Origin of the sequence: Microbacterium sp. P03 (genome assembly GCF_043556235.1) — a bacterium.
Classification (GTDB): Bacteria; Actinomycetota; Actinomycetes; order Actinomycetales; family Microbacteriaceae; genus Microbacterium.
Map to the genome: position 1 here is coordinate 460,368 of NZ_JBIGIM010000002.1, position 56,016 is coordinate 516,383.

Sequence of the window (56,016 nt, forward strand, 5' to 3'; positions counted from 1 at the left end):
TGACCGCCGTCACCGCGGTCGCTGCCCTCGCTCTCGCCCTCGCGGGCTGCGTCGCGAAAGCCGACGTCGCAGCCACGGACGCCCTCACCGTGACCTCGACCGACGCCGCGTGCGACGTCTCCTCGACCACGGTCACCAGCGGCACGCTCGCCTTCGATGTGAAGAACGCGGGAGCGCAGACGACCGAGTTCTACCTGCTCGCCGAAGACGGCCTGCGCATCGTCGGTGAGGTCGAGAACGTGGCTCCGGGTGCCAGCCGCACGCTGACGGTCGTCGCGCAGCCGGGGGAGTACTTCACGCTCTGCAAGCCCGGCATGGTCGGGCAGGGCGTCGGGCGGGCGAGCTTCAGCGTCGGAGGCGATGCGGTCGTCGTCGATGACGAGGACGCAGACCAGAAGAAGCAGGCGGTCGATCTCTATGCCGCCTTCGTCAAGGATCAGGTCGAACAGCTGTTGCCCGCGGTCCAGTCGTTCACGAGCGCCTACGCCGCCGGCGACGATGCGACCGCGAAGGCGGCGTTCCCGAACGTGCGTGCCTTCTACGAGCGCATCGAGCCGATCGCCGAAGCGCTCGGCGACCTCGATCCGCGCATCGACTACCGCGAGGTCGACGCGGTGGCCGAGGGACTGGAGTGGACCGGGTTCCATCGCATCGAGAAGGACCTGTGGGTGCCGGCCGCCGACGGGGTCAACTCCGACGGAGAGACCTCCGCCTACCTCGACTGGGCGCCGTCCACCCCCGCAGAGCGGCAGCAGTACGCCGACGGCCTCGACGCCGACGTCCAGGAGCTGTACGACTACGTCCACGGCGACGAATTCCAGACGACGCTTGAGGCGCAGGGCATCGCCGGACTGTCGAACGGGGCCATCGCGCTGCTGGACGAGGTGGCCACCGGCAAGATCTCCGGCGAGGAGGACTGGTGGTCCGGCACCGACCTCTGGGACTTCGCCGCCAACGTCGAGGGATCGAAGATGGCCTTCTCCCTCGTCCGCGACTTCGCCGCTTCGAAGGGCGACGAGGGAGCGGCGGTCGTCGACGACATCGACAAGGGGTACGCCGACCTTGACACGAAGCTCGCGACGTACGGCAGCCTCGACGCCGGCTTCGTCACGTACGACCAGATCACCGATCAGGACCGCAAAGACCTGACCGATCTCATCAACGCGCTCGCCGAGCCGCTGTCCCAGTTGACGGCCACTGTTCTGGAGTGATGTGAGCGAACACGTATCGCCGCCCGCCGGCCTCAGCAGGCGTGGGCTTCTCGGTCTGCTCGGCGCCGGGGCGGGGGGGATCGTCGTCGGCGCTGCCGGCGGCGCAGTGGTCGGCACGACGGTGGCGACGGCCGCCGACAGCGGATCGGCTGCGGGAACGGTGCATCCGTTCTTCGGGGCGCACCAGGCAGGCATCACCACGCCGGTGCAGGACCACCTGCACTTCGCGGCGTTCGACATGGCCGATGACGCCACCCGGGAAGACCTCATCTCGCTGCTGCAGGACTGGACGTATGCCGCGGCGCGCATGACTCAGGGGCTCGACGTCAGCGCCTCCGGTGCGGTCGGCGGCAGGCCCGAGGCCCCGCCCGACGATACGGGTGAAGCGCTCGGACTCCCCGCCAGCGCGCTGACGATCACCTTCGGCCTGGGGCCCGACCTGTTCGAACGGGATGGGGTGGACCGGTTCGGCATCGCGGCGCGTCGACCGGCCGACCTGATCGTCCTGCCGAAGTTCCTCGGCGACGACCTCGTGCCGGCCGCTTCCGGCGGACAGCTCTGCATCCAGGCATGCGCGGACGATCCTCAAGTCGCCGTCCATGCGATCCGCAACCTGAGCCGCATCGGGTTCGGGCGTGCGAAGATCCGCTGGTCGCAACTCGGATTCGGCCGTACGTCCAAGACGTCGGCCGCGCAGGCGACCCCCCGGAACCTCTTCGGATTCAAGGACGGCACGGCGAACATCCTCGCCGACGACACCGCGGGTCTCGACGAGCATGTCTGGGTCCCGGCATCCGGGGCCGCCGGCTGGATGGCAGGCGGGTCCTACCTCGTCGCCCGCCGCATCAGCCAGCTCATCGAGACCTGGGATCGCGTGCGCCTGGTCGAGCAGGAGCGCATCGTCGGGCGCGACAAGGCGCAGGGGGCTCCCCTCTCGGGCGGGGACGAGTTCACTGCACCGGACTTCTCGAAGACGGATGCCACGGGCGCGACGTCCATCGATGCGCGCAGCCACGTGCACCTGGCGCATCCCGACGTGAACGGCGGCACCCGCATCCTGCGCCGCGGCTACAACTTCGTCGACGGCAACAGCGTCCTCGGAAGCCTCGACGCCGGTCTCTTCTTCCTGTCGTATCAGCGGTCACCCGAGCAGTTCGTCCGCATCCAGAAGAAGCTCTCGACCGACGCGATGAACGAGTACGTCCGGCACGTCGGATCGGCGGTCTTCGCGGTGCCGCCGGGCGCGACGGAGGGCTCATACGTCGGCGCGGGCCTGTTCGCCTGACGCCGTCGACTCAGCCGTTCTGTCGCGGATCGGGGTGCAGAGGTCCGGCCGACCGCGGGCGCCTGGAGCCCGTCGGATCGGACCGGCGACCTTCTTTGCCCGACAGCGACGGATCGAGGAACAGCCACGAGGGCCGGGGCTCGATGAGCGGTCGGAAGACGGTGCGCACCGGCTTCGTGGCAAGGGCCACCGCCACCGCGACGGCACCGAGCATGACGACCGGGAGCCAGAACCACACGGGCTCGAGCTCGCGCAGGAGGCCGGATTCGCGGAACGGGTACAGCACGAAGGAGTGCAGGAGGTAGACGTACATCGTGTACTGCCCGAAGTGGGTCCACCAGGTCTGTCGTCGGGGCACCAGGACGAAGAAGGCGGCCGAGAGGACGAGAGCGACGACCATCAGGAGAAGTCGTACGCCGCCCGCCCACCACTCGGTGCCGCCCAGTGCGGAGTAGGACGCGTCGTAGAACAGCCAGGAGCGCAGGTCGACCTCGCGCCAGAGGTCGCTGCCGAACCAGGCCGCAGCTCCCGCGCCGGCGAGGACGAGCACCGCTCCGGCGACCGCCGCGGGCGAGCGGCGGAGCAGGCCGAATCGGGCGACGATGTCGTGTTCGTGCAGCCACCACCCCAGCGTGAAGAACGGCAGCAGTCCGAGGGTGCGAGAGAGGGAGAAGGTGTTGTCGAGGTTGGGCAGGTACCCCGCGCCGACGGAGATCGCGACGGTCCAGACGAGCGGCCACCGGAACAGTGCGAGGTATGGCAGGACGAGACGGAAGATGCCGAGGGCGAGGAGGAACCACAGCGTCCACGAGGGCTTGGTCGGGTTCGGATTGGCCGAGCCCTCGACAGCCCACTTCGTCAGAGTCCACAGCGTCTCGAAGATGACGTACGGCACGATGATGTCGGTGACGACGCGGGACATCTGACGACGGGTCGGCGGGCCGGACTTCGAGAAGTACCCGCTGATCACGGCGAACGCGGGCATGTGGAACGCGTAGACCACGAGATACACGCTGAGCGCGGCATCCGAGTCGTAGATCATCCGCTGGGTCGCATGGCCGAGCACGACCAGCACGATGCAGGCGAAGCGGGCGTTGTCCCAGAACGGCACACGACCGCCGCCGCGCTTCGCGCCGGTCTTCGCAGCCGGCGCCGTCTGATCGCTCACCGGCCTTACGCTACCCGGCCCGGCTCCGCCCGTCCGGCCGTTGACAACGCGATCGTCGTGCAGCCCCGCACCGCGGTATCACTCGAGCAGCAGGACGCCTCTGGGTGGATGAGCAATCCGCTCGCTCGAATCCAGGAGGTCTCTCGTGTCACTTTCACTCCCTCGCCGATCTGCGATCACCGTCGCGTGCATCTCGACCGTCGCCGCCCTTTCGCTCGTCCTGCTGCCGTCGGCGTCCTACGCCGATGACGGCGCACCGCCGCCGGAGACGGTCGTGGCCGACACGACCGCCGTGACGGACGCCGCGCCCGAGCCGCCCGCCGGCCCGGCTCCCGCAGATGCGGTCGCCGACGCGACGCCGGCCGGGCCCGCTCCCGCTCCCGAGGCCCTCGCCGCAGAACCCGACGTCGCGCCCGAGCCTGCCGAGGTCACCGTGGTCGATCCCGCCGACACCACTCCGGCGGAGGTTCTCGCCTCGCCCGTCGACGCGCCCACCATCACCGTGTTCGACGCCACGGCCGATACTGACGCAGAGGCCGCTGCGGCGGTCGACGCGCCCGCGGACGCAGACACCGCCGCGGGGGATGTCGAGCCGGATGCCGCGGCCGCTGCGCTTCCCGCCCCGGGTGCTCCGTGTTATCCGGCGGTGTGCATCGACAACGGGACCATTCTGCTCGCCGTGAATCCGACCGGAGCGCTCAACACCGAGGACGGCACGGGGTCTGCCGCCGGCCCGGGTGATGCCGGTCTGGAATACCTGCCGACGGGCAACGATTCGACATCACCGGGATGCCTCTGCGAAGGGTGGGGCGTGAAGGACGGCGACACGGGCATCTGGGGCGGAGCCAACGTCGATCGCGACGGCGGCGCCGGCGGGCAGAACCTCACCGTGGAGTCCTTCGAATGGACGGCCTCGACCGCGACCTCCGTCGTCACCGTGAACGACGCGGACGGTGCCCCGCATTTCCGCGTCACGCATCAGTACGTCCCGGCAGCCGAGACGCCGAATCTCTATCAGGTGAACGTCACGATCGAGAACATGTCGGGCGCTCCGATAGCGACCGTGCAGTACCGCCGCGTCATGGACTGGGACGTCGAACCCACCGCCTTCGAGGAGTACGTGACGATCGACCGGGGGACCGCGGGTGCCATCACGTATGTCGACGACGACGGCTTCGCATCGTCCGAACCCGGGTCGAGCACGTCCCCGATCAGCGGCGTGGGCAACATGACCGACGCCGGACCGGATGACCACGGTGCCCTCTTCGACTTCTCGTTCGGTGCGCTCGGAGTCGGTCAGTCCCTGTCGTTCATCATCTTCTACGGTGCGGCCGCCACCGAGGCCGACGCTCAGGCGGCGCTCGCCGCAGTCGGTGCCGAGGCCTATTCCTTCGGGCAGACCTCGACAGACCCGTCCGGCGGCACGCCGAACACCTTCATCTTCGCGTTCGGAAAGGTCGGGGGCGCACCGATCTTCGTCCCGCAGGACGAGCCGGCCACGGTTCAGCCCGAGGTGCCTGCAGGCGTCGAGCCTGCCGTCGTGGGAGCAGCGGCGCCGGTCGCCCCGGTGACGATCGAAGCCGCGCCCGTGGCCGAGGCGCTCGCCGCGACCGGTGCGGACGCGGCGTCATCCAGTTCAGGATGGGCGATCGGTGGGCTCGCCGCGCTCGTCGCAGGCGCCGCGCTCCTGATCGCACGGCGGGTGAACGCGCGCGCTCAGCGATAACACCGGATCGGCAGGGGGACGGATGCCGCGGCATCCGTCCCCCTTCGCCTGCGTGAGAACGGGCTCGGAATAAAGTGGACCCACCGCTGTTATACGAGATACATTCATTTGCATAGAACACCGACGGAGAACCCGCCGATGAAGAAGCGGAGAGCGATCGTGAACGACACCACCACGTGGCCGGCCATGCAGTTCGGAATCTTCACCGTGAGCGACATCACGCAGGATCCCACCGACGGGCACACGCCGAGTGAGGCGGAAAAGATCCGCAACACCATCACCATGGCCAAGCACGCCGAAGACGTCGGACTCGACGTCTTCGCCCTGGGGGAGCACCACAACCCGCCGTTCTGGTCGTCCTCACCCACCACGACGCTCGCTTTCATCGCCGCGCAGACCGAGCGTCTGTTCCTGTCGACCTCGACCACGTTGATCACCACGAACGACCCGGTCAAGATCGCCGAAGATTTCGCGATGCTTCAGCACGTCTCGGACGGGCGCACCGACATCATGCTCGGGCGTGGGAACACCGGCCCGGTCTACCCCTGGTTCGGCAAGGACATCCGTCAGGGGTTGCCCCTCGCGATCGAGAACTACAACCTCCTGCACCGACTGTGGACCGAAGACGTCGTCGATTGGGAGGGCAGCTTCCGCACGCCCCTGCAGGGCTTCACGTCGACCCCGCGCCCGCTCGACGGCGTCGCACCCTTCGTGTGGCACGGCTCCATCCGGACCCCTGAGATCGCCGAGCAGGCCGCGTACTACGGTGACGGGTTCTTCGCGAACAACATCTTCTGGCCCGCCGAGCACTACCAGCGCCTCATCGCGCTCTATCGTCAGCGGTACGCGCACTACGGTCACGGAACGCCCGAACAGGCGATCGTCGGCCTCGGTGGTCAGGTCTTCATGAGCGCGAACTCGCAGGACGCGGTCCGCCGGTTCCGGCCGTACTTCGACAACGCCCCCGTCTACGGTCACGGTCCGAGCCTCGAGGACTTCAGCGAGATGACCCCGCTCACCGTGGGATCCCCTCAGCAGGTCATCGACCGATACGCCGGCATGCGTGAGCTCTACGGCGACTATCAGCGGCAGCTGTTCCTCATGGACCACGCCGGACTGCCCCTGAAGACCGTGCTCGAGCAGCTCGACATCCTTGGCGGCGAGGTCGTGCCGGTGCTCCGCAAGGAGCTCGCCGAGAACCGCCCGGTCGAGGTTCCCGACGCCCCGACCCACGCCGCGCGCGTCGCGGCCGCCTACGGTGACGGCGCCCCGCGCGAAGTGCGGCCCAACGCCAACCGCGGCGACAACCTCACGACGGGCTCGCCCTACCAGGACACCCCGGTCGCTGCCGGCTCGTCCTTCGGTCGCGCCGCGACACGCTCGGTGGCCTGACATGGGCACCCGTCGTATCGCGGTCGTCACCGCCGGACTGTCCAATCCGTCATCCACGCGTCTTCTGGCCGATCGACTCTCGGCCGCCGTCGTCGCGGATCTCGCTGAGCGCGGCATCGACGCGCAAGCGGACACCTTCGAGCTGCGGGACGTCGCGCACGACATCACGAACAACCTGCTGACCGGATTCGCGCCCCCCGCGCTGGAGTCGGTGATCAACGCGGTCGTCTCGGCCGATGCGCTGATCGTCGTCACGCCGATCTTCTCCACGAGCTACTCGGGACTGTTCAAGTCGTTCATCGATGTCCTCGATCCCGACTCGCTCACCGGCAAGCCCGTCCTGATCGGCGCGAACGCCGGTACGGCGCGGCACTCGCTCGCGATCGACTATGCGATCCGCCCGCTCTTCGCCTACCTGCACGCGAACCCGGTCTCGACCGGTGTCTTCGCGGCGTCCGGGGACTGGGGGGGAACCGGCGACGGAGTGTCGTCGCTGGCAGACCGCATCGGTCGAGGCGCCCACGAGCTCGCCGACCTGGTCGCCGCCCGCGAACATACCGTCGAACTCGATCCGTTCGACCCGGCGAACTACCTCGGAGAGGGCCGCTCCTTCGGCCACCTGCTGGGCGGTCTCGCGGGGGAGTGACCCGCAGGCACACGCACGCGTGCACCCACCCGGCTCGGTCGCTGGATCAGCGGCCGAGCCGGACCTGGTCCAGCTGTCTCAGTCTGATCCGGGGCGGTTCCTCCCGTGCCGACACGAGAGCCAGCACGTCCGCCCCGACGATCACTCCGAAGTCGACCTCGGCGATCTCGGCGATCTCGGCCACGCTGACCTGGAACGTCCGGAAACCCTCGAGCGGCGCGACGGCCACGGCGGAGCGCTGGTCCACGTCGATCAGGTCCGTCTGGTCGAGGAGGAACCCGGCGGCGGCGACATCGTCGCCGTCACGCCACACCGCGACCTTCCAAAAGCGCCGCGGCACCTGGAGGCCCCGATAGGCGGGGTCGTCGTCGGCCAGCACCGGTGCCGTGAACACGCAGACGCGGGATCGGTTCGCCCCGGCGTAGGCGAGGACGTGGTCCTCCAGCCCCAGCCACAGCTCGGGTGACTGATTGAAGCCGGATGCCTGGGGTGACGCGTTCGGGTAGAAGAAGGTCTGCTCGGTGGCGCGACGCGCGGTGGCGTCGTCCCCCCACCCGGGGTCGCGGCGGCGCACGAGGTGACCGCGGTCCAGATCGTTGTCACGGTAGACATCCGGTCCCGCCTGTTCGCTCGCAGGGACGCGATCGTCGAGATCCCAGTCGCCGGTGCGCGGCAGGTCCTTGAGCGTCTCGCCGTCGATCATGACGCCCGTCACGGCGGCGAGGCGGCGCCGCCGGTCCAACGTCACCGTGAAGTGCAGGTAGTCGAGGTGGGTGAGCGACCGTTCTCCCCCCGGAACGGGGAGCGGAACGTCGAGGCCGAGGAACGCGGGGTCGTAGCCGATGTCTGCCATGCGGTCCACTCTTCCCGGTGCGTCCGACACGCGCGAATCGGCGGACGTCATCGAGCCGGCCGCGATCTCCGGTGCGGGCGCCACGGCGGAGACCTCTCGTCGGCGGCGCAGCGACAGCAGCGCATCAAGACCTGCGCCGAGGGCCAGCGCGACGGCGACGGAGGCTATCACGGCGAGGGCGGGAGCATCCGGAAGCAGTCGTGCGATCAGCGCCCCGAGGAACGCCTGGTACATCGCCCACACGAGGGCCGCGCAGGCTGCGAACAGCAGATAGCGACCGGCGTGCATGCGCCCGGCTCCCGCCGTGAGATTGACCGCCAGACGGGCGAACGGAATGAACCGCGCCGTGAACAGCACGGACGCGCTGCGGGTGTGCAGTCGGTGCCGCGCCCAACCGAACGCCGCGGCGACGCGCGGTCGCCGCATCCACCGCCAGCGATCCGTGCCCACGCGTCGCCCGATGACGTAGCAGGCGATGTCACCGGTGAGAGCGGCTGCCGCTGCGACGACGATGACGGCGGCCAGAGGCGGTGTGCCCTGGGTGATCGACAGGGCCGCGAATGCAGTCACCGCGATCTCACCGGGCACGACCACGAGGACGGAGTCCGCGAGCACCAGGGCGAAGAGGATCGGCAGGGCAGCGGCGCCCGCCGCCACTCCCGCCAGCGCATCGTCGATCATCGGTGGGCCCACTCCACGCGGCCCGGGAGACGCGGGGGGGACGCGGCGGTGGCCCGCGCAGGAGCAGTGGATGAACTCTGGGTGCGGCATCCCGTTTCGGGCGTTGTCGGTGGCGCCGCACCGTCACTCTGGAGACGTGAGAGTCGCACTGCTCGCTGAAACCTTCCTCCCGCACATGAACGGGGTCACCGGGTCTGTCCTGCAGGTCCTGCAGCATCTGCAGCGCGAGGGTCACGACGCACTCGTGATCGCGCCGGGGTCACCCGAGAACGAACCCACCGCACGCGACGTGCACGGAGCGCGCACCGCTCTGCTGCGGTCGGCGGCCCTGCCGTCGTACCCCGAAGTACGGCTGGCGTTCGCGCGGACGGCGCATCTGACGCGCGTGCTCGCGGAGTTCGACCCGCACGTCGTCCACCTCGCATCACCCTTCGTGCTCGGCTGGCAGGGTGTGCAGGCCGCACGGGCGCTTGCGGTCCCCTCGGTCGCCGTCTATCAGACCGACGTGATCGCCTATGCCGAGAAGTACCGTGTGCCGGGCATGACGGCGTTCGCCGCCGCTCATGTGGCCCGTCTGCACAGACACGCGACCCTCACACTCGCCCCGTCGAGCGCGGCCGAGGCGCAGCTGCAGTCCCTCGGAGTGGATCGCCTGCGGCGGTGGGGCCGGGGCGTCGACGCCGAGCGGTTCGCCCCCGCGCGCCGCAGCGAACGGTGGCGGCGGGAGGTCGCCCCGGGCGAGATCATCGTCGGCTATGTGGGACGGCTCGCGCCCGAGAAGCAGGTGGAAGACCTCGCCGCGCTCGCGGACCTGCCCGGCGTGCGCCTCGTGATCGTCGGCGACGGGCCGTCTCGGTCCCGCCTCGAGTCCCTGATGCCGCGCGCGGTGTTCACGGGCTTCCTCGGAGGAGCGGCCCTCGCCGAAGCCCTGGCGAGTTTCGATGTCTTCGTGCACCCGGGCGAGAGCGAGACGTTCTGCCAGACGGTGCAGGAGGCCCTGGCGAGCGGGGTGCCGGTGGTCGCCGTCGGTCGCGGCGGCCCCGTGGACCTGGTGCGCAGCAGCGTCGACGGGTGGCTCTACCGGCCCGGCGATCTCCACGACCTGCGGGCGCGTGTCGCCGACCTGACCGGCGACGAGGCCAAGCGTCGCTCCTTCGGCATCGCTGCCCGCGCGTCCGTGCGGGATCGCACCTGGGCCGCCCTCGGCGATCAGCTGCTGAGCCACTACGACGAGGCGCGGATGCTGCGGCCCATCGACGATGCGCTGGTCGCCCGAGCCGCGACCCGACCGGTCGTCGCGCCGCGGCCGGCCGCAGCATCCGGCCCCCGGCCCGCACGGTGGGCGCGCTACGTCGCCCTCGGCGACTCGATCACCGAGGGACTGTGCGATTCGTCGCGGATGCCGGACGGCCAGTACCGCGGGTGGGCCGACCGCCTCGCGCTGCTCCTCGCGCATGCGCGTCAGGGTGGCGAGCGCTTCCGCTACGCAAACCTGGCGGTGCGCAGTCGCCGGGTGCGAGACGTCGTGAACGAGCAGATACCGGCGGCGATCGCGCTCCGACCCCAGCTCGTGTCGGTGCTGATCGGTGCCAATGACCTTCTGCGCGTCGGCGCCGACCCCGCAGCTCTGGCGCGGGAACTCGAGGAGGGCGTGCGGATGCTGCGCACGGCGGGGTGCGATGTGCTGCTGGTGACGCCGTTCCTGCCGAGACGCTCGGCGGCACGGGTGCTGGCCGGGCGCTTCGCCGCCTTCGCGTCGGAGCTGCGGGCGGTCGCCGCGCGCACGGAGGCGATCCTGCTCGACGTCGATGCGCTCCCGGGACTCGGCGAGCTCGGGATGTGGGCCGAGGACCGGGTGCATCTGCAGGCCGTCGGCCACCGCTTCCTGGCGTACCGCGCCGCCGAGGTGCTCGGCGTGCCCGACGCCGAGGCGCTCGGCGCACTCGACGCCGCCCTCCATGCCGACGACGAGCCCGCCTCCGCCGCGCTGGCGTCGCGTACCTGGCTGCGGCGTCACGCCATCCCGTGGGCGATGCGCCGGATGGTCGGGCGGTCCGCGGGGGACGGTGTCAGCGCGAAGCACGAAGGCTACGTGGAGCTGCGCCCGCGTCGCCGCAGTTCGTCGAGCCACACCGACGCGTAGAGGCGCTGCCGGGCCGGCCGGGAGCGAAGGCCCCGGCAGGCCTCGTCACTCCGAGACGCGGATGAGTACCTTGCCCGTGGCGCCGTTCTCGACGGCGTCGTGAGCGGCTGCGGTCTCTTCGAGCGCAAACCAGGTCAGGGGCAGGCCCGAGGCTTCTCCCACCGGCAGCGCTCCGTCCTCGAGCGCCGCGGTGATGTCCTCAGCGGCAGCGGCCAACGCCGCGCCGCCCACCGTGTACAGGAGCAGTCCCTGCCAGCGCGCATTCTTGGCGAAACTCTCGACGATGGGCGCGGTGAACTCCTCGCCGTTGTTGTTCGCGTAGTACGCGATGCTGCCGTGATTGGCGAGCACCCGGACATCGAGTGACGCGTTCTGCGCGGGCGCGACTTCGACGATCTGATCGACGCCGTCCGGGGCGATGGCGAGGATCTGCTCCGCGAGGTCGGCGCTCGGGTATCGCAGCACGTGATGGGCGCCGGCCGCGACGGCGAGAGTCGCTTTGCCGTCGCTGCTGACGGTCGTGATGACCGTGCCACCCGCCCACACCGCGAGCTGGATGGCCGCGTGCCCCACGGCGCCCGCGCCGCCCTGCACCAGGACGACCCTGCCGTCGAGTGATCCCGGCGAGAGCCGGTCGGGCCCGAACTCATGCACGGTGAGTGCACGGTGCGCGGTCATCGCCGGGACGCCGAGACTGGCGGCGACGTCGAAGTCGGTGTGCTCGGGCAGGGGGACGACGCGCTCGGCGGGGACGACCGTGAACTCCTGGGCGGTCCCGGTCGGGCGCTGGTGGGCGGCGAGGAAGATCCAGACGCGGTCGCCGACGTGCACGTCGGTGACGCCCTCTCCGACCTCGTCGACGATGCCCGCGCCGTCCTGGTTGGGCACGATCTCCGCGAACGGCATCGGCCGGTCCGCGGCGGCGCGCGCCTTCCAGTCCGTCGGATTGACGCCGGACGCCACCACGCGCACGCGCACCTCACCCGGCCCGGGCGACCCGGGCTCGCCCTCGGTCAGATGCAGGACGGACGACGGGCCGGTGCGGGCGTAGGAGATGGATCTCATACTGCAGTGCAAGGCGGCGACGCCCGTGGGCATTCCTCCGCCGGCCGGGCCGACGTGTCCGGGTTGCGCACGCTCCGAGCACGGCGATCCAGCGACTGGTGGACACGGTGAGGACCTCTCGCCCGTCCCGCTCGCTCACCGCCAGCGGTACTCGGTCTCGGGCCGTCCGGGCGCGCCGTACCGCGCGGACCGCTCCACCCGCCCGACATCGGCCAAGTGCTCGAGGTATCGTCGCGCGGCGACCCTCGACATGCCGAGCTCCGACGCGACCTCGGCAGCCGACATCGGGGAGCCCGCCCTCGCGGACGCCGAGACCTTCTCGAGCGTGCCCGCCGACAGTCCCTTGGGCACGTCGATCGATGCCGGGGGTCGGAGGGCGCCGAGCAAGGCGTCGATCTCGGACTGCGTCGCCTGCCCCGAGGCTGCCGCGGCCTTCTCCCGGTATGCGGCGTACTGCGCGAGCCGGTCCCGGAACGTCGAGAACGGGAACGGTTTCACCAGGTACTGGGCCACACCGAGACTCGCCGCCGCCCGTACCACTTCGGCGTCGCGCACACCCGTGATCGCGATGATGTCGACATCCTGGGCACGCGCCCGGATGTGCCGGGCGACGTCCAGTCCATGCCCATCGGGCATCGTCATGTCGAGCAGTACGAGATCGACGCCGCCCGCCGGGGGAGTCTCGAGCACGGCCGTCACCGCCGCTCGCGCGCCCGCGCACTCGGCGACCACCTCGAACCCGGCGATGCGCCCGACGTACTCGCGGTGGAGCTCACGGGTCAGACGTTCATCGTCGACGATCATCACATTGATCACCGGCTGACCTCCGCCGCGGGCAGCAGCACCCGGAACGTGGTCGGATCGGAGGTGATGTCGAGCGTTCCGCCCGCAGCGTCCGTGATGGCGCGCACCAGCGCGAGCCCGACTCCGCGCCCTTCGGCACCGGCCGGCTTCGTGCTGAAGCCGTGCTCGAAGATCTGCTCTCGCAGGCCGTCGGCCACGCCCGTGCCGCTGTCGCGGAAGGTCAGCTCGATACGTCGCCCCGATGTCGCGGCCATCCCCACGCGCACCCACCGCGGCTCCGGGCCCGAGGCGGCGGCGTCGATCGCATTGTCGACGAGGTTGCCGACCAGCGAAACGGCGTCCACCGCGCCGAGGTTCGTGCGGGGGATCGCCGGCTCCATGTCGACACTCCACTCGACCCCGCGCTCGGCGGCCTCGGCAGCCTTCCCCAGCAGCAGCGCCGCGACCGTGGGGTCGCCATCCCGGGCGATCACCTGGTCGACGAGATCCTGGCTCGTGCGGGCGGTCTCGGTGAGCAGTTCGATCGCCTGGTCGGTGCGGCCGAGCTCCATGAGGGCGACGGCGGTGTGCATGCGATTGCCGTGCTCGTGGTTCTGCGCCCGCAGCGCCTGCCCGAGGGTGCGCACCGACTCGTAGGACGACACGGCATCGCGGACGGCGCTCGCCGGGAGGTCGCCGGCGATACGGCGGGTGAATCGGCCCGCGAACCATGCCGCCGCCACGCCGACCGCCGCCAGCGCGATCGCGATCAGGACCACGAACGGCAGCTGGGCGAGCACTCCCGCACCGACGCTGCCCAGAGTGATGCCGGCCGACACCAGGGCGACCACCCGACCTTCGACCATCACGGGCACGATCGAGCGGAGGGAGGGGCCGAGCGTGCCCACCGCTTCCTCGGTGAGGGCCCTGCCCGCCAGGCCGGGACCGATGGTGCCGAGGTAGGGCTTGCCGATCTCGGTCGGATCGCGATGCGTCAGGCGGATCCCCCCGGTCGTCATGACGGTCACGAAGTCGATCGGTGTCTCGTCCATGATGCGCACCGCGATGGGTTGCAGGGCGGCGGTGGCCGCGGCATCCGTCCCCGTCGTCACCGCGTCGGCGACCGCGGGCATCTCGGCGATGGTCTGCGCGACGGCGAGCGTGAGTTCCTCGGCCTGCGCGCGCTCGTTCGCCTGCGCCTGGAACGCGAGCAGGGCGACGAGCAGCAGCGTGATGACGACCACCGCGCCGAGGAACGCGACGAAGACGCGGGATGCCGCGCTCCCGCGTTCCCTCGATCTCGTCATGCGCGTCCTCGCGTACTTGTGACCAATACGACCGCAACCGGGGGCCGGCGGCGGATCGGCCCCACAGTAACAGTCAGGACGGGCGCCAAGACGGCGGTCGGAGAAACGAAGAAGTCTTGCCAACGGAGGCGATGATGTCGAAGATCATTCCCAGCACCCAGAGCTTCAAGCTGCCCGGCTACAACTGGCGCCGGGGCAAGGCCTCGTGGGACAGGCACACCTGGCTCTACGTGGCGGTGATCATCGCGGTCGTCGCCGGAGCATCGATCGGACTCATCTGGCCCGAGTTCGCCGTCGCCCTGGAGCCGATCGGCAAGGGCTTCGTCAGCTTGATCAAGATGATGATCGCACCGATCATCTTCTGCACGATCGTGGTGGGCATCGGCTCGATCGCCAAGGCCGCAACGGTCGGCAAGATCGGCGGACTCGCCCTCCTCTACTTCATGATCATGACGACGTTCGCGCTGGCCATCGGCCTCGTCGTCGGCAACCTCATCCACCCCGGTGAGGGCCTGAACATGAGCAGCTCCACCTACGACACCTCGAACGTCGAGGCGAAGACGACGCAGGAGTTCATCCTCGGCATCATCCCCACCACGTTCTTCTCGGCCTTCACCGGTGAAAGCGTCCTGCAGGTGCTGTTCATCGCGCTGCTGGTCGGCTTCGCCCTGCAGAAGATGGGCCCCAAGGGCGAGCCCATCATGGCCGCGGTCAAGCACCTGCAGGCTCTGGTCTTCCGCATCCTCGGCATGATCCTGTGGCTGGCCCCGCTCGGCGCCTTCGGTGCAATCGCCGCGGTCGTCGGCAAGACGGGCTTCGCGGCCATCGTCAGCCTGAGCGTGCTCATGATCGCGTTCTACATCACGTGCGCGGTCTTCATCTTCGGCATCCTCGGCACCCTGCTCTACGCCGTCGCCCGCGTGAACATCTTCAAGCTCATGAAGTACCTGGCGCGGGAGTACCTCCTGATCGTCGGCACCTCGTCGTCCGAGTCGGCGCTGCCCCGTCTCATCGCGAAGATGGAGCACCTGGGTGTCGCCAAGCCCGTCGTCGGCATCACCGTGCCGACCGGGTACTCGTTCAACCTCGACGGCACGGCGATCTACCTCACGATGGCGTCACTGTTCATCGCCGCGGGGATGGGCATGCCCATGTCGATCCCCGAGCAGATCGGCCTGCTCGCCTTCATGGTGATCGCCTCGAAGGGCGCCGCCGGTGTCACCGGTGCCGGACTGGCGACGCTCGCCGGCGGTCTGCAGGCCTACCGCCCCGACCTCGTCAACGGCGTCGGCGTCATCGTCGGTATCGACCGCTTCATGTCCGAAGGACGGGCGATCACGAACTTCACCGGCAATGCCGTCGCCACCGTCCTCATCGGCACCTGGACCAAGCAGATCGACAAGAATCAGGTCAACCTCGTCCTGGCCGGGAAGGACCCCTTCGACGAGACGACGCTGTCCGGCGATCACGACGGAATGAGCACAGCGCCGGATGCTGTCGGCACGGCTGGTCTCGAAGCCGCCGCCGTGGACGAGGCCCTGGCCAAGGAGCGCCGCGCCGCCGAGCGACTGATGTCCTCCTGACCGTGACGCGAACCACCTGACGACGAAGCACCGCCCGCCGCATCGAATGCGGCGGGCGGTGCGTGGTCGTGCGGAGACGATGCCCCCGTGGCTCTCAGCCCTCGATACCGGCTTCGAACTGCGGGACCTCGAGCTGCAGACGCCGCTCGATCTCGATCTCCTCGGCGCGATCGAGCTCCACGCCCTCCTCGGGGGCGACGACGTCGCCTTCCTCGTTCTTGCGGTCGTCAGTCATGGCGACTCCGTTCTGTCGTCCGGGTGGCCGGGCTCAACCGCTCTTGCGGCGGAACTCGCGCTTCACCGATGCGGGGCCCTGCGTCTGGTGCACCGCCGAGTCCGCATCCATGTGCGACTCGCCGTTGCGGTGGTGGGCGTTCTTCTTGTCGAGCGCCTCTTTGAACTTGCGCTTCATCTCGTCGGATGCCGCGCCATCCTGCTTGTCTTCCGTACTCATGTCTTCAGCCTAGGCGGGCCGCGCCGTCCGGCAACAGGTGGAGCCGGCGCTCAGGCGCACCCTGGTAGGCTTCAGAGGGTTGCCTCCGGGCATCCGCTCTATTACATATGAGCACTCTGTCTGACACAGACACAGTGGAGCAGGCCGGCAGCAAGCTGGTCTCCTGTGGTGGATCCCTCGTCGCACACGGCGCCGGGTGTTCTTCTACTGGTGGCCAGCGCAGGTCCTGCGCGACGGAGAGTCGCGCGCCGATAATCTGCCTGTTCCTGCTCCTTCGAATGCTCGTGCGCGACATGCGCGCGCGAGACTAAACAAAGAAGGAGAGACCTCTTGGAAGGTCCTGAAATCACCGCCGCTGAAGCCGTTCTCGATAACGGCCGCTTCGGAACCCGTACGGTCCGGTTCGAAACCGGACGCCTCGCCCAGCAGGCGCAGGGCGCCGTCGCCGCCTACCTCGACGAGGAGACGATGCTCCTGTCGGCCACCAGCGCCGGCAAGCATCCTCGCGAAGGCTTCGACTTCTTCCCGCTGACCGTCGACGTCGAAGAGCGTTCGTACGCCGCCGGCAAGATCCCCGGTTCGTTCTTCCGCCGAGAGGGCCGCCCCTCGACCGAGGCGATCCTCGTGTGCCGTCTGATCGACCGGCCGCTGCGCCCCTCGTTCGTCCAGGGCCTCCGCAACGAGGTCCAGATCGTCGTCACCGTGCTGTCGATCGCGCCCGGCGAGTTCTACGACGCGCTGGCCATCAATGCGGCATCGCTGTCCACCCAGATCTCGGGTCTGCCGTTCTCCGGCCCGATCGCGGGTGTGCGCCTGGCGCTCATCCCCGGACACGGCGAGCACGCCGACCAGTGGATCGCCTTCCCGACCGTGACCCAGCTCGAAGAGGCCGTCTTCGACCTCATCGTCGCGGGCCGCGTGCTGCCCGACGGTGACGTCGCCATCATGATGGTCGAGGCCGAAGCCACCGAGAACAGCTGGAACCTCATCAAGGCCGGCGCCGTGAAGCCGAACGAGCAGGTCGTGGCGGAGGGCCTCGAGGCCTCGAAGCCCTTCATCAAGGAGCTCGTCGCCGCACAGAACGTCGTCGCGAACACCGCGGCCAAGGAGATCAAGGAATTCCCCGTCTTCCTGCCGTACAGCCAGCAGACGTACGACTTCGTCGCAGGCCGCGCCTACGACAAGCTCGTGCCGATCTACCAGATCGCCGACAAGCAGGAGCGCCAGAACGCCGATGACGAGCTGAAGGATGCCGTCAAGGCGGAGCTTCTCGCCGCCGTCGAGTCCGGCGAGCTGCCGGCCGTCGCGACGCTCGAGTTCTCGGCCGCGTACAAGTCGGTCACCAAGGTGATCGTCCGTGGGCGCATCCTCTCCGAGGGCGTCCGCATGGACGGTCGCGGCCTGGCCGACATCCGTCCGCTCGACGCAGAGGTGCAGGTCATCCCGCGCGTGCACGGGTCCGCGATCTTCCAGCGCGGCGAGACCCAGATCCTGGGTGTCACCACGCTGAACATGCTGAAGATGGAGCAGCAGATCGACTCCCTCTCGCCGGTGACGCACAAGCGCTACATGCACCACTACAACTTCCCGCCGTATTCCACCGGTGAAACCGGTCGTGTGGGCAGCCCCAAGCGTCGCGAGATCGGGCACGGCTTCCTCGCCGAGCGCGCGCTCGTGCCGGTGCTGCCCAGCCGCGAGGAGTTCCCGTACGCCATCCGCCAGGTGTCGGAGGCCCTCAGCTCCAACGGGTCGACGTCCATGGGCTCGGTGTGCGCATCGACGCTGTCGCTGCTGAACGCCGGTGTGCCCCTGCGCGCCCCGGTCGCCGGTATCGCGATGGGTCTGGTCTCGGACCAGGTCGACGGCCAGACGCGCTACGCCGCGCTGACCGACATCCTCGGAGCCGAGGACGCCCTCGGTGACATGGACTTCAAGGTCGCCGGCACGAGCGAATTCGTCACGGCGATCCAGCTCGACACGAAGCTCGACGGCATCCCGTCGTCGGTCCTCGCCGCCGCTCTGACCCAGGCACGGGAAGCGCGCCTCACGATCCTCGGCGTGCTGAACGCCGCGATCGACGCTCCGGACGAGATGGCGCCCACCGCGCCCCGCGTCATCAGCGTGCAGATCCCGGTCGACAAGATCGGCGAGCTGATCGGCCCCAAGGGCAAGACGATCAACTCGATCCAGGATGAGACGGGAGCGCAGATCTCCATCGAGGAGGACGGCACTGTCTACATCGGTGCGACCGATGGGCCGTCGGCCGAGGCCGCTCGCGCCCAGGTCAACGCGATCGCCAACCCGACCAACCCCGAGGTGGGCGAGCAGTTCCTGGGAACGGTCGTCAAGATCGCGACCTTCGGCGCGTTCGTCTCGCTCCTGCCCGGCAAGGACGGACTGCTGCACATCAGCGAGGTTCGCAAGCTCGCCGGGGGCAAGCGTGTCGAGAACGTCGAAGACGTGCTAGGTGTCGGTCAGAAGATCCTCGTGAAGATCACGAAGATCGACGACCGCGGCAAGCTGTCGCTCGAGCCCGTGGTCGAAGAGGCCGCCGGTGAGACCGCCGACGCGCCCGAGGTTCCCGCAGGCGTCTGACCGCGACTCGCGCATGACTGCGATGCCCGCTCTCTCCCTCGCGGAGAGGGCGGGCATCCGTCGTCCGGCCCCCGCCGAGGGACATCTCCCCGGGGCATCGCTCGTGATCCAAGCGTTATCGAATGTTTACCGACCCGTTGCCGCAGTGTCGGGCGTCACGGCCGGCGGGGCCTAGCCTCTAAGTACGCGCCGGGGGGCGCGTGCAAAACGATCACGAGGCTCTCCCCACGGAGGAATCGTGAGGGGGTGAGACATGGCTTTCTTCGGCGTAGGCGCATCGGCGGACTCCACGAGCCCGTCGCGTGCCGCTGCACCGTTGCCTCCGCATCCGTCCTCACCCATCCCGGTGCAGGGTCGCCCGCTCGGCGGCGGGGTCCGTGTTCCCTTCGGAGAGACGGGATGCTCGGTCTTCCCCCTCATCCTCGGGGGCGCCGAGTTCGGCTGGAACGTCGATCTCGACTCCAGCCACGACATCCTCGACACCTACACCGACCTCGGGGGCAATGTCGTCCACACCGCCGACAGCTACTCGGCGGGGCGCAGCGAGCACATCATCGGTCAGTGGATGCACTCCCGCGGCGTGCGGGACGACATCGTCCTGATGGTGCGGATCGGCGGCCACCCCGACAACCCCGGGCTGGGTCCGGTCAATCTGGTGCGCGCTGTCGAGGCCGCTCTGACACGTCTGCGCACCGATCGCATCGATGTGCTGACGCTCGATGCGACCACCGACAGCGCGACGGCGCTGGAGGACACCCTGGCCACTGCCGAGTGGCTCGTGGAGTCGGGCAAGGTGCGTGCTCTCGGGGCGGCGGGCTACACCGCGGCTCAGCTCGTCGAGGCGCGCATCCTCGCATCGGCCGGGTTCCCCCGGATCACGGTGCTCGACGTGCCCTTCAACGTCCTGCGCCGCCACGACTTCGACGCCGACCTGCGCCTGGTGGCGGGAGCGCAGTCGATGGCCGTCACCCCGTCGCACGCGCTCGAGCACGGCTTCCTCTCGGGGCGCCACCGCACCCGACAGCGGACGATGCTCTCCGCCCGTGGCGCCCAGCTCGCGGCGAACATCAACCGCCGCGGCAGCCGAACCCTCCGCGCCCTCGACGCGGTCGGAACCGAGCTCGGGGTGCCCGATGCCGCTGTGGCGGTGGCCTGGCTCCTCGCGCAGCGTCTCGTCACGGCGCCCATCGTGAACGCCTACGCCCCCACGCAGGTCGAGGAGCTCGTGCAGGGCGTGGGGGTGCGACTCGGTCGCTCTCACCTCGCCGACATCGCACGAGCGTCCGAGTAGGTCAAGACCCTGTCACCGCGTACGGGGTGGCATAGGGTGACAACGTGTCCTGGACACCCACCTCGACGAAGTGAGCTTGCGTGACGCACTATCTGTACCTCGTGCGACACGGCGAGCACCAGGATGCCGAGCACGGCCTTGTGGACGGGCCGCTGTCGCCCCGTGGTCGCCGCCAGGCATCGCTCCTGGCGGATCGCCTCTCCGGAGTCCCCCTGAGCTCGGTGCTGCACTCTCCGCTGGAGCGCGCGAGCGAGACCGCCCGGGCCGTGGCCGACCGGTTGCCGTCCGTCGCGCCCGAACCCTCGGCGCTTCTGTTCGACTGCTATCCGACGGGTATGACCCCTGAGACGCCTTCCCATTTCGAGCCCTTCTTCGGTGCCGTCAGCGAAGCCGAGATCGAGGCGGGTCGAGCGCAGATGGACGATGCCGTGAGCGAGTTCCTCGTGCGCAAGCCCGGCGACGTGCACGAACTGCTCATCACGCACAACTTCGTCATCGCCTGGTTCGTGCGTGAAGTGCTGCAGGCGCCCGAGTGGCGGTGGATGACGCTCAATCAGGCGCACTGCGGGTTGACGGTCATCGCCCAGAAGCAGGGTCGGCCGTGGACGCTGGTCACGCACAACGACCTCGCCCACCTGCCGTTCGAGCTGCGCACCGGACTGCCGGAGCAGCTCCCGGTCTAGTCGAGCGCCTTGGAGTACCAGCGCGTCGCATTGGAGTTCTCGTTGAAGCGCTCCGTCTCGACGAACCCCGACGTCCGGTAGAGACCGGCGGCCGCCTCCAGCGAGTGGTGGGTGTCGAGCACGAGTTCGCGCGCGTCCCACTCGCGGGCTCGACGCTCCAGGTCCTCCAGCATCAGGCGCCCCCAGCCTCGCCCCCGTGTGTCCGGGCGCAGATAGAGGTGCTTGACCTCGTAGCGGACGCCCCGCTCACCGTCGGCGATGCGGCGGATGCCTCCGCATCCGCGGGCCTGTCCCTCGTCGTCACGGAGCACCACGAACGCGCCCGCGGGCGGAGTGAAGGTGGCGCGCGCCGGAAAGACCGGGGTGTAGACCTGATCCTGCGCGGCGAACCCGATCGTGCGGTCCTCGAAGTATTCCGCCAACAGCATGTGGGCGTCCGGCGCATCCGCGTCCGTTCTCTGCACTTCCACCATGCCGATAAGACTAGCCAGGGCCGCGCAGCTCGTGCCGCTCGGACCGTGGACGCCGGCACTCGTTAGGCTGAGTCCCATGACGACTCGAGTGGCCCTGGTCGGAGGCACCGGCAAGCTCGGCGGCATCATCCGCGAGGTGATCGACGCTGAGGCCGATTTCGACGTCGTCGCGGTGCTGAGTTCCCGTTCCGAGCTCTCCGAACTCGACGGAGCAGACCTGGTCGTCGATGCCTCTGTTCCGGCCGTGTCGATCGACGTCGTGCGCGCAGCCATCGATCGCGGGCTCAACGTGCTCGTCGCGACCTCCGGCTGGTCGGCGGAGAGGATCGCGCTCGTGCGCCCGTTGGTGGACGCCGCGGGCACGGGCGCCGTGTTCGTGCCGAACTTCTCGCTGGGTTCGGTGCTCGGGACCGCCCTCGCGGCCGCAGCGGCTCCGTTCTTCCCCTCGATTGAGATCATCGAGGCCCATCGCGAGACCAAGGTCGACTCGCCCAGCGGCACCGCCGTCCGCACGGCGGAGCTCATCGCGACCGCGCGCGCGGGTGTTGGGCCCGTCGAGTCCCCCCACGTCGATCAGCGTGCGCGAGGCCAGCAGGTCGCGAGTGTGCCGATCCACTCCCTGCGACGCCCGGGCGTGATCGCCCGGCAGGACGCCGTGCTCTCGGGCCCGGGGGAGTCGCTGACGATCACCCACGACACGATCGAGCCGGCGCTCGCCTATGCCCCCGGCATCCGTCTGGCCCTGATCGCCGCGAGGGATGCCACCGGGGTGACGGTCGGACTCGACAGCTTCATCGACATCGGCATCCGCACGCCCGGGGTCGCCCCGCGACGCCTGGCACCTCTCGACGAGGGCGGTGTGCCCGGTCAGGTCGCCCGCACCACCGGCGCATGACCGCGCGCATCGGCGTCGCCGTCATGGCGGTGCTGCTCGCGCTCTACATCTTCCTGGTCGGGCAACGGGCGTACCTGCTTCTGGTCTCCGGGGAGCCGGTCGCGATCGCCATGGGGGTCGCCCTGATCGTGCTGCCGATCGTCGCCGTCTGGGTGCTGGGGCGCGAGCTCTGGTTCGGAGTGCGAGCGGAGCAGCTCGCCCGAAGGCTGGAGGCTGAGGGCGGCCTGCCGGAGGAGCCCGTCGACGTGCGGCCGAGCGGTCGCGTCATGCGCGAGGACGGTGACGCCGTGTTCCCGCGGTACAAGGCGGAGGTCGAAGCATCGCCGGAGTCCTGGCAGGCGCGCTTCCGCCTGGCGCTGGCGTACGACGCGGCCGGCGACCGGAAGCGGGCGAGGGCTGCGGTCCGACACGCCATCTCGCTCGAGACCGCGGAACGCAGGTCGCGTCGCGCCTGACGTCAGTCGGCCAGGGCCGCCGTCACCGCGGACTCGACGGTGGGGTGGGAGAATTCGAAACCCGATGCCTCCAGCACTTGCGGTTCCACGTCGGCGTCGACCGTGAGCAGTGCTTCGGTCGCGTCCGCTCCCAGAGCGAGCTTCATGCCCCACACGGGCGCGCGCACGATGTAGGGCCGATTCATCTGCACGGCGAGGGCGAAACCGAGGTCGTTCGCGGTCGCCCGCGTCGGCCCGGTGAGATTGACCGGGCCCGCGACGTCGGTGTCGATGACGTGCCGGATCGCGCGCACTTCGTCCTCGAGTGAGATCCACGGCCACACCTGGGTTCCACGCCCGATGGGCCCGGAGACGCCGAGCCTGGTCAGCAGCAGGAGGGGCTTGAGGACGCCGTCACGGTGCACCACAGGTGCCGTCCGCAGCAGAGCGACCCGCGCCTCGGAACCGGCCGCGAGCGCCGCGGATTCCCATTCGCCGCAGAGATCGGCCAGGAACGACTCTCCGCGCGGAGAGCTCTCGTCGAGCGGTACGCCCGGCACCGACCCGTAGTAGCCGACGGCGGATGCCGACACGAAGGCCGGGGCATCCGTTCCCAGCTCCCGCACCGCGCGTGCGAGCACCTGCGTCGGCGTGATGCGCGACCACACGAGCGTGTTCTTGTACCTCGCGGTCCACGGGAAGCGGCCGATGCTCGCGCCGTTGAGGCCCACCACCGCGGTGGCTCCCGCCAGCACGGTGGGATCGAGCGGCGTGTCGTCCTCGAGCCACTGCACCTCGTGGGGCGACGTCGGGGCATGCCGCACGAGCGTCGTGACCGCCACGCCGTCCGCGCGCAACGACCGCGCCAATGCCTCGCCGATCAGGCCCGACGCCCCCGCGAGCACCACCCGGGAGCCGGCGTCAGGCAAGCGTCGCCTCGAGCGTGATCTCGATGCCGGCCAGCGCCTGCGACACGGGGCAGCCCTGCTTGGCCTCATCGGCGATGCGAGCGAAGTCCTCGGCGCTCAGGCCGGGAACCGTGGCGTTGACGTTCAGGTGGCTGCCCGAGATGCCCTTCCCCGGCACGAAGGTGACGGATGCGGTGGTCTCGATGGTCTCCGGCGGGGTGCCGTTCTCCGCCAGGGCGTTCGACAGCGCCATGCTGAAGCAGGAGGAGTGGGCCGCGGCGATGAGCTCTTCGGGCGTGGTGACCGAGGTGGAACCCTCGCTGCGCGCCTTCCAGTTGACGGGGAGCGGTCCCTGATTGGAGCTCTCGAGCGCGACTTCGCCGCTTCCTTCGAAGAGCGTGCCCTTCCAGGTGGTGCTGGCTTCGCTGGTGACGGACATAGGAGCCTCCCGGGGTGACGGGCATCGACCGTCGATGCGCCTCGCGGTCAGCCTAACCTCGGGCGTCGGAGGCACGCGAGGGATTGACACCGCGGCGTGAGGAGTGCCGCCGTGCGAGGGCTCAGGCCTCGGTCGCGCCGTCCGTGAGTCTGGCGAGCTCGAGCTCGATGACGTCGCGACGCGGGATGCCGCCGAACCGCGTCTGGATGGCTCCGTCGCGATCGAGGATGAGCGTGGTCGGCGTCTGCAGGACGCGGAAGTGCTTCGCGATGTCGGGCCGGTTCGTGAGGTCGACGTCGAGGTGCACGACGCCGCGGCGTCCGTCGGCCACCGCCGCGAGCTGACGATGCACGCCCGGGCAGCGTCCGCACGTCTCAGTGCTGAACTGGAGCAGGGTCGCGGCCTCGCCGAGCGGCGGCGCGCCGAGCCGCTCCGGCTGCACGATCTCGTGGGGGACGTGCGGCTTCGGGCGACGCTCGCGCCACCGCAGCAGCAGGCCGATGCCGATGGTCACCACCAGCAGCACCGTGAGTGCGAGGAGGGAGCCGAGGACCGTCACAACAGATCAGGCTATCCGGTTCCGCCTGAGTGGGACCGGTACGAGGTCGTGACGTCGCCGACGGCGCGCGGTCCGCCCCGGGTATGGTGGCAGGCGTGACTGATCCACAGAGCCCCGAGATCGAGTTCCGCAGCGATGTCACGGTCGAGCTGGTGCGCTCGAGCGCCGCCGATTCCGACGTGCTGTTCGCCGCCCGGGTGTCGACGCAGGGGGAGCAGACGCTCGACGCGGCGGCGGCCGGCACCGAAGCATCCGTCCGCGATCGCGGCCTCATCAACTACCTGATGCGGGACCGCCACGGCTCGCCGTTCGAGCACAACTCGATGACGTTCTACGTGCAGGCACCCATCTTCGTGTTCCGCGAGTTCATGCGCCATCGCATCGCCTCGTACAACGAGGAATCGGGCCGTTATCGGGAGCTTCGTCCCGTCTTCTATGTGCCGTCGCCGCAGCGCAACCTCCTCCAGGTCGGCAAGCCCGGTGCGTACGAATTCCTCCCGGGCACCCCCGAGCAGGTCTCTCTGGTCGATGAGACGACCCGCGCGGCATCCGTCTCCGCCTACGAGGCCTACCAGCGGATGCTCGAGGCGGGCGTCGCGCGTGAGGTCGCCCGCATCGTGCTGCCGCTCAACATCTTCTCGTCGATGTACGTGACGATGAACGCCCGTGCGCTGATGAACTTCCTGTCGCTGCGGACGAAGGCGGAGGGCACGCATTTCCCGTCGTTCCCGCAGCGCGAGATCGAGATGTGCGCGGAGAAGATGGAGACGTTCTTCGCCGAGCTCATGCCGATGACGCACGCCGCCTTCAACACCAACGGCCGAGTCGCGCCCTAGCGCGGGCTGTCTGCTCGGTCGCCTACGCTGGCGGGCATGAAGACCGCCCTCATCACCGGTGCGAGCTCCGGACTCGGCGCCGAGTACGCCCGCCAGCTGGCCGCCCGCGGGGCCGATCTGGTGCTGGTCGCCCGCACCGCGGCCACTCTCGAGCCGGTGGCGGCGGCGATCGAGGCCGAGTGGGGTGTGCGCTGCGAGATCCTCGTGGCCGATCTGTCCCGGAGCGCGGATGTGGGTCGCGTGGCGGCGCGGCTGGCAGATGGCGGGCAGCCGATCGAGGTGCTCGTCAACAACGCGGGATTCGGTCTGTCTCTGGACTTCGAGCGCAACGAGATCGACGACGAAGTGGCGCATCTCGCGGTGCACGTGGAGGCACCCATGCGGCTCATGCACGCCGCTCTCGACCCGATGCTGGCGCGGGGGAGCGGCCGCATCATCAACGTCGCCTCTGTGGCGGGGTTCATCCCTCGGTCGACCTACGGCGCCTGCAAGGCGTGGGTGATCAGCTTCAGCCGGTGGGCGAATGCACGATATGCCGCGGACGGCGTGACCGTGACGGCCGTCTGTCCGGGTTTCGTCCACACGAACTTCCACGAGCGGCTGGGGCTGCCGCCGGGCGAAGAGGGGGTGAGTCCCTGGATGTGGCTGAACGCCCCGCAGGTCGTCGCGGAATCGCTTCGTGACGCGGCGCGCGGCAGGGCGGTGTCGATCCCGTCTCTGCGCTACAAGGTGCTGACGGGTCTCGCGCGGATGATCCCGGCCTCGGTCGCCGCACGGGTCGGCACCCGGGGCCGCTGACGGCTCCGCCGTCTCCGCCGTCTCCGGCATCGTGTGGGCCCGGCGGTCTCGCCGGCCGGACCAGGCGGCGCGAACCCGGGCCGCCGAGACCGGGACCCACCCGATAGCCTGGAAGCATGACGCACACGGGCAACCCTTTCGGACAGGTTCTCGTCGCTCTGATCACCCCGATGACAGCCGACGGCGAGGTCGATTGGCCCGCGGTCGAGAAGCACATCGACGATGTGATCTCGGCCGGTGCCGACGGCATCGTCGTGACGGGCACGACGGGGGAGACGAGCACGCTCACCGACCCCGAGAAGATCCGCCTCGTAGAGGTCGGCAAGCAGGTCTCGGGCGGCCGCGCCGCGATCATCACGGGCGGCGGGTCGAATGAGACCGCGCACGCCATCGAGCTCTACAAGGCCAGCGAGAAGGCCGGCGCGGACGGCATCATGATCGTGACGCCGTACTACAACAAGCCCACGCAGGCGGGCATCCTGACACACTTCCGATTGGTCGCCGACGCGACCGATCTGCCGGTCATCCTGTACGACATCCCGGGCCGCACCGGTGTGCCCATCAAGTACGAGACCATCCTCCGCCTCGCCAAGCATCCGAACATCCTCGCCGTGAAGGATGCGAAAGGCGACTTCAGCGAAGTGAGTCGCGTGCTCAATCAGACCGATCTGATGTACTTCTCCGGAGACGACGCGAACGTGCTGCCGCATCTCGCGATCGGAGCCACCGGGCTGATCGGCGTGACCGCGAACATCGCGCCGGCGCCCTATCGGACGATCATCGACGCCGTGAACGCCGGAGACCTCCAGACGGCGACCGCCGCCCACATGCAGCTCGAGCCGCTCGTGCGCGCCACGATGACCCACGTGCCGGGCACCGTCGCGGCGAAGTACATCCTGCACGGACTCGGCCGCATCTCGAGTCCGCGTGTCCGCCTCCCGCTCGTCGGTCCCGAGGAGTGGGAGGCCGCGGCGATCGAAGACGAGCTCGCTCTGGTCAGGAACGTCCCCGGTGCGGACTTCTCGAACTTCCGTCCCGACCGCAATGCCGCCGCCGGCGGCGCGCTGCCGAAGGTCTCGGGCACCACCCGCTGATGACCGACGTGCCCCGCTCCGAGAGTCCCGCCGCCGGGGCCGTCGGCGCGGAGTGCACGGCACCCCCACTCACCCACTGAATCGACGGATGCCGCGCGTCGGCATCTCCCAGGAGGCACCCATGCCCAGAACCGTGTACGACCCGCCCGCCCTCACCACCGGAACGCTGCGGGTCACCCCGCTCGGCGGTCTCGGAGAGATCGGCCGCAACATGACCGTCTTCGAGTACGGCGGCAAGCTGCTGATCGTCGACTGCGGCGTGCTCTTCCCGGAGGAGCATCAGCCCGGCGTCGACCTGATCCTGCCCGACTTCGAGCCGATCAAGAACCGCCTCGACGACATCGTGGCCGTCGTGCTCACCCACGGTCACGAAGACCACATCGGTGCGGTGCCCTACCTTCTGAAGCTGAAGCGCGACATCCCCCTGATCGGCTCCGGCCTCACGCTCGCTCTGGTCGAGGCGAAGCTCAAAGAGCACCGCATCAAGCCCTACACCCTCACGGTGACCGAGGGTCAGCACGAGAAGGTCGGCCCGTTCGAGCTCGAGTTCGTCGCGGTCAACCACTCGATCCCCGATGCTCTGGCCGTCGCGATCACGACCCCCGCGGGTACGGTGCTCGCGACCGGCGACTTCAAGATGGACCAGCTGCCGCTCGACGGCCGCCTCACCGATCTGCGCGCGTTCGCACGACTCGGCGAGAAGGGTGTCGACCTCTTCCTGGTGGATTCCACGAACGCCGATGTGCCCGGTTTCACACCGCTCGAGCGCAGCATCGGCCCGGTGCTCGACCAGGTCATCGGCAAGGCTCCGCGGCGCGTGATCGTGGCGAGCTTCTCCAGCCACGTGCACCGTGTGCAGCAGGTCCTGGATGCGGCGGCCCTTCATGGCCGCCGGGTGGCCCTCCTCGGCCGCAGCATGCTGCGCAACATGACGATCGCGGAGGACCTCGGCTACCTGCACGTGCCGGAGGGCATCCTAATCGACTACAAGAAGGCGCGCGACCTCCCGGACGACAAGATCGTCTACATGTCCACGGGTTCGCAGGGCGAGCCCATGGCGGTGCTGAGCCGTATGGCCAACAACGACCACGAGATCGAGCCCGGCCCCGGTGACACGGTCATCCTCGCGTCCAGCCTCATCCCCGGCAACGAGAACGCGGTGTACCGCGTGATCGACGGTCTGACCAAACTCGGCGCCAACGTCGTGCACAAGGGCAACGCCAAGGTGCACGTCTCCGGACACGCCGCCGCGGGCGAGCTGCTCTACTGCTACAACATCCTCAAACCCAAGAACGTGCTCCCCGTCCACGGCGAGTACCGCCACCTGATGGCGAACGCGAAGCTCGCCCAGGACACGGGTGTGCCCGCGGAGCGCACCATCATCGGCGAGAACGGGACGGTCATCGATCTGCGCGACGGACTCGCGTCGGTCGTCGGGCAGCTCGATCTCGGCTTCGTCTACGTCGACGGCTCGACGGTCGGCGAGATCACGGATGCCGATCTCAAGGATCGCCGGACACTCGGCGAAGAGGGCTTCATCTCGGTCATCGTCGTCATCGATTCCGCGACCGGGCGGGTGATCACGGGTCCCGAGATCCACGCCCGCGGCGTCGCCGAAGACGATCGTGTGTTCGACGCCGTCAAACCCAAGATCGCCGCGGCGCTCGCCGACGCCGCTCAGTCCGGCGTCCGTGACACGCACGCGTTGTCGCAGGTCGTGCGCCGCACGATCGGCCGTTGGGTGAGCCAGTCGCTGCGCCGTCGTCCGATGATCGTGCCGCTGGTCATCGAGGCCTGAGACAGGAGAGCGGATGCTGCGGCCGACGTCGGGTCGCAGCATCCGCTCTGCTCGGTAAACTCCCCGCATGCCCTCGACCTTCAGCGTCCGTCCCGCCACGCGGGCGGACGGCGCGTTCCTCGGCGACATGGTCGTCGAGGCGGCGAACTGGAGGCCGGGCGCGGCGCGGCCGAAGCACGACATCCTCTCGAGCCCTGAGCACAGCAGGTATCTCGCGGGGTGGATGCGCCCGAGCGACGCGGGGTTCGTCGCGATCGCGACCCACGGCGAGCCGATCGGAGCGGCCTGGTACCGGATGCTGCCGCGCACCGATCCCGGATTCGCCTATGTCGGCACCGGTGTCCCCGAGATGGTGATGGGCGTCCGGCCCATCTGGCGTGCGCACGGCGTCGGACGCATGCTGCTGCAGAGCCTCGGGGAGAAGGCGCGCGCCGACGGATACGCGCGCCTCAGCCTCAGCGTGGAGCGGGGGAATTTCGCGGTGACGCTCTACCGCAGCGAGGGGTTCGCCGTGACCCAGCCCGGCGTCGGCCGCGACACGATGGTCAAGCGCCTGCAGTAGCGGCAATCCGAGTCACACCCGTCACATGCGTCACGATGGCCTCGCGTCTATCCGGGCAAATCGGGGTGGAGCGGCCTAGCGTGGACACCATGGCCAGGAGCACCAATCCGACCACCAGTGGTCGCGCGTCCGCGAAGGCGTCTCCGCCGCGCGCCCGAAAAGCCGATCCCAAGCCCGCGCCCGCCCCCAAACGGTACGTCGGCGAGCCCGAGAGGCCGCCTGTCGTGGTGCGCGCGTGGCTCGGACTGGCGCACGCGACGGGCGGCGTCTACCGCACCTTCGGCCCGGAGACACTCGAGAAGGATCAGCGCCGAGACGGGTTCCCCTTCCTGCTCGTGCTCCTGGCGGCCGTCGGTGCGGTCATCGAGTGGTTCTTCATCGGCACCGACGTCGCCGCCGCCATCAGCGCCTACTCGGTCGGCGGTCTCCTCGGACGCACGGCGTTCGTCCTGCCGGTCTTCCTGCTCGTGCTGGCCGGCTGGCTGTTCCGGCATCCGTCTTCCGTGCACGACAACGGCAGGATCGGCATCGGCTTCGGTTTGTTCCTCTGGACGATCGCGGGGTTCTGCCACGTGCTCGGCGACCGCCCGGCGCCCAAGGACGGCCTGCCCGCGCTCAGCGAGGCGGGCGGCCTGTTCGGCTGGATGATCGGGGAGCCGCTCGCACTCGGACTCACCGCGATCGGCGCGTGCGCCGTGCTGGGGCTTCTCACGATCCTCAGCATCCTGATCCTGACGAAGACCCCGCCCAACCACATCGGTCGTCGTCTCGGCGATCTCTACGCGTGGATGTTCGACGCGGAACGCCCCGACCCCGCCGCGAAGGGTCCGGTGTTCGCCGAGACCGGTGACACGAAGGTCGCGGATGCTGCGGCATCCGACCCCTCATTGCCCTGGTGGCGACGCAACAAGACCGGACGCGAAGAGGACCCGGACGACGGCGTGCTGTCGCAGGACCTCACCGAGCTCCTGCCCGTCGGATCTTCGGAGGGCGCTTTCGATCAGGCGATCCAGCCGCCCGTGCCGCCGCTTCCCGTCATGCCGGACGCCCTGACCGAAGTGATCGCCACCTCGGCCGCGGCACCCGTCATCCCCCCGCGCAAGAGCCGCGGCGACACCTCGCTGCGCGACGACAGCCCCGACTCCGACGACATGCTGCCGGGGCTTTCGGGGATCGGCAGCGATTCCGAGGGGATGCCTCCCGCCTCGCTGTATCGCCTGCCCTCGACGGCGACCCTCGCAGCCGGCACGCCGCACAAGGCGCGCTCCGCAGCCAACGACGAGATCGTCCGCGCCATCACCAGCGTGCTCGACCAATTTCAGGTCGACGCACGGGTGACCGGGTTCTCCCGCGGTCCGACGGTGACCCAGTACGAGATCGAGGTCGGCCCCGGCGTCAAAGTCGAGCGCATCACCGCCCTCACCAACAACATCGCCTATGCCGTGGCGTCCAATGAGGTGCGCATCCTCGCCCCGATCCCCGGCAAGAGCGCGATCGGCGTCGAGATCCCGAACACCGACCGCGAGATGGTGACGCTCGGCGACGTCCTGCGCTCGCAGGCGGCCGCGTCCAGCACCCATCCCATGACGATCGGCGTCGGCAAGGACGTCGGCGGCGGATACGTGGTGGCCAACCTCGCGAAGATGCCCCACCTCCTCGTGGCGGGCTCGACCGGATCGGGAAAGTCCAGCTTCGTGAACTCGATGATCACGAGCCTGCTCATGCGTGCCAAGCCGTCCGAGGTGCGCATGGTCCTGATCGACCCGAAGCGCGTCGAGCTCACGTCCTACGCTGGGGTGCCCCACCTGATCACCCCGATCATCACGAACCCGAAGAAGGCCGCCGAGGCGCTCCAGTGGGTCGTGAAGGAGATGGACATGCGGTACGACGATCTCGCGTCGTTCGGCTTCCGACACATCGACGACTTCAACAGGGCGGTCGTGGCGGACGAGATCATCCTCCCGCCGGGCAGTGAGCGGGTCCTCAAGCCCTACCCCTACCTCCTCGTCGTCGTCGACGAGCTCGCCGACCTCATGATGGTGGCGCCGCGCGACGTCGAGGATTCGATCGTCCGGATCACACAGCTCGCCCGGGCGAGCGGGATCCACCTCGTGCTCGCCACGCAGCGCCCCTCGGTCGATGTGGTCACCGGCCTCATCAAGGCCAACGTGCCGTCCCGCCTCGCCTTCGCCGTCACCAGCGTGACCGACAGCCGCGTCATCCTCGATCAGCCGGGTGCCGACCGGCTCATCGGTCAGGGGGACGCGCTCTTCCTGCCGATGGGGACGTCGAAGTCGATCCGCGTGCAGGGCGCCTGGGTCAGCGAGGCCGAGATCGAGAAGGTCGTCAAATACGTCACCGCGCAGGCCCGTCCGGAGTACCGCTCCGACGTCGCCGTCGAAGCGCAGAAGAAGCAGGTCGACGCCGACATCGGCGACGACCTCGAATTGCTCCTCGCCGCGGCCGAGCTGGTGGTTTCCACCCAGTTCGGCTCGACCTCGATGCTTCAGCGCAAGCTGCGTGTGGGCTTCGCCAAGGCCGGCCGCCTCATGGATCTGTTGGAGTCGCGCGAGATCGTCGGACCGTCGGAAGGGTCCAAGGCCCGCGACCTGCTGGTGTCCGTCGAGCAGCTTCCCGGTGTGCTGGCCCGTCTGCGGGGCGACGATGCACCCGCTGCCGCCGCGACGCCCGCCGGCGATGGCGCACCGCTTCGCCCGGCCGCGCCCGCCGACCCGGTCGATGCGCAGTTCGAGGGGTATCCGATCGTCGAGGAGGACGGCGACGAGGATGCCTGGGGTCTGACGGGACGCGACTGATGGCCGTCCCGCGGCAGCTGCCGAACGCGATCACGATCGCCCGGATCCTCCTCGCGCCGGTCTTCCTCTGGATGCTCCTCGCCGACGGCGGCGCCGACGGGCCTCTGCGCTGGTGGGCCGCGGTGCTGTTCATCGTCGCCATCGCCACCGACGGCATCGACGGCTATATCGCGCGCAGATACGAGATCGTCACCGACCTCGGCAAGCTGCTCGACCCGATCGCCGACAAGGTGCTCACGGGCTTCGCGTTCATCGGGCTCTCCATCCTCCTCGAGCTCCCCTGGTGGGTGACGATCATCGTCCTGATCCGCGAAGTCGGCATCACCGTGTATCGCTTCATGGTCGTGAGCGATCACGTGCTGGCCGCCGCGTGGATGGGAAAGCTCAAGACGGTCGCTCAGTCGGTCGCGCTGTCGCTCGCTCTCCTCCCGCTCGCGTCGGTCGTCGGGGATTGGATCGTCTGGGTCAACATCGTGACGATGTGGATCGCGGTGATACTCACGATCGCCAGCGGCCTGGACTACGTGATCACCGAGGCCCGTGCAGCCCGCTCGAAGAAGCGTCCGTGACAACGCCCTCGGGGGATGTCGAGGGGGGTGAGGTCGACTTCCCGCACGATGCGGAGCGTCTGCTGTCGGCGCTGCGGGAGCGCGGATGGTCGCTCGCTGTCGCGGAATCGCTCACCGGGGGGCTGCTCGCGGCATCCGTCGTCGCCGTCCCCGGCGCGTCCGCATCTTTTCGCGGGGGAGTGGTCGCCTACGCCACCGAGGTGAAGCACACCGTGCTCGGTGTGGACGCCGGCCTGCTGGCCGCACACGGTCCCGTGCACCCCGATGTGGCCGCGCAGATGGCCGTGGGGGTTCGGCGAGCGCTCGAGGGCGCAGACGGCCCTGTAGACGTCGGCATCGCGACGACCGGTATCGCCGGACCGCAGTCCCCGGACGGGCAGCCCGTGGGTACGGTCCACATCGGCGTCGCCACCCCCAACGGCATTTCCGTGCGCTCGCTGACGCTGCGGGGGACGCGCGACGAGATCCGGACGCAGACCGTCCGGCTGGCCCTCGCCACCGCATCCGCCTCGCTCTGACACCGCGCGCCCGTGCGGGAATAGGCCGTGTTTCCGCTCGGTTACATTCGGCGATTCCCACCCTTTCCCCAGCGCACGGGATTAGATTGGCACCAGTCGGTGTTGTACCGTAGTCCACCCAGACAACGGCAGGAACCAGCAGTGAGGAGGGGGCCCGAATGATACTTGTACGTCAAGAGATCGGTGAAGTCCTGCGTGACTTCCGTCAGCAGAAGGGTCGCACCCTCCGACAGGTCGCGAGTCGTGCGAGCGTCGCGCTCGGTTACCTCAGCGAGGTGGAGCGCGGTCAGAAAGAGGCTTCGAGCGAGATCCTCGCCTCTGTGGCCGATGCGCTGGATGTTCCCATCTCGACGATCATGCGCGAAGTGAGCGACCGTCTTTCGGTCGTCGAGGGCCTGCAGGTCTTCCCCGATGTCGTTCCTGACGAGCTCGTCGCGTCCGTCGACGCCGAGCTGTCGCTGCGCTGATCCGCCGAACGCGAGTCGCCCGTGCGTCGCAGTGAGTTCTTGCGCGCCATCGACGAGCAGTTCGGCGGTTCGGCCGCCGCGCTGGTCAACGACCTCGTGCTGGGCGGTGTGGGTGGTCTGACCCCCGCCCAGGCCCTTCGCGACGGCGTTCCGCCGCGCGAGATCTGGCTTGCGCTGTGCGATGAGGCCGATGTGCCGGTCACGCAGCGCTACGGCGTCGGACGGCTGGACCCGCGCCAGAAGTAGAGCTGTCGCGGCCATGTTCCGTGTGCCATCGCCGGCTGCCGGCCCGGCGCGGCGAGCCGTCTCCGAGCACGGCGTGTCGTCGAAGATCTGTTCGACAGCGGCGTAGGCTCCTGCACAGGTGATGCCGGTGACGAACTGTCCACGGTTACGAGCGGGTGCAGGTCCGGATGTCGGAGGCCCTTCGTAGCGTGAACAACGTCGAACGACACCACACGCCTTGTCGCAGCATCCGCCCCACCGGGTCGGAGCGCGACAGCCTACAGGCGACGGAACGCGAGCATAAGGAGCACGCCATGCCATCAACAGCTGACCGCGAGAAGGCCCTCGAATCGGCCCTCGCCCAGATCGACCGGCAGTTCGGGAAGGGCTCGGTCATGCGACTGGGCAGCGACGACCGTGCGCCGGTCGAAGTGATTCCGACGGGCTCGATCGCCCTCGACGTCGCTCTCGGCGTCGGTGGGCTCCCGCGCGGCCGCATCATCGAGATCTACGGCCCCGAATCCTCGGGAAAGACGACACTCACCCTCCATGCCATCGCGAACGCCCAGCGCAACGGCGGCATCGCCGCCTTCATCGATGCCGAGCACGCGCTCGATCCCGATTACGCGATGAAGCTCGGCGTCGACATCGACGCGCTGCTGGTGTCGCAGCCCGATACGGGTGAGCAGGCACTCGAGATCGCCGACATGCTCATTCGTTCGGGGTCGATCGATCTCATCGTCATCGACTCCGTGGCAGCGCTGGTGCCCCGTGCCGAGATCGAGGGGGAGATGGGCGACTCCCACGTCGGGCTGCAGGCGCGATTGATGTCGCAGGCTCTGCGCAAGCTCACCGGTGGCCTCAACCAGACCAATACGACCATGATCTTCATCAACCAGCTGCGCGAGAAGATCGGCGTGTTCTTCGGCTCGCCGGAGACCACCGCCGGTGGCAAGGCGCTCAAGTTCTACGCGTCCGTGCGCCTCGACATCCGTCGCATCGAGACACTCAAGGACGGCACCGACGCGGTCGGCAACCGCACCCGCGTGAAGGTCGTCAAGAACAAGATGGCTCCGCCCTTCAAGCAGGCCGAGTTCGACATCCTCTACGGCGTCGGCATCTCCCGCGAGGGCAGCCTGATCGACTTCGGCGTCGAGCACGAGATCGTGAAGAAGTCCGGCGCGTGGTACACCTACGACGGCGAGCAGCTCGGGCAGGGCAAGGAGAACGCGCGCAACTTCCTGCTCAAGAACCCGGATATCGCGGCCGACATCGAATCGAAGATCAAGACGAAGCTCGGCATCGGCACGCCGAAGCTCGTCGAGGCGCCTGTCGGTGCGCCGCCGGTGGCGGAGCTGACCAAGAAGCGCTCGGCCTGACGATGACGACGGAGCACGGGGGTGAGCGTGAACAGCTCGCCCCCGTCACCCCATTGTTCGGTGAACGTCGCGCCTCCGACACCGCCGGACCGCAGATGATCACCCGTGCCCTCCCAGATCGCCCGCGCAGAGCCGTGACATTCACCGATCTGCCCGAAGACGAGCTGCTCGTGGATGCCGCGCCCGAGGTGGGTCCGCCGGCACCGGCGTCCCCGTCGGCGCCGACGTCGTCACCGCGGCGCGGCACGGGCAGTCGCGGCGGTTCGCCGCGAGGTGGAGCGGGTGAGCAGATGACCGAGGCTGAGGCTGAGGCTGAGGTCGATGATCGTGCCGCCGTTATCGAGCGCGCGCGGGTGGCGCTCACCCGCAGCTTGGGTCGTCGGGGCCTGTCGATCGCCGAAGCGCGGTCGACCCTCCGCTCAGCGGGCCTCGACGCCGACGAGGTGGACGACGCCGTCGAAGACTTCGTGGCCCGTGGGTGGCTCGACGATGCGCTTCTGGCCGAACAGATCGTGCACGGCGCGACTACGCGCAAGGACATGGGTTCTCGAGCGATTCGACAACTGCTCGTCAAGCGTTTGGTGTCGCGGGATGTCGTCGACGCCGTCGTGGCAGAACTGCCGGATGACGACGTGGAGCGGGCCCTCGAATTCGCGACGACGAAAGCGCGTTCGCTTGTCCGTTATGACGATGAGACGGCGATGCGGCGTCTGATGGGTCAGTTGGGTAGGCGTGGATTCGGCGGGTCGGTCGCGAGCACTGCTGCGCGCACGGCGATGGCGCGGGCTCGGGATGAGGCAGGCGGCGGCAACGCCGTTCGATTCCGCTGAGCTGTCCCACGCTGGGCGCAGCCCCGTCGGTGCCTGTGATCTCGTATCGTGAGCCCTACCGGTGAAAGGGGCTCGGATGGCGATCGACGTGACAGGGCTGACCAAGCGTTACCGTTCGCTGACAGCGGTGGATGATCTGAGCTTCCATGTGGATGACGGACTCGTCTTCGCATTCCTCGGCACGAACGGCGCCGGCAAGTCGACGACGATCGGTTGCCTCACGACGACGCTTCCGTTCGAAGCGGGAACGGTGCAGATCGCCGGTCATGACGTCCGTTCCGACGGGGAGAGCGTGCGGGCCGAGATCGGAGTCGTGTTCCAGGATGCCCTGCTCGATCCCGAGCTCACCGTTCGCGAGAACCTGACGCTGCGGGCGACATTCGCGCGTCTCGACGCCGCGCGCACCCGTGCGCGCATCACGGCGTTGGCCGATCTGATCGAGTTGGGCGACTTTCTCGACCGCCGCTACGGCCGCCTTTCGGGCGGACAGAAGCGCCGTGTCGACATCGCTCGGGCGCTCCTGCACGAACCGCGCATCCTGTTCCTCGACGAGCCCACCGCGGGTCTCGATCCTGCGAGTCGCGCCGTCGTGTGGCGGACCATCCAGGAGCTGCGGCGGTCGTCCGGGCTCACGGTGTTCCTCACCACGCACTACATGGAGGAGACCGAGGAGGCCGATCGCGTGTGCATCATCGACCGCGGCCGCATCATCGCCGACGGCACCCCGACCGAGCTGCGGTCGACGTACAGTCGCAGCGTGCTGTCTGTCACGACGTCTGATCGGTCAGCCCTCGTGTCGTTGGCGGCCTCCCATGACCTCGTGGCGGAATCGACGACCGCGACGCTCGGACAGGCGGCTTCCGCACGCCGCGGCGACATCGTGACCATCGCCGTGCCCGACGCGGGCGTCGCCCGACGGATCCTCGCCGAGCACGGCGACGCGGTCCGGGACTTCGAGTTCCGTCACGGACGCATGGACGACGTCTTCCTGGCGTTGACGGGTCATGCCGGCGTCGACGACGCACAGGGAGCAGCTGCGTGAGGGTCGTCGCGGGGATCGTCGTCCGCAACCTCCGGCTCTTCTTCCGGGATCGCCTGAACGTCTTCTTCTCTCTGCTCGGCGCCATCATTCTCTTCGCCCTCTACACCCTGTTCCTCAGCAATCTGCAGACCACCGGTCTGACCGAGAGCTTCCCCGATGCCGGGGAGGGCGCCGTCAAGGCCTTCGTCGACAGCTGGATGTTCGCCGGCATCGTTCTGATCACCACCGTCACCACCGGCCTCGGTGCCCTGTCTGTGCTGGTGGACGACGCGCAATCCGGGAGATTCCGCGACTTCCTCGTCTCACCGATCCGCCGAGGGCAGATCGTGCTCGGCTATCTGATCGCCGCCGTCGCCGTCGCCGTCATCATGTCCCTGCTCGTCCTGGCGCTCAGTGTGATCTACCTGGGCCTCGTCGATGGACTGTGGCTCGGTCCCGCCGCGGTCCTGCGCGCTGCAGGCCTCGTCACCCTGTTCTGCTTCGCGTTCACGTCACTGTCGGCGCTCGTCGTGTCGTTCGTGCGCACGGCAAGCGCGTTCTCGGCGATGTCCACGATCATCGGCACGGTCCTGGGTTTCATCGCGGGCGCCTACATCCCGGTGGGATCTCTCCCCACCACCGTCGGCGATGTGATCAACGCGCTCCCCTTCGCGCAGGCGGGGATGCTGCTGCGCCGGGTCTTCACCGCGGAATCGCTCACCGCGGTGACCGGGGGGGAGCCTGCGTCCGACGAGGCGCTGCGCGCGGTCTACGGGATCGACTCGATCGTGGGGGAGTGGCTGGTGCCGACCGGCGTCGCGATCGCCGTCCTGGTGGGGATCACGGTCGTGTGCACGGCGCTGTCCGCGATGCGCATCCGGGCCCGCATCCGCTGAGCCTGATCGAGCGGCTGCCGGCGCGCCGTAGAATCGAGCAATCATGACTCTGCTGGATGGCACCCCCACGATCATCGCGCCCTCGCCCTCGGCGCACGACGAGAGCGGACGAGCACGCACCTACGAAGTGCGCACGTTCGGCTGTCAGATGAACGTCCACGACTCCGAGCGACTCTCGGGCTCCCTCGAGAGCGCCGGCTACGTGCCTGCCGCCGACGGTGCCGAGGCCGACGTCGTCGTCATCAACACGTGTGCTGTCCGAGACAACGCTGCAGGCAAGCTCTACGGCACCCTGGGGCACCTCAAGGCCCGCAAGGACCGGCACGAGGGCATGCAGATCGCGGTCGGCGGATGCATGGCGCAGATGGACAAGGACGTCGTGCTCGACAAGGCCCCATGGGTGGATGTCGTGTTCGGCACGCACAACATGGGCTCCTTGCCGAGTCTGCTCGAACGGGCGCGGCACAACGACGAGGCCGAGTTGGAGATCCTCGAGGCCCTCGAGGTCTTCCCCTCCACCCTTCCCACGAAACGCGATTCGGTCTACAGCGGGTGGGTGTCGATCTCGGTCGGCTGCAACAACACGTGCACCTTCTGCATCGTGCCGAGCCTGCGCGGCAAGGAGAAGGACCGTCGTCCCGGCGACATCCTGAACGAAGTGCGTCTGCTCGCTGAGGACGGTGCGATCGAGGTCACGCTCCTCGGCCAGAACGTCAACTCGTACGGCGTCGAGTTCGGCGACCGCCACGCCTTCGGAAAGCTGCTGCGCGCTGCCGGCCAGATCGACGGGCTGGAGCGCATCCGCTTCACGAGCCCGCACCCCGCTGCCTTCACCGACGACGTCATCGACGCGATGGCCGAGACGCCCGCCGTCATGCCCCAGCTGCACATGCCGCTCCAGTCCGGAAGCGATCGCGTATTGAAGAACATGCGCCGGTCCTACCGCAGCGAGAAGTTCCTGGGCATCCTCGACCGGGTTCGCGAGCGCATGCCGCACGCCGCCATCACCACCGACATCATCGTCGGCTTCCCCGGTGAGACCGAAGAGGACTTCCTCGACACGCTGCGCGTGGTCGAACAGGCCCGGTTCGCGAGCGCCTTCACGTTCCAGTATTCGATCCGTGAGGGCACACCCGCAGCGACCATGCCCGACCAGGTGCCGAAATCCGTCGTGCAGGACCGCTACGAGCGCCTCGCCGCCCTCCAGGAGCGCATCTCGCTCGAAGAGAACGAGAAGCAGGTCGGCCGGGAGGTTCAGGTCCTGGTCTCGCAGGGCGAGGGCAAGAAGGACGCCGCGACACATCGGCTCACCGGACGCGCAGAAGACAACCGCCTGGTCCACTTCGAACTGCCCGTCGGTTCCGACGTCCCCCGTCCGGGTGACGTGGTCAGCGTCGTCATCACCCGCGCGGCGCCTTTCCATCTCCTCGCGGATTCGCTCGACGGCGGCGCGCTGCGCATCCGCCGCACGCGGGCAGGCGACGCGTGGGACCGCACGCAGGCGGAATCCTGCGGCGTCCCCGCCGGCGCTGCGTCGTCGGGTGCCACCACCGCCGTCGCACTGGGGCTCCCCTCGCTGCGCATCGGGGTGTGAACAGCACCGATCACGAGGCGCCGCCGCGGCTGTGGGCGATCGTGGGGGCGACCGGTACTGGCAAGACTGGACTCTCGCTCGACCTCGCGCAGCACCTGTCCGCCCAGGGCAGGCCTGCTGAAATCATCAACGCCGACGCCATGCAGCTGTACCGCGGCATGGACGTCGGCACGGCGAAGCTCCGACCGGACGAGCAGCGCGGCATTCCGCACCACCTCTTCGACGTGCTCTCCGTCACTGAGGAGGCCGCCGTCGCCTGGTACCAGGAGGTCGCGCGGAACGCGGTTGCCGCCATCCACGAGCGCGGCGCCGATGCGATCCTGGTCGGCGGCTCGGGCCTGTACGTGTCCGGCGTGATCTACGACTTCCGGTTTCCGCCGCGTGATGAGGTCCTGCGGGCCCGGCTCGAGACCGAGCTCGCCGCGGACGGGCCCGGCGCGCTTTTCGCACGCCTGAGGGACGCCGACCCGGTGACCGCGGCCCGGATCGACCCGAGGAACGGCCGTCGTGTCGTGCGCGCCCTCGAAGTGCTGACCCAGGGCGAACAGACCCACGGTGCAGCACTTCCCGACGAACCGACGCTCTGGCAGGCCGGTACGCGCGTGATCGGGGTGCGGATGCCGCGCGACGAACTGGTGACCCGATTGGACACCCGGGTCGAGCGGATGTGGGAAGGAGGTCTGCTCGACGAGGTGAAGGACCTCCGGGAACGCGGCCTCGAGCGCGGTGTCACGGCGCGCCGCGCCATCGGCTACGCGCAGGCGCTGGCTCAGCTCGCGGGAGAACTCCCGCAGGATGCGGCGATCGCCGAGACCCGAGCGCTCACCCGTCGGTACGCGCGGCGTCAGGTGTCGTGGTTCCGGCGCTATCCGGGGGTCCGGTGGGTCGAGGGCGGCGGCCCCGTCGACCTCGAAGGACTCACAGGGTGGTCCTGAGACCGTCGTCCCCGATACTGGTCTCATGACCAGCATCCGGCCGTTCGCCCTCCGTGACACCGAATCCGTGATCTCCCTGTGGCAGGCGACCGGCCTGACCAAATCCTGGAACAACCCCCATCTCGACATCCGGCGAAAGCTCACCGTGCAGCCCGAACTCTTCCTGGTCGCTGTCGAAGGTGAAGATGTGATCGGTTCGGTGATGGCGGGCTATGACGGGCACCGGGGGTGGATCTACTACCTCGCCAGCGACCCCGCGCATCGTGGGGAGGGCATCGGACGCATCCTCGTCGAGCACGTGGAGGAGCTGCTGCTCGAGATGGGCTGCCCCAAGGTGCAGCTCATGGTCCGTCCGGGCAACGAAGATGTGCTCGGTTTCTACGACACGCTCGGGTACGAGCGGTTCGACACCACCACGACCGGCAAGCGACTCATCGCCGACTGAGGCCGGTCGTCTCCCTGGATAGGATCGTGGGATGCCGCAGACCATTCCGTTCACGAAGGGCCACGGCACCGGAAACGACTTCGTCCTGATCGCCGACCCCGACGGGCAGCTCGATCTCTCGGACGCGCAGGTCGCCGCGATGTGCGACCGGCGCTTCGGGATCGGTGCCGACGGCATCCTCCGGGTCGTCCGGTCCGTCGCCATCGCGGAGGGCGGGGCGACTCCGGACGCCGAGTGGTTCATGGACTACCGCAACGCCGACGGCTCAGCAGCCGAGATGTGCGGCAACGGCATCCGGGTCTTCGCGCGCTACCTGCTGCAGACCGACCTCGCCGACCTGGCCGAGGGCGGTTCGCTGCTCATCGGCACGCGCGCCGGCACCAAGGCCGTGTCGCTCCCCGGGGAGCACCTCGAAGTCGATCTCGGACCGTGGGTGGTCGCGGAGGATGACACCCTCGTGAGAGCCAGGGGGCTGCCGGTCGCGAGACCGGCGACGGGGATCGACGTCGGCAATCCGCACGTCGTCGTCGCGCTCGCCAGTGCGGCCGAACTCGATGACCTCGACCTGACCGCGCAGCCCGTGCTCGATCCCCGGCCACCGGACGGGGCGAACGTGGAGTTCGTCGTGCCGAGTGACCCGCTGGTGCGCAGCGGAGTCGGATCGATCACGATGCGCGTCTTCGAGCGGGGTGTCGGGGAGACCCTCAGCTGCGGCACGGGCGTCGCTGCGGCCGCACTGGCGGTACGTCACTGGGCAGGCGCCGCGGCACCCGACCAGTGGAGCGTCGGTGTACCGGGGGGAACGCTGGGCGTGCGCGTGCTGAACGGCCACGTCCTGCTCTCGGGGCCGGCCACGCTCGTCTTCAGCGGCGAGCTCACGTTGGCCTGACTCCTCAGACGGTCGCGACGGGCCCGGTGGCCGTCACCCCGTGCCGTCGGACCTTCAGCACCCGGAAACCCCGCCCGATGGCGGCGCGATGCACGCTGTACTCGTGCGGGAAGGTCGCTGCGATCCATCGCTGCAGCGAATCGGAGCCGAGGTTGCGCTGCACGACGAGCCAGGCATCCGATCTCTCATCCAGCCGCGGGATCCATCGCTCCAGCAGGCCGTGCAACTCGTTCTTGCCGACGCGGATGGGCGGATTCGAACGGATGCTGCGGAACACGACATCGTCGGGAACATCATCGGGCAGCACGGCGTTGACATTGGTGAGGCCGAGGATGTCGCAATTGCGACGGACGAGGTCGAGTGCGCGTTCGTTGACGTCGACGGCCCACACGGTGGCGTGCGGAGCGTCGAGTGCCAGCGACAGCGCGATCGGACCCCACCCGCAGCCGAGGTCGAGCAGGTGGCCCCCCGGCGGCGGCGGGGGGGTGTTCGCGAGAAGCACTGCGGTGCCGGTGTCGATGTGATCAGGACTGAACACACCGCCCGCAGTCACCACCTCGACGGATCTGCCGGAGAGTGTGACGCGGATGCGGCGAAGGTTCTCGGCACTGGACGGAGACGCGCTGAAGTAATGATCGCTCCCCATGCAGGCGAGCGTACCGGAGACCCCGCCCACGGCGGGAGGCTAGAATTCACGGACCCTTGGAAAGGACCCCATGACAGACATCTCGACACCTTCGAGCACCGACGAGACGTCGGTCGACCCGGTGGATCGCGTTCTCTCGCGGTCGGAGGCGCGCTCGGGTGTGCGGGTATTCGGGTCTGCTCAGGCGCTTCAGGATGCCACCACCACGGTCGGCGCTCACAGCGACGGCGAGCAGTGGGATCGGGAGGAGCGCGCCGCGCTGCGTCGTGTGCCCGGACTCTCCACGGAGCTCCAGGACGTCACCGAGGTCGAGTACCGCCAACTGCGGCTCGAGAACGTCATCCTCGTGGGTGTGCACCCGCAGGGTGAGCAGGGCGACGCCGAGAATTCCCTCCGCGAACTCGCGGCACTGGCGGAGACCGCCGGCGCCGTCGTGCTCGACGGCGTGCTGCAGCGTCGTCCGCATCCCGATCCGGCGACCTATCTCGGTCGAGGCAAGGCGCAGGAGCTCCGCGACCTCGTCGCCGCTCTCGGCGCCGACACGGTCATCGCCGACACCGAACTCGCGGCCTCTCAGCGGCGCGCGCTCGAGGACGTCGTGAAGGTGAAGGTCATCGACCGCACGACGGTCATCCTCGATATCTTCAGTCAGCACGCCAAGAGCCGTGAGGGCAAGGCGCAGGTCGAGCTCGCGCAGCTCGAGTACCTCCTCCCGCGACTGCGTGGTTGGGGTGACTCGATGAGCCGCCAGGCAGGTGGCCAGGTCGGCGCGGGCGGTGCCGGTATGGGCTCGCGTGGTCCGGGTGAGACGAAGATCGAACTCGATCGTCGGCGCATCCGCACCCGCATGGCCATCCTCCGCCGGCAGCTGCGCGACTTCGCACCCGCCCGCGACGCCAAGCGGGCCGAGCGCAAGCGCAACACCGTGCCGTCGGTGGCGATCGCCGGTTATACGAACGCCGGCAAGTCGAGTCTGCTCAACCGTCTGACGAGCGCGGGCGTCCTGGTCGAGAACGCCCTGTTCGCGACCCTCGATGCCACGGTGCGACGCGCCGAGGCATCCGACGGCCGCGTGTACACGCTGACGGACACGGTCGGATTCGTCCGCAATCTGCCCCATCAGCTCGTCGAGGCGTTCCGCTCGACGCTGGAAGAGGTGGCCGACGCCGACGTGATCGTCCACGTCGTGGATGCCGCGCACCCCGATCCGGCAGCACAGCTGCAGACCGTGCGTGACGTCATGGGCGACGTCGGAGCGCGTGACGTGCCCGAGCTGGTCGTCTTCAACAAGGCCGACCTCGTCGACGACGATACCCGCCTCGTCCTGCGCGGACTCGAGCCGAAGGCCCTCTTCGCGTCATCGCGTTCCGGCGAGGGTATCGACGAGCTGCGTGCCGCGATCGAGCAGGCTCTGCCGATGCCTGCGGTCGAGGTGCGCGCGGTCGTCCCGTACGACCGCGGAGACCTCGTGTCCGCGGTGCACGGCACGGGCATCATCATGAGCGAGAGTCACGAGCCCGAGGGCACGGCGCTGCATGCGCACGTATCGGCGCGGCTCGCGGCCGAGCTCACGCCCTTCCTGGCGTGACGGCGACGCTCGTCCGTCGCGGGGCGAACCACTCGTCACTCGTCACTCGAGGGTGAGCGTCGGCACGTCCGCGGGCGTGAAGCCGAACACCTGACCGAAGAAGCTGACCTCGGCCTCCAGGCATGCGATCACCGTCTCGGGTCGGCGGAAACCGTGCGACTCGCCTTCGAACGCGAGGTACGCGTGCGGGATCCCGCGGGCTGCCAGCGCGTCGCGCACCGCTTCGGACTGCGTAGGCGGCACGACGGGGTCATCCAGCCCCTGTTCGATCAGCATGGGCGTGGTGAAGCGGTCCAGGTGCGAGAGCGGTGACCGTTCCACGTAAACGGCCTCGTCCTGCGGGTACGGCCCGACCAAGCCGTCGAGGTAGCGCGCTTCGAAGTCGTGGGTGTCCTCGGCCAGAGCCCGGAGGTCGGCCACGCCGTACCGGCTGACCCCCGCGGCGAAGCGGTCGGTCGCCGTCAGCGCGCAGAGCACGGTCCATCCGCCCGCCGATCCCCCCCGGATCGCGAGTCGGCTGCCGTCCGCGAGGCCCGCCTCGACGAGCCCCTCCGCTGCGGCCACGACATCGTCGCGGTCGACGATGCCCCACTGCCCGCTGAGACGCTCCCGGTAGGCCCGGCCGTAGCCGGTCGACCCGCCGTAGTTGACGTCCAGCACACCGATGCCACGGCTCGTGAAGTATGCGATATCGAGCGATGCCCCGCCCGACACGTTCGAGGTGGGGCCGCCATGTGCGAGCACGAGGTACGGAGGTGCGCCGTCGGCGGCGGGCTGGTCGGGATTGACGGGCGCGTACGCGAACGCATGGACGGGCCCGTGCGGGCCCTCGAACGTCATGGCCCGCGAGCGGGACAGCCAGGCGGCATCCGGTGCGGCGTCGACCGTGCCGCGCACCAGGGATGCGGACGGAGTGGCGTCGTCGAGGTCGATCTCCCAGAGGCCGCCCAGCGTGGACACTCCGGAACCCGTGAAGAGCACGCGGGCGCCGCGGACGTCGTGCAGCAGGAGGCGGGACGAGACATCGGTCGGGATGTCTCGCACGGTGCCGTCCACCTCGATGAGGGCGAGTTCATCCGAGCCGTTCGTACGGACCGTCAGCACTCGTCCGTCGCCGAGCGGCGCGAACCACCGAATACCGAGGTTCCACAGTGGTCCACCGGTATCGGCGTCGACAGGGGCGACCGCCACCGGCCCCTCGTCCTGCGTGGTGACGTCCACCCGGTACAGGTTCCAGCGTCCGGAACGATCGGACGCCACCCGCAGCTCGCGCTCGTCGATCCACTCGGGCTGCACCACCGATTCCTCCGGTCCGCCGAGGATCGTTCGGACGTCGGAGACCCGACCGTGGGCGTCCCGGTCGCCGATGCGCAACTCGGTACCGTCCCACGGCATGCGGGGGTGATCCCAGGCGATCCATGCCAGACGCTCGCCATCGGGGGAGACGCGGGGGTACGCGGCGAAATCACTCCCCGACACGAGGGACATGATCGCCGTTTCGTCATCGCGGGCCGAGCCGTCGAGGGGGATCGAGACGATGTCCCGGCGAGGGGCGCGCGACGCTCCGTCGGTCTCGCGCACCGCGAGCAGCTCGCCGTGCTGCACCGCGAGGTCGGCGAACCGCATTCCGAGCGCGGCCGGAGTCAGCGGCGCCGGCTGCTCGCCCGGCGTCTGCACCCAGACCCTCTGATCGGTGCTCTCGACGAAGTAGAGCGTCCCGTCCGCCGTCGCCGTCCACGCCGCCCCGCCGTACTCGTGGACGCGCGAGCGGACGTCCCACGGGCGAGGCAACATCGTCTCGGGCTCGCCGCCGTCCGCGGCGGTCCGTCGCACGGTCGATCGTCCGCTTTCCGCGGGCATCCGCTCCAGCCACCAGATCGCGTCACCGACGTAGCGGGCATCGGTCACGGGGTGAGACCCGGCCGCCACGATCCGCGCCGAGATGGGGGAGGGCCAGGAGCCGTAGGCAGAGGGTGCGTTCACCCACTCCACGCTACGCGCAGGACGTCCGCGCGGACGTCTCCGAGGCGTGACCTCAGCCGGGGATCGGATGCTGCAACCGGACGCATCCGCGTCTGTGAACGCTGGTCAGGGGAGCGCGCCACGGGGCACGTCGGCAGCGTCCGCGTCGATTGTGGCGGGGGCGTCGCCGACGAACGCTGCGTCGCGCTTCTGGACGAGTTCCGTGAGCCACCACACGAGGGCGCTGACGATGACGACGAGGAAGATGTCGCCCACGCTCAGCGGGCGCAGGAGCAGGAGCCAGAGCACCATCAGCACGCCGAGCACGACGCGGACCAGAACCCGCTGCTGGAACATCCAGGTGCCGAATCGCCCGGTGTTCACTCCGCGGAGCGTGAGCGTGGAGCGGATGCTGTCGTTCACCGCCGCGATCCCGCCCCGAACGGCTCGTGCACCGCGCCACCGCCCGCTCACCCACGCGAGGAGGGCGATGATGATGCCGACGACCATGACGACCACTGCGGTGTGCTGCATCGCGGCGACGACCGCCGTGTAGACCGCTGTGAGGGCGGTGGCCGGCACTCCCAGGTTGGTGGCGCTCAGGCCGAGGACCGTACCGCCGACGGCGATACCCGTCGCGACGGACAGCCCACCGAGCGCCAGTCCCACGCCCGAGCCCAGCACGGCGGTACTCCGCCGTCGGGCGATCAGGATACCGGTCACGAACAGCGCGAGCGCCACGAAGGGGAGCCACCAGCCGACGGTCACCGCCAGTGTGTACACGACGCCCACAGTGGCCAGCGCGTCGCTCTGCGCGATGACGATGGTGCGGTCGATCGTCGGAATTGCGGACGCGAACCCGACACCCTGGTCGAGCAGTCGCTGCTTGACGGCGTCCACGATCGGCCCGAGGGCGATGCCGAGCTCGCCGGAGTCGCTGATCGTGACCGCGCCGTTCGCGCTCCCGCCGTTCGCCGTCGCGACGAGCGCGCGGTGACTCGCCACGAGAGTCGTCTGCCAGATTCCCGAGAACGCGTCCGACGCGACCACCCGGCTGACCGTGGTGGTCACCAGACCGTCGAGTGCCTGGGCGGCGGGGCCGCGCAGCAGATCGATGGATGACAGCGCGGCGGGCGGGAGGTCGAGGGTGGCCACGCCGTCGAACAGGTCATCCGTGATCCCGTCGAGGTCGACCGACTCCGTGATGGCCGACGATGCCTGATCGACGATGACCGCCTGCACGGAAGGATCGTCGATGAGCGGGGCGAAGGTCGACACGAAGGCGGTCTCGTCGACGAGCTGCGCGCGTGCCCATCCCGCGATGATCGTCGTGGGGATGAGCAGCGCTGCGACGATGATGCAGAAGGCGGAAAGCACCGCACGCCATCCTGTGCCGGGAGGGCCGGTCCTCGTGGCGGGCCGGGGCGCGTCCGCCCGCAGCCGTGCGTTCTCCGCCTCGAGGCGGTCGAGCCGAGCCTGGAGTTCATCGACGGATGAGGGTGTGGTGCTGCCGGCGAGGGTCATTGCTCACTTATAGCGCGGAAACACCGCGCCGGACAGGGCTTCCGAGCGCAGCGCCGCGCGGGGGGCGGGTCAGACGGCGCGCAGAACGGCCACGATGCGCCCGAGAACCACGGCGTCGTCGCCCAGGATCGGTTCGAACGCCGAGTTGCGCGGAAGCAGCCACGTGTGACCGTCCCGTCGACGGAACGTCTTGACGGTCGCCTCGCCGTCGAGCATCGCCGCAACGATGTCACCGTTCTCGGCATCCGCCTGCGAGCGCACGACGACCCAGTCGCCATCGCAGATCGCCGCGTCGATCATCGACTCGCCCGAGATCTTGAGCATGAACAGGTCACCCTTGCCGACCAGCTGACGCGGAAGCGGGAAGATCTCCTCCACCTGCTGCTCCGCGGTGATCGGCACGCCGGCGGCGATGCGACCGACGAGCGGCACCATGGCCGCGTCGCCGACGGCGGGGGCGGAATCGGCGGGGTTCTCCGTCGACATGCCGGGCAGATCGATGAGGACTTCCATCGCGCGGGTCTTGCCGGGGTCGCGACGCAGGTATCCGCTCAACTCGAGCTGATTCAACTGGTGGGTCACGCTCGACAGCGACTTGAGATCGACCGCGTCGCCGATTTCGCGCATGCTCGGCGGGTAGCCGTGGCGTGCGATCGAACGCTGGATGACCTCGAGGATCGCGATCTGCTTGTCGCTCAGACTCTTCCGCCTGCGCGTCTGGGGCTTCTCCCGCGGGGTGGCCTCGCTCATGATCTCTCCTACTCTCACGGCCTCTGATCGGCATCGTTCTTCGAATGTCGGAGGTCCGTGGTGGGGTGTCGCTATCGAAACCGTATCCGGTTCCGAGCGATCCGAAGAGGAGGTGGCGCGCGTGTCGCGTTCGAACGATCAGACCCCGGGGCCCCGGTTGACAATCTCTCACGTCGAAGATAGCTTCGGAAAAGAGATTCGTATTCGGCCCTCCCGGCCGAGGGTCGAGTACGAATCTCTTCCCACCCCAGGAGGAGCCATGACCAGCGTCGCGTTCTCAGACCGGGCTTATTCGAGCCCCTCGTTCTCGAAGTCCACGCGTCTCACGCTCACCGCGCGGGGGCGTCGCGTCCTCGCCACCCTCGCCGCGCTCCCCGCAGCAGGCGTCCTCGTCCTGGCTCTCGTCAGCGGCGGCTCGGCGATCGCCTCGGCGCAGGACGGCGCGCCCCCGACCACGTTCGCGACGGTCACGGTGATGTCGGGTGACTCGCTCTGGTCGATCGCTCAGGACGTCGCCCCGCATGCCGACCCGCGGGATGTCGTCGACGCGATGGTCCGCCTGAACGCTCTGGAGGGCGCAACGGTGTCCGCGGGTCAGGAACTGGCTATCCCGGCGCAGTACAGCGCAGCGCGCTGAAGCACTTCGTCGGCCGGGCGCGGCGCTCTCCCGCCTACGATGGGACAGGTGAGTGCACGCCTGGAAGATCTGCCGATTCGTGACGACCTGCGGGGGATGACGCCATACGGCGCACCTCAAGCGGCACTGCCCATCGCGCTGAATGTCAACGAGAACACCCATCCTGTTCCGCAGGACGTGGCCGACGACATCCTGGACGCGGTGGCTCGGGCTCTGCGCGATGTCAACCGCTACCCCGATCGAGAGTTCACCGCTCTGCGCGAGGGATTCGCCGACTATCTCGGACACGGCCTGCGCCTCGAACAGATCTGGGCGGGTAACGGCTCGAACGAGGTGCTGCAGCACCTGATGCAAGCGTTCGGGGGACCCGGCCGAACGGCGTTCGGCTTCGCGCCGACGTATTCGATGTACCCGCTCATCTCGCGGGGAACGGGCGCATCCTGGATCGGCGGATCGCGAGGGCACGACTTCCTGGTGACGCCGGAAGATGCCGCCTCCCAGGTCTCGGATGCGCAGCCGGATGTCGTGTTCCTGTGTGCGCCGAACAACCCCACCGGCACTCCGATGACCCTAGACGTCATCGAGGCCGTCTACGACGCGACCGACGGAATCGTCATCGTCGACGAGGCGTATCAGGAGTTCGCCCCCCGCGACGAGCGCTCCGCAGTGACGCTGCTCGACGGCCGGGAGCGGTTGGTCGTCTCCCGCACGATGAGCAAGGCTTTCGCCTTCGCCGGCGCACGAGTGGGGTATCTCGCCGCCGATCCCGCCGTGATCGACGCCCTTCGTCTGGTGCGGCTCCCCTACCACCTGAGCGCCCTCACTCAGGCGGCGGCAACGGCTGCACTGCGCCACTCCGACACGATGCTCGGGATGGTCGACGAGATCGTCGTCCAGCGCGAGCGCATCTCCGCCACTCTGGAGGCGCTCGGCTACGAGCCGTACGACTCGTGGACGAACTTCGTGCTCTTCGGCGGGGTCGAGGATCCCGCCGCCACGTGGCAGGCCCTGTACGACAGGGGAGTGCTCATCCGCGACGTCGGGATGGCCGGACATCTGCGTGTCACCGCCGGCACCGAAGAGGAGACCACCGCGTTCCTCGATGCGCTGGCCTCGTTAGGATCGGGCGTATGACGGCCCTGGATGTCCACCGTACGGCGTCGCTTCGTCGGTCCACGAGCGAGTCCACGGTCGAGCTGACCCTCGACCTCGACGGGACCGGTACGAGCCACATCGACACCACTGTTCCGTTCTTCGACCACATGCTCACGGCGTTCGCGAAGCACTCGCTCACCGATCTCACCGTCCGCGCCTCGGGTGACACCGACATCGATGCGCACCACACGGTCGAGGACGTCGCCATCGTGCTCGGACAGGCGATCAGGGAGGCCCTCGGCGACAAAGTCGGCATTTCGCGGTACGGCGACGCCCTGGTCCCGCTGGACGAGGCGCTCGCCCAGGCGGTCGTCGACATCAGCGGCCGCCCGTACCTTGTGCATGACGGCGAACCGGCGGGCTTCGAGCATCACTTGATCGGCGGACACTTCACCGGTTCACTGGTGCGGCACACGTTCGAGGCGATCGCCTTCAACGGTGGGCTGACCGTGCACGTGCGCGTGCTCGCAGGCCGTGACCCGCACCACATCGCCGAAGCCGAGTACAAGGCATTCGCTCGCGCGTTCCGCCAGGCGAAGGCGGTCGACCCGCTCGTGCAGGGTGTTCCCAGTACGAAGGGTGCTTTGTGAGCGACCGTCCAGTGGTCGCGGTCCTCGACTACGGATCCGGCAACGTCCACTCCGCTGTCAAGGCGCTCGATGCCGCAGGTGCTGACGCGCGGCTGACCAGCGACCGCCAGCTCGTGCGGGAGGCCGATGGTTTGGTCGTGCCCGGCGTCGGCGCGTACCGAGCCGTGATGGATGCGCTGCGCGCCAATCGCGGCGACGAGCTGATCGGTCGCAGGCTCGCGGGCGGGCGCCCTGTCCTCGGTATCTGCGTCGGGATGCAGGTCCTCTTCGAGCTCGGGGTCGAGCGGGGTGTGGACACGGAAGGCATGGGGGAGTGGCCCGGGGCGGTCACTCAGCTCGATGCCCCGGTTCTTCCGCATATGGGGTGGAACACCGTGCAGTCCGGCGCGGGATCGCGTCTGTTCGCCGGCCTCGAGGACGAGAGGTTCTACTTCGTCCACTCCTTCGCCGCGCAGCAGTGGACGCTCGACGTGCAGGCGCCGTTCCCGCAGCCGACGCTGACCTGGTGCACGTACGGTGTGCCCTTCCTTGCGGCGGTCGAGAACGGTCCGCTCTCCGCGACCCAGTTCCACCCCGAGAAATCCGGGGCTGCGGGCATCCGCCTCCTGTCGAACTGGATCGACGGGCTCGGCGCGGCTACGCTCTGACCTCGTGCCAATCGCCGGTGAGATCCGTCGCCGCACCCGTCGGCACGAGGAGCTATGAACGACTTCGCATCCACACCTGAACTCATCCTGCTGCCTGCGGTCGACGTCGCCGACGGCAAGGCCGTCCGTCTCACCCAGGGGGCGGCCGGCACGGAGACGAACTACGGCGACCCGGTCGATGCCGCACTCGAGTGGGCGCGCCAGGGTGCGCAGTGGATCCACCTCGTCGACCTCGACGCCGCGTTCGGTCGCGGCAACAACGCATCGGTCCTCCGCAAGGCGATCCGGCAGGTGCGCGGTGTGCAGGTCGAGCTCTCGGGCGGCATCCGCGACGACGCGACGCTCGATGCCGCTCTCGAGAGCGGCGCCGCCCGCATCAACCTGGGAACGGCGGCGCTCGAGAACCCCGAATGGGCGGCCGACGTGATCGGGCGCTACGGCGAGGTCATCGCAGTCGGCCTCGATGTGCGGGGAACGACGCTCGCGGCGCGCGGCTGGACGCGCGAGGGCGGCGATCTCTGGACCGTTCTCGATCGTCTCGAGGCGGCCAACTGCAGCCGTTACGTCGTCACCGACGTCACGAAGGACGGAACGCTGCAGGGGCCCAACGTCGAGCTGCTCCGTGAGATGACCTCCCGGACGCCGAAGCCCGTCGTCGCGTCCGGCGGCATCTCGAGCCTCGACGACATCGCGGCGCTCCGCGATCTCGTGCCGCTGGGCGTCGAGGGGGCGATCGTCGGCAAGGCGCTCTACGCCGGAGCGTTCACGCTGGCGGAAGCGCTCGATGTCGCCGGCGGCTGAGCACCCCGGTGACCCCGGCGCGACAGGCGGCAACGATCCGCACGGGCGCGCCGGCGATTCCGCGGGCGTTCCGTGGGAAGGGCGTCGGTTCGAACCCAATCCGCACTCGTCCGACGACGGGTCGGCTGATCCCGCCCTGCTCGCCGCGCTCGCCGCAGTCGTCGGCGGCGCCGGCGACCCGGTCGCCGTCATCGACGCATATCGCTCGGCGCGTCTCTTGATCCCACTGGTGGCGGCGAAGGGCGAAGAGGGCGTCGGCGTCCACGGGCTGGCGGTCGACAAGACCCAGGAGCTCTCGATCGTGACGGTCGCAGCCCCCGACGGCCGCCGCGTGCTGCCGGTGTTCACCTCGGTGGCGGCGTTGGGCCGGTGGGACTCTTCGGCCAGGCCGGTGCCTGCCGAGGGCGTGCGCACGGCGCTCGCGGCATCGGCGGACGACACCGAGTTGATCGTGATCGACCCGGGCTCGGACACCGAGTTCGTCATCCGCCGACCGGCGGTGTGGGCGATCGCGCAGAACCAGCCGTGGGAGCCCGCTTACGCCTCGCCCGAGGTCTTCCTCGGGCTGCAGCAGAGCATCGGCGGCGAACTGGCCGTGGTCGACGTCGCGGTCGAGTCCGGCGATCCGGCAGCCCGCCTGCGGGGGCCGGAGATCATCGTCAAGCTGACCCTGATCGACGGCCTCGACGCGACGGAGCTCGAAGCGGTCTTGTCGCGGCTGGCGCGTCGGTGGGCTGCGGACGACCGCGTCGCGACCCTGGTCGATTCGCTGACGGTCAAGCTCGTCCGCTCCCGCCCCTGACGCCGTGGGACGAGGTCAGTTGACCGGTCCGGTCCACTTCTCGCCCGGCCCTTTGCCGATCGGATCAGGAATGGCGGATGCTTCGCGGAACGCGAGCTGCAGGGATCGCAGACCGTCGCGCAGGGAGCGTGCGTGCATGTCGCTGATCTCGGGCGCGCCGGCGGTGATGAGGCCGGCGAGGGCGTTGATGAGCTTGCGGGCTTCATCGAGATCCATCTGCGTGTCCGGGTCGTCGGCGAGGCCGAGCTTGACGGCGGCCGCGCTCATGAGGTGCACGGCGGCGGTCGTGATGACCTCCACCGCCGGCACGTCGGCGATGTCCCTTGTGGCGGCCGTGGCGGCACGCTCCTGCTCCTCCCAACGAGCCTGACGCGCAGCATCCGTCCCGTCCGTCTCCTGGGGAAGGCCGTCGTCGGTATCAGGAATCGTGTTCACGTCACTCTCTCTGCTAAGCTGGTCGGGCCTCCGGAGCGTTCTGCCCCGGATCCAAGAGGATGACATCCCACCCGCGCTTGCCGCTCAAGGCTACCGGGTCATGGCACTCCGCCTCTCTCATCAGAGAGAGGTAGCCCTTCGCGGGGTTCAGGGTGCGAAGCCGGCGTTCACGCGTCGTGCCGGGTGGAGTCGCCCTCGTGGGCCGAGACGCTGAACGCGTCGAGGTGGTCTCAATCCACGAAGAGGAGTTCCGCATCAGCGATCCCCGTACCAATGACCGCATCCGCGTCCCCGAGGTTCGCCTCGTCGGCCCCGCCGGTGAGCAGGTCGGCGTTGTCCGCATCGAGGTGGCGCTGCGTCTTGCTCAGGAAGCTGACCTCGACCTGGTCGAGGTGGCTCCGAACTCGAAGCCCCCTGTGGTCAAGATCATGGACTATGGGAAGTTCAAGTACGAAGCTGCGCAGAAGGCCAAGGAAGCACGTCGCAACCAGGCGAACACGATCCTCAAAGAGGTTCGCTTCCGCCTGAAGATCGAGGCGCACGATTACACGACCAAGCTCAAGCGCGCCGAGGGCTTCCTCCAGGCGGGCGACAAGGTCAAGGCCATGATCCTCTTCCGTGGTCGTGAGCAGTCGCGTCCCGAGCAGGGTGTCCGATTGCTCCGTAAGTTCGCCGAGGACGTCGCCGAGTTCGGCACGGTCGAATCGAACCCGACGATCGACGGTCGCAACATGGTCATGGTGGTCGCCCCGCACAAGAACAAGTCCGAGGTCAAGACCGAGCAGAATGCCCAGCGCACTGCCAACCGCGAGGCGGCGCGTCCGCCCCGTCCCGAGGACGCCGACCGCGTGGCCGCTCCGGCCGACGCCGAATAGGCCCCCACAGTCTCCCGCTCCGCGGGTAACTCTCCATCGCCCGCAGGGCTCATCAACAAAGGACAGACAATGCCGAAGCAGAAGACCCACTCGGGTGCCAAGAAGCGGTTCAAGGTCACCGGCAGCGGCAAGCTCATGAAGCAGCAGGCCGGCATGCGCCACAACCTCGAGGGCAAGTCGAGCCGTCGCACGCGTCGTCTGAACCAGGAGCAGGTCCTCGCTCCGGGTGACGCCAAGCAGGCCAAGAAGCTCCTCGGCCGCTGACGCGCGCCGACGTACGAATAGGAACAGAACGAAATGGCTAGAGTCAAGCGGGCGGTAAACGCCCACAAGAAGCGTCGCGTCATCCTCGAGCGCGCGTCCGGCTACCGCGGACAGCGTTCGCGCCTGTACCGCAAGGCGAAGGAGCAGGTCACCCACTCCCTCGTCTACGCGTACCGGGATCGTCGCAAGCGCAAGGGGGACTTCCGCCGTCTGTGGATCCAGCGCATCAACGCTGCGAGCCGCCAGAACGGTCTCACCTACAACCGCTTCATCCAGGGCCTCGGCCTCGCGGGTGTGCAGGTCGACCGGCGCATGCTCGCCGAGCTCGCGGTGAACGAGCCCGCGACCTTCGCGTCGCTGGTCGCCACGGCGAAGACGGCTCTGCCGGCCGACGTCAACGCGGCGAAGGTCTCCGCCTGACCCCGTTGTGATGAAAGGGCGTCCTCCTCAGAGGGCGCCCTTTCTCATCCGCCGTGACCGCACCTCTACACTGGTGAGGTGCTCGAGAACCCGCGCTCGCCCCGTGTTCGCGCCGTGGCGAAGCTCGCGAAGCGCAGTGCTCGAGAAGAGACCGGCCTGTTCCTGCTGGAGGGCCCGCAGGCCGCCCGCGAGGTGCTGGCCTTTCGTCCGCACACCGTGCTCGAGCTCTTCGCGACACCCACCGCGCTCGAACGCCACGCCGATGTCCGCGAGGCTGCTCGCGGGGCCGGGGTGGACGTCGAGTTCACGACCGAGGCGGTGATCGCGGCGATGGCCGACACGGTCACCCCCCAGGGGATCATCGCGGTCGCCCGGCAATCGCCGACCTCGCTCCGCGATGTCTTCGCCGCCGGACCGCGACTGATCGCCGTCTGCGAGGAAGTGCGCGATCCCGGCAACCTCGGCACGATCATCCGCGCTGCGGATGCGGCGGGCGCCGATGCGGTGCTCCTCACCGGTCGCACCGTCGACCCCTACAACCCCAAGGTCGTCCGCGCCACGACGGGTTCCCTCTTCCACGTGCCGATCGTCGTCGATGTCGAGCTCCCGGCAGTCGCGGCGGCCGCGCGCGACGCCGGTCTCCGGATCATCGCCGCCGACGTCGGCGGGTCCGA

57 protein-coding genes (2 of these 57 running past the window's edge) are annotated in these 56,016 nt (G+C 69.0%); 41 read left to right on the top strand and 16 right to left on the bottom strand.

Annotated elements, in window-relative coordinates; genetic code table 11:
- Both efeO and efeB read left to right on the top strand, forming a co-directional pair.
- A protein-coding gene (gene efeO, locus ACFXOO_RS09280; RefSeq protein ID WP_394563385.1) for an iron uptake system protein EfeO crosses the window boundary here: on the top strand, positions 1-1,211 show its 3' portion. Its footprint begins 19 nt before the window's first position; the window shows 1,211 of its 1,230 coding nt (coding positions 20-1,230); its start codon lies off the left edge, out of view; its stop codon occupies positions 1,209-1,211.
- Position 1,212: 1 nt separating this feature from the next.
- Positions 1,213-2,496, top strand: a complete 1,284-nt coding sequence (gene efeB, locus ACFXOO_RS09285; RefSeq protein WP_394563386.1) for an iron uptake transporter deferrochelatase/peroxidase subunit — start codon at positions 1,213-1,215, stop codon at positions 2,494-2,496.
- Positions 2,497-2,506: 10 nt separating this feature from the next.
- On the opposite strand, the gene ACFXOO_RS09290 is transcribed toward efeB, so the two are convergent.
- Positions 2,507-3,664 carry an acyltransferase family protein gene (locus ACFXOO_RS09290; protein WP_378840537.1) on the bottom strand — a complete coding sequence of 386 codons (1,158 nt, stop codon included), beginning with the start codon at positions 3,662-3,664 and terminating at the stop codon, positions 2,507-2,509.
- A 145-nt stretch (positions 3,665-3,809) separates the two neighbouring features.
- On the opposite strand from ACFXOO_RS09290, the gene ACFXOO_RS09295 reads away from it, so the two are divergent.
- The 3 genes from ACFXOO_RS09295 (at position 3,810) to ACFXOO_RS09305 (ending at position 7,428) form a co-directional block, all read left to right on the top strand.
- Complete coding sequence (locus ACFXOO_RS09295) at positions 3,810-5,390, top strand: hypothetical protein (protein WP_394563387.1); 1,581 nt, start codon at positions 3,810-3,812, stop codon at positions 5,388-5,390.
- Positions 5,391-5,576: 186 nt separating this feature from the next.
- The gene (locus ACFXOO_RS09300; RefSeq protein ID WP_394563409.1) at positions 5,577-6,782 is read left to right on the top strand and encodes an LLM class flavin-dependent oxidoreductase; all 1,206 of its coding nucleotides are present in this window, start codon (positions 5,577-5,579) and stop codon (positions 6,780-6,782) included.
- Between the two features lies 1 nt (position 6,783).
- The gene (locus ACFXOO_RS09305) at positions 6,784-7,428 is read left to right on the top strand and encodes an FMN reductase (protein WP_378840533.1); all 645 of its coding nucleotides are present in this window, start codon (positions 6,784-6,786) and stop codon (positions 7,426-7,428) included.
- 46 nt (positions 7,429-7,474) lie between these two features.
- Here the strand turns inward: ACFXOO_RS09305 and ACFXOO_RS09310 are convergent, their stop codons facing one another.
- Complete coding sequence (locus ACFXOO_RS09310; RefSeq protein WP_394563388.1) at positions 7,475-8,962, bottom strand: DNA/RNA non-specific endonuclease; 1,488 nt, start codon at positions 8,960-8,962, stop codon at positions 7,475-7,477.
- 136 nt (positions 8,963-9,098) lie between these two features.
- Between ACFXOO_RS09310 and ACFXOO_RS09315 the strand changes: the two genes are divergently transcribed.
- On the top strand, positions 9,099-11,105 hold the full coding sequence (locus ACFXOO_RS09315; protein ID WP_378840527.1) for a glycosyltransferase: 2,007 nt from the start codon (positions 9,099-9,101) through the stop codon (positions 11,103-11,105).
- A gap of 45 nt (positions 11,106-11,150) precedes the next feature.
- Here ACFXOO_RS09315 and ACFXOO_RS09320 read toward each other — a convergent pair whose 3' ends face one another.
- From ACFXOO_RS09320 to ACFXOO_RS09330, 3 genes are all read right to left on the bottom strand, one after another.
- Positions 11,151-12,170: an NADPH:quinone reductase gene (locus ACFXOO_RS09320; protein WP_394563389.1), complete on the bottom strand. Its 1,020-nt coding sequence runs from the start codon at positions 12,168-12,170 to the stop codon at positions 11,151-11,153.
- Positions 12,171-12,305: 135 nt separating this feature from the next.
- Positions 12,306-12,986, bottom strand: a complete 681-nt coding sequence (locus ACFXOO_RS09325; RefSeq protein ID WP_394563390.1) for a response regulator — start codon at positions 12,984-12,986, stop codon at positions 12,306-12,308.
- Positions 12,983-14,260 (bottom strand): ATP-binding protein, encoded by a 1,278-nt coding sequence (locus ACFXOO_RS09330; protein WP_394563391.1) that lies wholly within the window; start codon positions 14,258-14,260, stop codon positions 12,983-12,985. Before ACFXOO_RS09330 ends, ACFXOO_RS09325 begins: the two co-directional genes overlap by 4 nt.
- A gap of 146 nt (positions 14,261-14,406) precedes the next feature.
- On the opposite strand from ACFXOO_RS09330, the gene ACFXOO_RS09335 reads away from it, so the two are divergent.
- Positions 14,407-15,843, top strand: coding sequence for a cation:dicarboxylate symporter family transporter (locus tag ACFXOO_RS09335; protein ID WP_394563410.1), 1,437 nt, complete (start codon positions 14,407-14,409; stop codon positions 15,841-15,843).
- Positions 15,844-15,937: 94 nt separating this feature from the next.
- On the opposite strand, the gene ACFXOO_RS09340 is transcribed toward ACFXOO_RS09335, so the two are convergent.
- A complete protein-coding gene (locus ACFXOO_RS09340) occupies positions 15,938-16,078 on the bottom strand; it encodes a hypothetical protein (protein ID WP_378840515.1) in 141 nt (46 codons plus the stop codon).
- A 33-nt stretch (positions 16,079-16,111) separates the two neighbouring features.
- Positions 16,112-16,297, bottom strand: coding sequence for a DUF5302 domain-containing protein (locus ACFXOO_RS09345; RefSeq protein WP_378840512.1), 186 nt, complete (start codon positions 16,295-16,297; stop codon positions 16,112-16,114).
- Positions 16,298-16,627: 330 nt separating this feature from the next.
- Here ACFXOO_RS09345 and ACFXOO_RS09350 point away from each other — a divergent pair, with 330 nt between their 5' ends.
- The 3 genes from ACFXOO_RS09350 to ACFXOO_RS09360 all read left to right on the top strand — a co-directional run bounded on the left by ACFXOO_RS09350 (position 16,628) and on the right by ACFXOO_RS09360 (position 20,866).
- On the top strand, positions 16,628-18,892 hold the full coding sequence (locus tag ACFXOO_RS09350; RefSeq protein ID WP_378840510.1) for a polyribonucleotide nucleotidyltransferase: 2,265 nt from the start codon (positions 16,628-16,630) through the stop codon (positions 18,890-18,892).
- Positions 18,893-19,145: 253 nt separating this feature from the next.
- Entirely contained in the window at positions 19,146-20,183 is a 1,038-nt protein-coding gene (locus ACFXOO_RS09355) for an aldo/keto reductase (RefSeq protein WP_394563392.1), read from the top strand.
- A gap of 80 nt (positions 20,184-20,263) precedes the next feature.
- A complete protein-coding gene (locus ACFXOO_RS09360) occupies positions 20,264-20,866 on the top strand; it encodes a histidine phosphatase family protein (RefSeq protein WP_378840504.1) in 603 nt (200 codons plus the stop codon).
- On the opposite strand, the gene ACFXOO_RS09365 is transcribed toward ACFXOO_RS09360, so the two are convergent.
- Positions 20,863-21,339, bottom strand: a complete 477-nt coding sequence (locus ACFXOO_RS09365) for a GNAT family N-acetyltransferase (protein WP_394563393.1) — start codon at positions 21,337-21,339, stop codon at positions 20,863-20,865. The two genes, ACFXOO_RS09360 and ACFXOO_RS09365, sit on opposite strands and share 4 nt — an antisense overlap.
- Before the next feature lie 76 nt (positions 21,340-21,415).
- Between ACFXOO_RS09365 and ACFXOO_RS09370 the strand changes: the two genes are divergently transcribed.
- Both ACFXOO_RS09370 and ACFXOO_RS09375 read left to right on the top strand, forming a co-directional pair.
- Entirely contained in the window at positions 21,416-22,234 is an 819-nt protein-coding gene (locus ACFXOO_RS09370) for a 4-hydroxy-tetrahydrodipicolinate reductase (protein WP_378854133.1), read from the top strand.
- Positions 22,231-22,689 carry a hypothetical protein gene (locus ACFXOO_RS09375; RefSeq protein WP_394563394.1) on the top strand — a complete coding sequence of 153 codons (459 nt, stop codon included), beginning with the start codon at positions 22,231-22,233 and terminating at the stop codon, positions 22,687-22,689. The genes ACFXOO_RS09370 and ACFXOO_RS09375 overlap by 4 nt, the downstream gene beginning before the upstream one ends.
- A 2-nt stretch (positions 22,690-22,691) precedes the next feature.
- Here ACFXOO_RS09375 and ACFXOO_RS09380 read toward each other — a convergent pair whose 3' ends face one another.
- From ACFXOO_RS09380 to ACFXOO_RS09390, 3 genes are all read right to left on the bottom strand, one after another.
- Positions 22,692-23,597 (bottom strand): TIGR01777 family oxidoreductase, encoded by a 906-nt coding sequence (locus tag ACFXOO_RS09380; RefSeq protein ID WP_394563395.1) that lies wholly within the window; start codon positions 23,595-23,597, stop codon positions 22,692-22,694.
- Complete coding sequence (locus tag ACFXOO_RS09385; RefSeq protein ID WP_378840493.1) at positions 23,590-24,015, bottom strand: OsmC family peroxiredoxin; 426 nt, start codon at positions 24,013-24,015, stop codon at positions 23,590-23,592. Before ACFXOO_RS09385 ends, ACFXOO_RS09380 begins: the two co-directional genes overlap by 8 nt.
- A 121-nt stretch (positions 24,016-24,136) precedes the next feature.
- Positions 24,137-24,574 (bottom strand): TlpA family protein disulfide reductase, encoded by a 438-nt coding sequence (locus ACFXOO_RS09390; RefSeq protein WP_378840491.1) that lies wholly within the window; start codon positions 24,572-24,574, stop codon positions 24,137-24,139.
- Positions 24,575-24,669: 95 nt separating this feature from the next.
- On the opposite strand from ACFXOO_RS09390, the gene thyX reads away from it, so the two are divergent.
- The 18 genes from thyX (at position 24,670) to dapF (ending at position 42,246) form a co-directional block, all read left to right on the top strand.
- A complete protein-coding gene (thyX, locus tag ACFXOO_RS09395; RefSeq protein WP_378840489.1) occupies positions 24,670-25,410 on the top strand; it encodes an FAD-dependent thymidylate synthase in 741 nt (246 codons plus the stop codon).
- A gap of 36 nt (positions 25,411-25,446) precedes the next feature.
- Positions 25,447-26,208, top strand: a complete 762-nt coding sequence (locus ACFXOO_RS09400; protein WP_378854137.1) for an SDR family NAD(P)-dependent oxidoreductase — start codon at positions 25,447-25,449, stop codon at positions 26,206-26,208.
- Positions 26,209-26,324: 116 nt separating this feature from the next.
- Positions 26,325-27,302, top strand: coding sequence for a 4-hydroxy-tetrahydrodipicolinate synthase (dapA, locus tag ACFXOO_RS09405; protein ID WP_378840483.1), 978 nt, complete (start codon positions 26,325-26,327; stop codon positions 27,300-27,302).
- A 121-nt stretch (positions 27,303-27,423) separates the two neighbouring features.
- A complete protein-coding gene (locus ACFXOO_RS09410; protein WP_378840480.1) occupies positions 27,424-29,100 on the top strand; it encodes a ribonuclease J in 1,677 nt (558 codons plus the stop codon).
- Between the two features lie 67 nt (positions 29,101-29,167).
- Complete coding sequence (locus tag ACFXOO_RS09415; protein ID WP_378840478.1) at positions 29,168-29,662, top strand: GNAT family N-acetyltransferase; 495 nt, start codon at positions 29,168-29,170, stop codon at positions 29,660-29,662.
- An 89-nt stretch (positions 29,663-29,751) separates the two neighbouring features.
- Complete coding sequence (locus tag ACFXOO_RS09420) at positions 29,752-32,478, top strand: DNA translocase FtsK 4TM domain-containing protein (RefSeq protein WP_378840475.1); 2,727 nt, start codon at positions 29,752-29,754, stop codon at positions 32,476-32,478.
- On the top strand, positions 32,478-33,047 hold the full coding sequence (gene pgsA / locus ACFXOO_RS09425) for a CDP-diacylglycerol--glycerol-3-phosphate 3-phosphatidyltransferase (protein WP_378840473.1): 570 nt from the start codon (positions 32,478-32,480) through the stop codon (positions 33,045-33,047). Before ACFXOO_RS09420 ends, pgsA begins: the two co-directional genes overlap by 1 nt.
- A complete protein-coding gene (locus ACFXOO_RS09430; protein ID WP_394563396.1) occupies positions 33,044-33,565 on the top strand; it encodes a CinA family protein in 522 nt (173 codons plus the stop codon). Before pgsA ends, ACFXOO_RS09430 begins: the two co-directional genes overlap by 4 nt.
- A gap of 158 nt (positions 33,566-33,723) precedes the next feature.
- Complete coding sequence (locus ACFXOO_RS09435) at positions 33,724-34,032, top strand: helix-turn-helix domain-containing protein (protein ID WP_378840468.1); 309 nt, start codon at positions 33,724-33,726, stop codon at positions 34,030-34,032.
- Between the two features lie 21 nt (positions 34,033-34,053).
- Positions 34,054-34,278 (top strand): DUF3046 domain-containing protein, encoded by a 225-nt coding sequence (locus tag ACFXOO_RS09440; RefSeq protein WP_394563397.1) that lies wholly within the window; start codon positions 34,054-34,056, stop codon positions 34,276-34,278.
- A 293-nt stretch (positions 34,279-34,571) separates the two neighbouring features.
- Complete coding sequence (gene recA, locus ACFXOO_RS09445; RefSeq protein ID WP_378840463.1) at positions 34,572-35,636, top strand: recombinase RecA; 1,065 nt, start codon at positions 34,572-34,574, stop codon at positions 35,634-35,636.
- Between the two features lie 134 nt (positions 35,637-35,770).
- Positions 35,771-36,466: a regulatory protein RecX gene (locus ACFXOO_RS09450; RefSeq protein WP_394563398.1), complete on the top strand. Its 696-nt coding sequence runs from the start codon at positions 35,771-35,773 to the stop codon at positions 36,464-36,466.
- A 76-nt stretch (positions 36,467-36,542) separates the two neighbouring features.
- Entirely contained in the window at positions 36,543-37,508 is a 966-nt protein-coding gene (locus tag ACFXOO_RS09455) for an ATP-binding cassette domain-containing protein (RefSeq protein ID WP_394563399.1), read from the top strand.
- Positions 37,505-38,383, top strand: a complete 879-nt coding sequence (locus ACFXOO_RS09460) for an ABC transporter permease (protein ID WP_394563400.1) — start codon at positions 37,505-37,507, stop codon at positions 38,381-38,383. The genes ACFXOO_RS09455 and ACFXOO_RS09460 overlap by 4 nt, the downstream gene beginning before the upstream one ends.
- Positions 38,384-38,426: 43 nt before the next feature.
- Positions 38,427-39,977 (top strand): tRNA (N6-isopentenyl adenosine(37)-C2)-methylthiotransferase MiaB, encoded by a 1,551-nt coding sequence (gene miaB / locus ACFXOO_RS09465; RefSeq protein ID WP_378854151.1) that lies wholly within the window; start codon positions 38,427-38,429, stop codon positions 39,975-39,977.
- Entirely contained in the window at positions 39,974-40,912 is a 939-nt protein-coding gene (gene miaA, locus ACFXOO_RS09470; RefSeq protein WP_378854153.1) for a tRNA (adenosine(37)-N6)-dimethylallyltransferase MiaA, read from the top strand. Before miaB ends, miaA begins: the two co-directional genes overlap by 4 nt.
- Before the next feature lie 25 nt (positions 40,913-40,937).
- On the top strand, positions 40,938-41,357 hold the full coding sequence (locus tag ACFXOO_RS09475; protein WP_378840447.1) for a GNAT family acetyltransferase: 420 nt from the start codon (positions 40,938-40,940) through the stop codon (positions 41,355-41,357).
- 31 nt (positions 41,358-41,388) lie between these two features.
- On the top strand, positions 41,389-42,246 hold the full coding sequence (dapF, locus tag ACFXOO_RS09480; protein ID WP_378854155.1) for a diaminopimelate epimerase: 858 nt from the start codon (positions 41,389-41,391) through the stop codon (positions 42,244-42,246).
- A gap of 4 nt (positions 42,247-42,250) precedes the next feature.
- Here dapF and ACFXOO_RS09485 read toward each other — a convergent pair whose 3' ends face one another.
- A complete protein-coding gene (locus ACFXOO_RS09485; RefSeq protein ID WP_378840695.1) occupies positions 42,251-42,892 on the bottom strand; it encodes a class I SAM-dependent methyltransferase in 642 nt (213 codons plus the stop codon).
- Positions 42,893-42,962: 70 nt separating this feature from the next.
- Here ACFXOO_RS09485 and hflX point away from each other — a divergent pair, with 70 nt between their 5' ends.
- Positions 42,963-44,480, top strand: coding sequence for a GTPase HflX (hflX, locus tag ACFXOO_RS09490; RefSeq protein WP_378854157.1), 1,518 nt, complete (start codon positions 42,963-42,965; stop codon positions 44,478-44,480).
- 42 nt (positions 44,481-44,522) lie between these two features.
- Here the strand turns inward: hflX and ACFXOO_RS09495 are convergent, their stop codons facing one another.
- The 3 genes from ACFXOO_RS09495 to lexA form a co-directional block, all read right to left on the bottom strand.
- Positions 44,523-46,463, bottom strand: coding sequence for a prolyl oligopeptidase family serine peptidase (locus tag ACFXOO_RS09495; RefSeq protein WP_378854159.1), 1,941 nt, complete (start codon positions 46,461-46,463; stop codon positions 44,523-44,525).
- 105 nt (positions 46,464-46,568) lie between these two features.
- On the bottom strand, positions 46,569-47,966 hold the full coding sequence (locus tag ACFXOO_RS09500; protein WP_394563401.1) for a hypothetical protein: 1,398 nt from the start codon (positions 47,964-47,966) through the stop codon (positions 46,569-46,571).
- A gap of 69 nt (positions 47,967-48,035) precedes the next feature.
- Positions 48,036-48,716, bottom strand: a complete 681-nt coding sequence (lexA, locus tag ACFXOO_RS09505) for a transcriptional repressor LexA (RefSeq protein WP_378840435.1) — start codon at positions 48,714-48,716, stop codon at positions 48,036-48,038.
- Between the two features lie 259 nt (positions 48,717-48,975).
- On the opposite strand from lexA, the gene ACFXOO_RS09510 reads away from it, so the two are divergent.
- From ACFXOO_RS09510 to ACFXOO_RS09535, 6 genes are read left to right on the top strand one after another with little or no spacing between them, the layout of a single operon-like run.
- The gene (locus ACFXOO_RS09510) at positions 48,976-49,353 is read left to right on the top strand and encodes a LysM peptidoglycan-binding domain-containing protein (RefSeq protein ID WP_378854165.1); all 378 of its coding nucleotides are present in this window, start codon (positions 48,976-48,978) and stop codon (positions 49,351-49,353) included.
- A 39-nt stretch (positions 49,354-49,392) separates the two neighbouring features.
- Positions 49,393-50,487, top strand: a complete 1,095-nt coding sequence (locus tag ACFXOO_RS09515; RefSeq protein ID WP_378840430.1) for a histidinol-phosphate transaminase — start codon at positions 49,393-49,395, stop codon at positions 50,485-50,487.
- Positions 50,484-51,098, top strand: coding sequence for an imidazoleglycerol-phosphate dehydratase HisB (gene hisB, locus ACFXOO_RS09520; protein ID WP_378840427.1), 615 nt, complete (start codon positions 50,484-50,486; stop codon positions 51,096-51,098). Before ACFXOO_RS09515 ends, hisB begins: the two co-directional genes overlap by 4 nt.
- On the top strand, positions 51,095-51,745 hold the full coding sequence (hisH, locus tag ACFXOO_RS09525; protein WP_378854168.1) for an imidazole glycerol phosphate synthase subunit HisH: 651 nt from the start codon (positions 51,095-51,097) through the stop codon (positions 51,743-51,745). The genes hisB and hisH overlap by 4 nt, the downstream gene beginning before the upstream one ends.
- A 54-nt stretch (positions 51,746-51,799) precedes the next feature.
- On the top strand, positions 51,800-52,546 hold the full coding sequence (gene priA / locus ACFXOO_RS09530; protein ID WP_378840422.1) for a bifunctional 1-(5-phosphoribosyl)-5-((5-phosphoribosylamino)methylideneamino)imidazole-4-carboxamide isomerase/phosphoribosylanthranilate isomerase PriA: 747 nt from the start codon (positions 51,800-51,802) through the stop codon (positions 52,544-52,546).
- Positions 52,530-53,348: an SseB family protein gene (locus tag ACFXOO_RS09535; RefSeq protein WP_378854170.1), complete on the top strand. Its 819-nt coding sequence runs from the start codon at positions 52,530-52,532 to the stop codon at positions 53,346-53,348. The genes priA and ACFXOO_RS09535 overlap by 17 nt, the downstream gene beginning before the upstream one ends.
- 15 nt (positions 53,349-53,363) lie before the next feature.
- Here the strand turns inward: ACFXOO_RS09535 and ACFXOO_RS09540 are convergent, their stop codons facing one another.
- On the bottom strand, positions 53,364-53,774 hold the full coding sequence (locus ACFXOO_RS09540; protein WP_378840693.1) for a DUF1844 domain-containing protein: 411 nt from the start codon (positions 53,772-53,774) through the stop codon (positions 53,364-53,366).
- Between the two features lie 206 nt (positions 53,775-53,980).
- Here ACFXOO_RS09540 and infC point away from each other — a divergent pair, with 206 nt between their 5' ends.
- The 4 genes from infC to ACFXOO_RS09560 all read left to right on the top strand — a co-directional run.
- Positions 53,981-54,658 (top strand): translation initiation factor IF-3, encoded by a 678-nt coding sequence (gene infC / locus ACFXOO_RS09545; protein WP_378854172.1) that lies wholly within the window; start codon positions 53,981-53,983, stop codon positions 54,656-54,658.
- A 69-nt stretch (positions 54,659-54,727) separates the two neighbouring features.
- Positions 54,728-54,922 (top strand): 50S ribosomal protein L35, encoded by a 195-nt coding sequence (rpmI, locus tag ACFXOO_RS09550; RefSeq protein ID WP_076681003.1) that lies wholly within the window; start codon positions 54,728-54,730, stop codon positions 54,920-54,922.
- Between the two features lie 33 nt (positions 54,923-54,955).
- Complete coding sequence (gene rplT, locus ACFXOO_RS09555; RefSeq protein WP_378840412.1) at positions 54,956-55,342, top strand: 50S ribosomal protein L20; 387 nt, start codon at positions 54,956-54,958, stop codon at positions 55,340-55,342.
- Between the two features lie 78 nt (positions 55,343-55,420).
- A protein-coding gene (locus ACFXOO_RS09560) for a TrmH family RNA methyltransferase (RefSeq protein WP_378840409.1) crosses the window boundary here: on the top strand, positions 55,421-56,016 show its 5' portion. It continues 205 nt past the right edge of the window; the window shows 596 of its 801 coding nt (coding positions 1-596); its start codon is at positions 55,421-55,423; its stop codon lies off the right edge, out of view.

What these genes read in the sequence shown, in the direction of transcription:
- ACFXOO_RS09435 (WP_378840468.1), top strand. Translation starts at nt 33,724, where the DNA reads ATGATACTTGTACGTCAAGAGATCGGTGAAGTCCTGCGTGACTTCCGT.
- hflX (WP_378854157.1), top strand. Translation starts at nt 42,963, where the DNA reads ATGACAGACATCTCGACACCTTCGAGCACCGACGAGACGTCGGTCGAC.
- ACFXOO_RS09340 (WP_378840515.1), bottom strand. Translation starts at nt 16,078, where the DNA reads ATGACTGACGACCGCAAGAACGAGGAAGGCGACGTCGTCGCCCCCGAG.
- ACFXOO_RS09300 (WP_394563409.1), top strand. Translation starts at nt 5,577, where the DNA reads ATGCAGTTCGGAATCTTCACCGTGAGCGACATCACGCAGGATCCCACC.
- ACFXOO_RS09385 (WP_378840493.1), bottom strand. Translation starts at nt 24,015, where the DNA reads ATGTCCGTCACCAGCGAAGCCAGCACCACCTGGAAGGGCACGCTCTTC.
- lexA (WP_378840435.1), bottom strand. Translation starts at nt 48,716, where the DNA reads ATGAGCGAGGCCACCCCGCGGGAGAAGCCCCAGACGCGCAGGCGGAAG.
- rpmI (WP_076681003.1), top strand. Translation starts at nt 54,728, where the DNA reads ATGCCGAAGCAGAAGACCCACTCGGGTGCCAAGAAGCGGTTCAAGGTC.
- ACFXOO_RS09410 (WP_378840480.1), top strand. Translation starts at nt 27,424, where the DNA reads ATGCCCAGAACCGTGTACGACCCGCCCGCCCTCACCACCGGAACGCTG.
- ACFXOO_RS09510 (WP_378854165.1), top strand. Translation starts at nt 48,976, where the DNA reads ATGACCAGCGTCGCGTTCTCAGACCGGGCTTATTCGAGCCCCTCGTTC.
- ACFXOO_RS09310 (WP_394563388.1), bottom strand. Translation starts at nt 8,962, where the DNA reads ATGATCGACGATGCGCTGGCGGGAGTGGCGGCGGGCGCCGCTGCCCTG.
- rplT (WP_378840412.1), top strand. Translation starts at nt 54,956, where the DNA reads ATGGCTAGAGTCAAGCGGGCGGTAAACGCCCACAAGAAGCGTCGCGTC.
- priA (WP_378840422.1), top strand. Translation starts at nt 51,800, where the DNA reads ATGAACGACTTCGCATCCACACCTGAACTCATCCTGCTGCCTGCGGTC.
- ACFXOO_RS09400 (WP_378854137.1), top strand. Translation starts at nt 25,447, where the DNA reads ATGAAGACCGCCCTCATCACCGGTGCGAGCTCCGGACTCGGCGCCGAG.
- dapF (WP_378854155.1), top strand. Translation starts at nt 41,389, where the DNA reads ATGCCGCAGACCATTCCGTTCACGAAGGGCCACGGCACCGGAAACGAC.
- miaB (WP_378854151.1), top strand. Translation starts at nt 38,427, where the DNA reads ATGACTCTGCTGGATGGCACCCCCACGATCATCGCGCCCTCGCCCTCG.
- pgsA (WP_378840473.1), top strand. Translation starts at nt 32,478, where the DNA reads ATGGCCGTCCCGCGGCAGCTGCCGAACGCGATCACGATCGCCCGGATC.
- ACFXOO_RS09500 (WP_394563401.1), bottom strand. Translation starts at nt 47,966, where the DNA reads ATGACCCTCGCCGGCAGCACCACACCCTCATCCGTCGATGAACTCCAG.
- ACFXOO_RS09355 (WP_394563392.1), top strand. Translation starts at nt 19,146, where the DNA reads ATGGCTTTCTTCGGCGTAGGCGCATCGGCGGACTCCACGAGCCCGTCG.
- recA (WP_378840463.1), top strand. Translation starts at nt 34,572, where the DNA reads ATGCCATCAACAGCTGACCGCGAGAAGGCCCTCGAATCGGCCCTCGCC.
- ACFXOO_RS09330 (WP_394563391.1), bottom strand. Translation starts at nt 14,260, where the DNA reads ATGACGAGATCGAGGGAACGCGGGAGCGCGGCATCCCGCGTCTTCGTC.
- ACFXOO_RS09485 (WP_378840695.1), bottom strand. Translation starts at nt 42,892, where the DNA reads ATGGGGAGCGATCATTACTTCAGCGCGTCTCCGTCCAGTGCCGAGAAC.
- ACFXOO_RS09515 (WP_378840430.1), top strand. Translation starts at nt 49,393, where the DNA reads ATGGGACAGGTGAGTGCACGCCTGGAAGATCTGCCGATTCGTGACGAC.
- ACFXOO_RS09345 (WP_378840512.1), bottom strand. Translation starts at nt 16,297, where the DNA reads ATGAGTACGGAAGACAAGCAGGATGGCGCGGCATCCGACGAGATGAAG.
- ACFXOO_RS09365 (WP_394563393.1), bottom strand. Translation starts at nt 21,339, where the DNA reads ATGGTGGAAGTGCAGAGAACGGACGCGGATGCGCCGGACGCCCACATG.
- ACFXOO_RS09370 (WP_378854133.1), top strand. Translation starts at nt 21,416, where the DNA reads ATGACGACTCGAGTGGCCCTGGTCGGAGGCACCGGCAAGCTCGGCGGC.
- dapA (WP_378840483.1), top strand. Translation starts at nt 26,325, where the DNA reads ATGACGCACACGGGCAACCCTTTCGGACAGGTTCTCGTCGCTCTGATC.
- ACFXOO_RS09535 (WP_378854170.1), top strand. Translation starts at nt 52,530, where the DNA reads ATGTCGCCGGCGGCTGAGCACCCCGGTGACCCCGGCGCGACAGGCGGC.
- ACFXOO_RS09475 (WP_378840447.1), top strand. Translation starts at nt 40,938, where the DNA reads ATGACCAGCATCCGGCCGTTCGCCCTCCGTGACACCGAATCCGTGATC.
- ACFXOO_RS09455 (WP_394563399.1), top strand. Translation starts at nt 36,543, where the DNA reads ATGGCGATCGACGTGACAGGGCTGACCAAGCGTTACCGTTCGCTGACA.
- ACFXOO_RS09320 (WP_394563389.1), bottom strand. Translation starts at nt 12,170, where the DNA reads ATGAGATCCATCTCCTACGCCCGCACCGGCCCGTCGTCCGTCCTGCAT.
- ACFXOO_RS09420 (WP_378840475.1), top strand. Translation starts at nt 29,752, where the DNA reads ATGGCCAGGAGCACCAATCCGACCACCAGTGGTCGCGCGTCCGCGAAG.
- ACFXOO_RS09415 (WP_378840478.1), top strand. Translation starts at nt 29,168, where the DNA reads ATGCCCTCGACCTTCAGCGTCCGTCCCGCCACGCGGGCGGACGGCGCG.
- ACFXOO_RS09375 (WP_394563394.1), top strand. Translation starts at nt 22,231, where the DNA reads ATGACCGCGCGCATCGGCGTCGCCGTCATGGCGGTGCTGCTCGCGCTC.
- hisB (WP_378840427.1), top strand. Translation starts at nt 50,484, where the DNA reads ATGACGGCCCTGGATGTCCACCGTACGGCGTCGCTTCGTCGGTCCACG.
- ACFXOO_RS09305 (WP_378840533.1), top strand. Translation starts at nt 6,784, where the DNA reads ATGGGCACCCGTCGTATCGCGGTCGTCACCGCCGGACTGTCCAATCCG.